Below are 46,436 nucleotides of genomic sequence, written 5' to 3'. Positions count from 1 at the left end.
CGCGAACTGGCGATGGGCCGTCGCTATCGCTCGCCAGCGGCCATGTCGGCGCTCACGCAGTTCAACGCCGAGGTGGATTTGCGGCGCTTCGCATCGCTCACGAAATGGCAGATGGAAGTGACCGGGCTGATGCTGTGCGGCATGAACGTCGTCGAGACGGCGCGGCTCTTTCGTGTCGGCAAGAGCACCATCAGCGCGCGACGCCTGCACGCCTTTAGACGGCTCGGTTTTCCGCTCGCGCAAGTGCTGATGACCGATGCCGACTGGCGCGCGGCACAGAAGGGCGCCCGTGCGCAATTCACCGTGTTTGCGGGCCGTATTCGCCACATCGTCGTGAACAACAAATCGCGCGTCGCGGATGCACGACTGCAACGGCTCATCGCGCATGCATTGTGCGGCAGCGACGGCGTGGACGGCGTGTGCCTGTTGCGCACGTCGCGGCTCGAACGCGCGACGCAATTGCTGCAGGACGTGCCTGGCGTCGCGATCGATGGCGCGCCGCGTTTCTCGCGCGGCGCGAGCACCGGCGAAGTCGATGTCGTGTTCAACATCGCGCAAAAGGGCAAGCCGGCTCAAGTCGATCTGATCCTCGATAACAAGGGCGTCGAATCGACGGGCACGTATCGCATGGGCGTGACGGCGTCGGCGAACAATCTCTTCAGCGCCGGCGATGCTTACGCGTTCACCATCACCGGCACCGACAAGAAGATGTGGACGGGCGCGCTCACGGGTAGCGCGCCGATCTTCGATGACGGTCTGCGCATGACGGGCGGCATCACGCGTGAGCAGTACTTCATCAATGCGGGCACGCCGATCAAGGGCGTGGCGACGACCGGACAAGCCGGCGTGCAGTATCCGTTCGCACGCGGGCTCGATGCGAACGTATGGGGCGGCGCATCGCTGCTGCACAGTCAGACCTCGACGGATTTGAGGGACTACAACGCGAGCTCGCACAGCAAGCTCGATTCGCTGCAACTGTCGCTGAGCGCCGATAACGGCGAACGCGCGCGGGCGCTGCGCACCAATCTCGCGGCCGGGCAGATCGCGCTGACGATCGGGCATCAACGCAACGATGACCCATCGGATCCGATCACGCAACGCGCGGGCAACTACGCGAAGCTCACCACGACGGACTTCGGCACGTTCGCGCTTTCGAAGAGCGGCAACCTGTATGTCTCGGGACGCGTCACCGGTCAGCTCGCGAGCCGCAATCTCGACGCGAGCGAGAAGCTCGGCCTCGCCGGTCCCGATGCCGTGCGCGCCTATCGTGCCGATGAAGGTTCGGCCGATGAGGGCGTCATGGCGAGCGTGGGTCTTTATCAACGCATTCCTGTTGCATCGGGTCATCAGATTCAGCTGGGCGTGTTCAGCGACTTCGCTTATGGACGCGTGAACCACTCGCCTTGGGATGGCTGGGAGAACACGTATCCGGGCGTGGACGGTGTGACGAACAACCGCGTGCTTGCAGGCTACGGCGTAGGTGTCGACTGGCTGACGCCGATTGGCGCGACGGTGTCGGCATCGGTGTCGAAACCGTATCGCTTCTCCGAGACCTCGTGGATCGAGCCTGGAAAGAAGCCGACACAGTACTGGCTCTCGGTGACGTGGAGTCACTAATGGAACCCCAAGGTCAAGTGAGAACATCATGAAAGAAACCAGCAAGGCAAGCCTGCGCCGTTCGCGCGAACCCGCCTTCATTCAGCACTATTTTGCGGGCGATGGCATCGATATCTGCGCCGCCGATGATTCGCTCGCATCGCACGCACATGTCTTTCCGCGCATGCGCAACGTGACGTCGTGGCCTGCCACGAAAGGCGATCTCTCGGCGATGGGCGGCGCCGACGAAGCATCATTCGATTTCCTGCACGCGAGCCACCTGCTGGCCGGCCAGCACAATCCACACAAGGCGCTCGCGCGATGGCTCGAACTCGTGAAGCCGGGCGGCCATGTCATCGTGACGGTGCCGGACGAAGATCTTTATGGCAAGGGCGTCTGGCCGAACCGCTTCAACGACGCGCACAAGGCGAGCTTCACGATTCACAAGGCCGGCAAGACGCTGCCGCGATCGGTGAACGTGCTGGACCTGGTGCAGGCGATGTCCTCGGTGGCCGATTGCGAACGTATCATGCTCGTGCGCGATCACTTCGATAGCGCCCGACGCGAGGCCGATCAGACCGCCGACAGTCATGCCGAATGCGTCATCGAAATCGTGCTGCGCAAGCGTGCCGTGCCGACGCCGCAGGAGCTGAAGCAAACGATGGAGCACGCACGCAGCGCAGACGACGCCATCGCCGCGGCGCAGGAAGCGGTGCGCCTGTATCCGTATCGCTTCGACATCTGCCATCGCGCGATGATGACGTTGCTGCGCTGGGATGCGCCCGAATTCGCCGATGCGATGTGGCAGCAGTGCGTCGAGCGCTTGCCGGGTGAACATCTGCCGCGTCTGTATCAGGCGTTGCATCTCATCGCGCGAGGCAAGCTGCAAGAGGGCTTCGCATTGCGAGAAACGCTGATGGGCCCGCTGGGATGGAAGCGCCGCACCGCCATGCAGCCGCCGCGCGAAGTGCCCGAGTGGAAGGGCGAATCGTTGAGCGGCAAGTCCATCGCCATCTGGAGCGAGTTCGGCCTGGGCGACGAGATCTTCTTCTTGCGCTTTGCGAGGATTCTGCGCGAGCGTTGCGATGCGCGGCGCGTGGTGGTCGTGTGCCAGACGCCGCTCGTCGAACTGTATGAGGCCTCGCACGATGCCGATGATGTCCTCGACGTGCAACACGCAGCGAACCTCTCGGGAATCGATTACTGGGTGTTCCCGCACGCGATCCCCGCTCGATTGCCGCTCGACCTCGATGCGCTGCCTTCCACCGTGCCTTATCTGAGAGCGCCGGAAGCGGTCGCGTCGAAGCTGCCCGAGGTCGCGCCGGGGAAGCTGAAGGTCGGTATCGTCTTCAAGGGCAATCCGACGCATGAGAACGATGCGAGCCGCTCGCTGCCGTCGCTTGCCGTGCTGAACGATCTCTTCGCCGTCGATGGCATCGAATTCTTCAGCTTGCAGAAGGGCGCGGGTGCGGACGAGGCGGCCCAGTATGCAGCGCAGCGTCATAACTTCCACGACGTGGGCGCGCAGTTGAACACGATGGCGGAAACGGCGAGCGCGATCGCGGCGCTCGATCTCGTGCTGACCGTGGATACGTCGGTGGCGCACGTCGCGGGCGCGATGGGCAAACCGGTATGGCTGATGTTGCCGGCCTTCGGCGACTGGCGCTGGCACTACATGCGTGAAGACAGTCCCTGGTATCCGACGATGCGTCTGTTCCGCGTGCGCTTCGGCTGCAATTGGTCGGAAGTGGTTGCGCGCATCGGTGGGCACTTGCGCTTCATGCTGGCCGGGAACGCATCGCGCGAGGGCGCATGAACAGGCGTGCGGGTGTCGGGCAGGTATTCGTTAGTTTCGTCTGCAACTATCTGCTTGCGATGGGCGTGCTGTATGGGCTGGCCGCTCTTCTTCGGGATTCGTGCAGCGCGTGTGTGGCGCCGCAGCGCACGTTGATCGGCATCGCGGGGGCGACGTGCATCGTGTTCGTGCGGCCCGCGCTGACTGGGTGCGATCGGGACGATGCCATGTTCCTGGGCCGTCTGATGGGACTCGCGCTCGGCGTGATGACGCACCTGTGGCTCGACGCGCTGTCCGTCTGAGCGAGCGTTTGCGGCGAATCGAATTCCATCTATATCTGCCGCGCCTTTCATCAATGAAAATGAAAGTAAGCAGCGATGTCCGGGAAAGGTACGGGTGCATCGAACCTCTCGTGCGCTGTCTCTTGCCGGGCCGCCGACCTTTCTTCGACACATCTTGCCGCCTTGCACAGGCGGCTTTTTTAATCGTGAGAACGGTTCGCCCAACGACGTAGCGCGCGGGTCGCGAGGGGCACGTTATCGACATTGTTCGATATATCGGCCAGTCGCGTTTGACTACAGTGATCCGATTCAAGCGAAGCCTCATGTGCGCGGTGACGATGCGCAATGCATCGCACATCGCACACTCGCAAGGCGCTCGCTTCGCCTCTCGCACGCCGCATTCCTAGCCAGGTGCCTTATGTTCGTTTCAGATTCGATCAGCCACGTCTTGCGAAAGCGCGGTGAAGCAGGATGCGCATCGGCGCTCTTGCTTACGGCGTTCGGCGCGATGTCGTTCGTGTTCCTCGCTGCCGCCTGCCCGAAGACGTCGGAGTGGATGATGATGATATTCATCGCGGTCGTCGTGATCGGATCGATGATCGTGATTACGTACATGCTGGTCGTTGCAAGCAGCGAGTCGATGCTATTGCAGCGAGCGGACGACGCACCCGAAGCGAACATCGCGCGATCGCAAGGCACGAAGCCGACCTGCAACTTGTGCCGCGGCAGTGGCCGGCGCCTGCGCCTTGGCTGTATGACCTGTAAAGCGTACTGCGAAGACGACAACCCGAAATGAACGACTCCCCTCTGACACCGGCTGGGCATGCGCACACGCAAGCGCCGGCTCTGGTCCTTGATTACGATTCTCGGTATCCTAAAATAAATTCACGGTATTCCAGCCGGGTCGGAGGGCGTGTCGATGCACTGGTTTCGTCGTCTGTTGCATCGATCGCGTCGAGCGGTGCGTCCGTTTCGACTTCCGATTCAAGCGTCCAGAGCGCCCCGAGCGGTGTGCCCATGAATGGACATACGGGCACGGTTCGCGTGGTGCTGGCCGATGATCACCCGATCGTTCTTCTGGCCGTCTCCGACCAGTTCTCGAAGCTTCCCGGCTTCGTCATCACCGCGACGGTGAACTCGGGCGCGGAGCTGATCCGCGAGCTCGATAAAGAGCCAGCGGATCTCGTCATCACCGATCTCGTGATGCAAGGCGACGAAGAAGTCGAACTCGACGGCTTGCGGCTCGTGAGCAGGCTGCGCCGCTCACATCCCGATGTCCCGCTCGTCGTGCTCACGATGATGGCGAGCGGCGGCATGTTTCATGAACTGTGCAAGCTTGGCGTCGCGGCGATCGTGAGCAAGGAGGAGCCCGCGAGCGAGCTTGCGCGGATCAGTCTGCGCGCGCTCGCGACGAAGGAAACGATCCTGTCGCCGAAGATCGAGCATCGCCTTGCGCGCGAAGGCTCGACGACCAAGGATCTCGCGCGCGAACAGCCGCTTTCGCCAAGGGAGCTGGAAGTCGTGCGCCTCTTCGCACAGGGGCTGTCGGTGACTGAAATCGCACGGACGCTGAATCGTTCGGTGCCGACGGTCGCAACCCAGAAACGGTCGGCCATGCGCAAGCTGCATGTCGAGAACCACGTCGACCTCGTCAAGTATGCCGCGAGGACAGGGTTGGCCTGATGGAGCGCTTCTTCGCCGCATCGCAGAATTCTCCTCTGCATATGCTGCGGATGCTCGAAAGCAACCTCAGGCGAGAGCAGCGTATTTTTGCGGTAGCGGTGGGCCTGCTGATTTTCACCGTATTTTGCGGAGCGGGCGTCACCGGATTCTTCATGTTGACGTCGGCATTGAAGAACGAAGAAGAACTCGCGCAGACGGCGATGCGCAACGTGAACCTCACGATATTCAGCCGGTACAACATGCTTACGCCGGGCACCTTGCTTCTGGATGTGGGCGCGGCCGGACCGAAGAGCGGCGAGCCGGCAAATCCCAAGCAGCCTCAATGCTCGGCCTATCCGCCCGACCGGGAAGACAAGGCGCTCGCCGCCGCGTGCCAGGCGGCGCATCAGATGATCCCCGAGGAAAGCTCGACGCTGATACTGCAATTCGCGGACTTCGAAGGGACCGCGTCGTATGGTTTTGGATTCTTCGCCGGTACCGACGACAAGGTTGCGCCGCGTCAAAGGCTCTCCGAGCTGGCGGCGTCCGCGAAGTTCTACATGAGCTCGCACGGCATCGCGCCGCTCGATGCCGCGTACACGCGGCGCGCCATGTGGTTCGTCGCACCGCCGTCGATCGGCTTTCCGACGCTGACCATCGTCATGTTCATGGTGGTGGTGCGAGACAACGCGCCTTACGGCCTGGTCTTCACACGGGTCACCCTCAATCGGGCGCTGCGCGACGGGACGTCGGATTTGCTGGCATCCCAGATAGCCATCTTCGATAGCGAGAATCGCTTGCTCGCCGGCGAAGACACAGCGTATCTCCGCTATGCCAACGCGCGGCTCGAGAAAGCGCCAAGGGGCGTGTATCACTGGCTGCTCAGAGGCTGGGCCGCGAGACTCGACCCGCTTGCTATGGGCGTCGGACACGTTGTCGTCGCGCTTCCTCTCGGGGACGCGGTGGCCGCGAAGCGCGTGCAACTATCGATCCTGCTGCTCGTCGCGGCGTCGCTCACCGCCATGTTGCTCGCGATGTACCGCTACTGGAATGCTCATTTCCTCACCCGTTCGTACGAGCAGGCCTGCCGGGCGGTCGAGGGCGAAATACTGAACCATCTGCTCGTGCATGCGACGCCCGTGGGCCTGTGCATCGCATTGCATGAGGATTTCCGCCTCATCACGGCCAATCAGGTCGCGCGTTCGCTGTTCGACCTGACCGATGCCTCCCCGGCGCGGTTGCCCGCCGGCCTCTGCGAGGCGTTCCTGGCGAGCGGCATTGCGCCGGCGAAAGAGGGTCAGGAGGCGATGATCCGCCAGGTCCAGTACACGCTCGAGAAAGCGGGAGGCGGCACGCTGCATCTCAAGGTGTCGTACGCGCCGGCGGTCGTCAACAAGGCCAACGTGCTGTTCTGCGCGATCGCCGATATCACCGAGCATTATGAAGTCGAGCGCCTGTTGCGCGATGCGAAGGAAACCAGCGACGCCACCGCGAAAGCCAAGCTCAGCTTCTTCGCGTCAATGAGCCACGAGATTCGCACGCCGCTGTCGTCGCTCGTCGGCAATCTGGAACTGGTGTCGCTGGGACCGCTCGCCGCGGAGCAAGAGGCGCGCGTGCAGGCGATGCAGGCATCGGCGGGCGCGCTCCTGAAAGTCGTGAACGATGTCCTCGATTTTTCGAAAATGGACATCGGCGAAATGCGGCTCTCGGAGGAATGGGGCTCGATTCGCGAGCTCGTCGTACACGTGATGGCCGCCCATGCGCCGCTCGCGAAGCGGCAGGGCTTGCGGCTCTTCGTCGTGATCGATCGCGCGTGTCCCGCGAAGCTCTTCTTCGATCCGATACGCGTGTCGCAGATCCTGAACAACCTGCTCGGCAACGCGCTCAAGTTCACGTACTCCGGAAAAATCGTCGTGCGCGCGCGATGGCTGAACGGCGCGCTCGAGCTAAGCGTCGCGGATTCGGGTATCGGCATTCCGGAAGCGCAGCGCGAGAAGCTCTTTCAGCCGTTCATGCAGGGCGACGCGCACCGCCTCACGCAGGCGCGCGGAACAGGGCTCGGCCTGTCCATCTGCGTGCGGCTGTGCGAGCTGATGAAAGGGAAGATTTCGCTCGACAGCACCGAAGGCGTGGGCACCCGCATCCAGGTGACGTTGCCGCTCGCTGTCGACGAATCGCCGGGAAGCGGCGACGCCGCGTTGCTCGACGGCAAGGCGGCCGTTCTGTGCCGCGCGAGCGAGTATCGCGAATGGTTCGAGAATCTCTATGATCCGAACAAGGCCACCGTCACGTACATGGCTCAACCGAACGCGGCGCTCGCGGAGGGCTGCGAGTATCTGATCACGACCGACGAGTTCACCGAGCAGGACATTCAGGCGGTGTGGAAAGACCGGACGGGGGTTATCCGCATGACGCAGAACGGCCCGCTCGTGCCCGTGCATTGGGCCGACGGTATGCTCGAAGTAAGCATCTTCAGTCTCAAGGGATTCAGGGATGCGGTCGCGGCCATCGGGGAGCGGCGGCACGAGTTTTCACGCCCGGTCGCCGGCGGCGCGCCGCTTGTGCCGGCCGCGCGCACGACTGGGGCGATCGTGCTGATCGCGGAAGACAACCGTCTGAATTGCGGCCTGCTGCGCGATCAGCTTCTGACGCTCGGGGCATCCGTGCTGGATGCGCACGACGGCGACGAGGCGCTCGATCTGCTGCGCAAGCACCGCGTGGATATCGTGTTGACCGACATGGACATGCCGAAGATGTCCGGCGCGGAATTGCTCGACGCCGCACGCGCGCTCGATCCGGCCATGCGCATCTATGCGATCAGCGCGAGCGCGAGCGCGCAGGATGTCGAACGCGGGCGCGCGCGTGGCTTCACCGACTATCTGACGAAGCCCGTGCCCCTCGCGGTGCTGGCCGGCGTGCTGCAGACGGTCGGGCCGAGTCTTGCGGATGCAGCGGATGAAACCGACGCGCACGGCGCGACCGAGCCACAGGAAGACGAGTATCTGCCACCGCGCTTCCCGGAGGTTCCGGCGGCTTACGTGTCGGACTTTCTTGGTCAGATCGAAGAAGACATCGCCGACCTCGACGACATTTGCAAGCACGAGGACGCGCGCGAACTGCGCCGCTGGGCGCACAAGCTCGCGGGCGGCCTGACGGTGCTCGGCCCCTCGATGATGTATGAAGAGTGCCAGGAGCTGCGCGCGATGCTGAGGGAGTCGGAACGCTGGGTGGACGATGTCGGGACCTATGCGACGCAACTTCGTAGTGATCTGGTGGAGCTTCGTGAGATATTGCGTGCGGTGGTGAATGCGGATCAGAAGTAGGGGGGCGAGGAAGCCCTCGACGCACGGTTTCTGGCTTCCTATACCTTCATGATGCGCGTTGCGCGGATAAACCACTCTTTCGATAGAAGCGCCCCACATATCGACACTCGATATTCGCGTTATCGAAGCCTTCCCATTCGCAAGACAGTTCATAGCCGACGTTGGCCATGAAGCGCGCAAACTTTTCCGCCGAGAAAAAGCGGTGCGGATAGGACGCTTTGTAGATCGACGCGGGGACGCGCTGAACGCGTGATGCGATCCTCGGGTTCGTCGATGAACGGAGTACGGTCGATCACGATGCAGTCCGATAGCGCCGCCGCCTGCGCTATATATTCAAACGGATCATCGAGATATTGGAGCGACCCGGGGAACAGCGTGAGATCGATTGCATTTCTCACCGCCGCCGATCCCAGTGTAGGGTAGAACTTCAGCGTGTCATCTTCGAAATCTTCGCGTCCGGCCGTAACGTAGTCGCGCTGCTCGACATTAGACCATTGCAGGCCCTCGATCTGTCGCAGAAACTTTCCATGCTGGAAATAGAGACTGCCGAGCGATCCCCCGAAATCGGCCACATGAAGATTGCGCTGCTTCATGTTCGCGGCATGGAGCAGGCAACCGAGTAGCGGCCAGCGAAATTCCTCGTGCCCAAAGCAGACCGAATCACGCTCGAACTTGGCCTCGCCGCGTTTGACCTTCAAAGCCGATGCACGCACGGCCTGAAGTATGTCCGGCGCATCATAACCTTCCGTAGCAGCGCGCGCGGCCGACCAGGATGGGTAGCGTCCGATGAACTCAGGCGTCAGACGACACAGCCAGTACGTCGGCGAGAGAAGATGGCTTGGCGTTGGCATGTTCGAACTGGCCCGTGGCCGCTCGTGGAGCGCCTGACGCGCGCACCGTGAGCTTTGACTATGACCGAAATTCCGTGTGGCTTTCCCTGCCGGGGATCGCGCGCGCATGTCCATTGCGAGCAATGGCGGTTGCGGGCAGTTTAGTCAAAGGCACTTCGCCGGGTGACCGCTGGCGGAAGAAAGCATGAAAATGGCCAGAAGTTGCCGGCGTCTGCACGGACACGAAGCTTCGCTCGGGCGGCTCCTCACATTCGTGCAATGCGCTACGCCGCGTACCGCGCAGCCGGCGTGTCCGTCGACAACTCCGGCGCCATCGCCTGCCGCGCGGCTTCAAACGCCTCCCACTTCGCGCCATCATGCAGCGATGGAATCGTCACGAGCTCGCCACGATCGAAGCCGACGAGCGCCGCATCGACCAGATCGCCCGCGGACATGACGATCGCCTTGTCGAGATTCTCGATCGGCAGGCCGCCCGTTTCCCAGAAGTCGGTGGCGGTCGCGCCCGGCAACACGGCCTGAATGCGCACGCCCTTGCCCGATAGTTCACGATGCAACGACTGGCTGAACGCCAGCACGAACGCCTTGGTGCCGCCATACACGCCGTTCAGAATCTCCGGCGCAATGCTGACGATCGACGCGATATTGATGACCGCGCCCTTGCCGCGCGCGACGAAACCCGGCACCGCCGCGTAAGTGAGGCGCGTGAGCGCGGTCACGTTCAGATCGATCATGCGTGTCATGGCGTCGACGTCGCTGTCGAGCAAGGGCGTATGCGTGCCGATGCCCGCGTTGTTCACGAGCAGCGTGATGCTCGCATCGCCCTTCAATTTGGCTTCGACAGCCGCGAGCGCGTGACGGTCGTTCAGATCGGCATCGAGAATCTCGACGCTGCGGCGCGTCTCGTTCGTGATGCGCCCGGCGAGCGTCGCGAGGCGATCGCGATTGCGCGCGACGAGAACGAGGTCGTAGCCGCGTCGCGCGAGCCGCTCCGCATAAACCGCGCCGATGCCCGAAGACGCGCCCGTGACGAGCGCCGTGCCGAGGTAAGTCTGCGTCATGATTCAGCTCCGTGAAAGAACAGTTGATGATTGCGTGAGGGAATTCTGGACCGGTTTGACGGTGGCGCAAATGACGTATAAGGTACGGATTCAGGACATGGAGACGAGCAAACGGACATGCATCGCGTCGGCTATTTGTTGAGCGAAGGCTTTCAGGTGATGGCGCTCGCGTCGCAATCGGTGTTCGAGTATGCGAACATCACCGCGGGCGAAGCGTTCTATAGCGTCGAAAATCATTCGACGACGGGCGGCGAGGTGCGCTCCTCGCTCGGCATGAAGATCGACACGCGGCGGATCAACCCGCGCACGGCGATCGACACGTGGATCGTAGCGGGCGTCAACGCGCCGCTCACGACGCCCGCGCCCGCCGACGTGCTCGCGTTCCTGCGCCGGTCGGCTAAGCGCGCGCGGCGCATCGCGGGCATCTGCACGGGCGGCTTCGTGCTGGCCGAGGCGGGCTTGCTCGCGAACCGGCGCGCAACCACGCACTGGGCCTACGCGCGCGAGATGCAGCAGCGCTTTGCGGATGTGCGTGTCGAGGAAGACCGCATCTTCATCGTCGATGGTCCCATCTGGACATCGGCGGGCATGACGGCCGGGCTCGATCTCGCGCTCGCGATGGTCGAGAAGGATCTCGGCGCGGAGATCGCGCGCTCCGTCGCGCACAAGCTCGTGATGCATCAGCGGCGCGCGGGCGGCCAGTCGCAGCACTCGGAGATGCTGGATCTCGCGCCGAAGTCGGATCGCATTCAGAACGCGCTGAACTATGCGCGCAAAAATCTGAACCGGCCGTTGACGGTCGAGGAACTCGCGGGCGAGGCGCATCTGAGCCCGCGCCAGTTCAGCCGCGTGTTCGCGCTGGAAACGGGGCAATCGCCGGCGAAGGCCATCGAGGGACTGCGACTCGAAGCGGCCCGCCTGATGATCGAAAAGAGCCGTCATCCGCTCGAAACGATCGCCCAGGAAACGGGCTTTCGTGACCGTCGACATATGCGCGAGGCGTTCATGCGCGGCTTCGGCGTGCCGCCGCAGGAAGTGCGGCGCGAGGCGCGCGCGTCGGATTGATACTCGGCTTTTTCAAGCACTCAACGTCAACGTCAAGGACAAGCTGTGTTGAAGATCAACCCCGAGCGCCTTCTGAGCGACCTCAAACACCTGCGCACGTTCGGCGCGACAGGGCCGGGCGTCGTGCGCCTGTCGCTGTCGCCGGTCGATATGGCCGCGCGCCGCTGGCTCGCCGGCCGTATGAACGACGCGGGCCTGAGCGCATCGATCGATGGCGTCGGCACCGTGTTCGGCCGCTCGCGCAACGCGGGACCCGCGCTCCTGATCGGCTCGCATACCGACACGCAACCCACAGGCGGCTGGCTCGACGGCGCGCTCGGCGTGATCTACGGCCTGGAAATCGCACGCGCGCTCGCCGAATGCGAGGAGACGCGCCATTTCGCGGTGGACATCGCATCGTGGATCGACGAAGAAGGCACGTTCTCGGGCTTTCTCGGCAGCCGCAGTTTCGTCGGCGAAAACGTCGATGAAGCCGTGCGCTCCGCGCGCAATCGCGAAGGCGTGCCGCTCGCCAATGCGCTGAAACAGGCCGGACTCGCCGAAGCCGCGCGCGTGCGCATCGACAAGACGCGGCACAAGGCGTATCTGGAGCCGCACATCGAGCAGGGCGGGCGGCTTGAGGCGAACGGCAAGTCGATCGGCGTGGTGACGACCATCGTCGGCATACGCGAATTGAAGCTGCATTTCACGGGGCAGCGCAATCACGCCGGCACCACGCCGATGTCGATTCGCCGCGACGCGGGCGCGGCGCTCGTCGCGTTCATCGCGCGCGTGGATGAAGCGTTCCGTCAGCTCGCCGATGCCGATACCGTGTGGACGGTCGGACGCATCGAGCTCGATCCTGGCTCTTTCAGCGTGGTGCCGGGCGCGGCGGACCTCTATCTGCAGTTCCGCGACGCCAGCGCGCTTGCACGCGATGGAAGCCGCGCTCGCCGCGCTGATCCGCGACTTCAACGACGAAGGCCGTGCGAGCGTCGCCATGACGGACAGCGAGCCGCCCGAAGAGCCCGTGACGATGGACGCCGCGTTGCAGACGCATCTCGCGAGCGCGGCCGAAGCGCTCGCGTCCGGTCAGTGGGAACGCATGCCGAGCGGCGCGTCACACGATGCGCAGGTCATCGCGCATCACATGCCCGCGTGCATGCTATTCGTGCCGAGCATCGGCGGCGTCAGTCACGATTTCATCGAAGATACGGCCGAGGCGCATATCGTGCTGGGTTGCGAAGTGGCGGCGAGGGCGGCGGCTGACATCGTGCGCGACCTGGCCGCCCGCTCTCCGCGATGAACGGCATCGCATCGATTGCGCAAATGGCAACAATGACGCGTTGACACGCGTCGATGTAACGGACGCGCGCCGCTTGTAATCCCCGCCGCCTAACATATCCTTGCTCAGTGTGATGACCCGAACGGGGGATGACCATGAGCGCTGTTTCCGCAACCGATGCAACCGATGCAATCGCGAACGCGAAAGCCGCCGCGATCGACGTGCCCGGCTATGCGTTTGAGCATGACGTCGTGAGAAATCTCATCTGCCGTCAGGGGCGCTATCCCGACATCGCGACGCAGCAAGACTGGTACATGGCGCTCGCGTACAGCGTGAGGGACCGCATGCTAGCGCGCTGGGCTGCTTCGACGAAGACCTATGCCGGGAAAGAAATCAAGGTCGCCTGCTATCTTTCGGCCGAATTCCTGATCGGCCCGCAACTCGGCAATAACCTGCTCAATCTCGACATGGAAGCCGAAGCGCGCGAAGCGATGCACGAGCTAGGCCACGATCTCGACGCATTGCTTGCTCTCGAAGAAGAGCCGGGACTCGGCAATGGCGGCCTCGGACGCTTGGCCGCGTGTTATCTGGATTCGCTCGCGACGCTGCAAATTCCCGCGATAGGATATGGCATACGCTACGAGTTCGGCATCTTCGATCAGGAGATTCGCGACGGCTGGCAAGCGGAAACCACCGACAAGTGGCTGCAAAAGGGCAACCCGTGGGAGATCGTGCGCCCCGAACTCGGCCAATATGTTTCGTTCGGTGGTCACACGGAAAGCGAAACGGATGCCGATGGCCGTCTGCGCGTGCGCTGGATTCCGCAGCGGCAAGTGAAAGGTGTCGCATGCGATATGCCGATGCAAGGTTATCGCGTCGATACGTGCAACATGCTGCGCTTATGGAAAAGCGAGGCGGTCGAATCCTTCGACTTTCAGGACTTCAACGCGGGCAATTACTACGAGGCCGTCGAGGAAAAGGTCTACTCGGAGACGCTCTCGAAAGTGCTCTATCCGAACGACGAGCCCGAAGCCGGCAAGCGCCTGCGTCTCGCGCAGCAGTATTTCTTCGTCTCGTGCTCGCTCCAGGACATGCTGCGCATGATGGATTTGAAAGGCACGTCGATCGATCGCTTCGCGGAGCTTTTCGCGGCGCAGTTGAACGATACGCATCCGTCCATCGCGGTGGCCGAACTGATGCGCCTGCTCATCGACCGTCGTCTGCTTTCATGGGATGCGGCGTGGGACATCACGCAGCGCACCTTCGCCTATACGAATCACACGCTCTTGCCCGAAGCGCTCGAAACATGGGGCTTGCCGCTCTTTCAGAGCCTGTTGCCGCGGCCGCTCGAAATCATCTACGAAATCAATCGCCGCTTTCTCGATGATGTGCGCCGCGCATATCCCGGCGACGATGCGCGCGTCAAACGCATGTCGCTCATCGACGAAACCGGCGACAAGAAAGTGCGCATGGCGAATCTGGCGACGGTCGGCAGTCATGCGGTCAACGGCGTGGCGGCGCTGCATTCGGACCTGTTGAAGCAAACCGTGCTGAGCGATTTCGCCGAGATGTTCCCGGAGCATTTCCTTAACGTGACGAACGGCGTCACGCCGCGCCGCTTTCTGATGCTGAGCAACGCGGGACTCGCGCGTCTGCTCGACGAGACCATCGGCGACGGCTGGCGCAGCGATCTCGCACGTCTCGATGCGCTTGCGGCCCACGCCGACAACGCCGCCTTCCAGGATGCGTGGCGCGCTATCCGGCGCGACAACAAGACCTCGCTCGCAGCGCGCATCAGGAACACGACCGGCATCGACGTCGACCCGAACGCGCTCTTCGACATCCAGGTGAAACGCATCCACGAATACAAGCGTCAGCATCTGAACGCGCTGTACATCATCAGTCTTTATCGGCGGCTGTGCCGCAATCCGAATCTGGATACGGCGTCGCGCTGTTTCATCTTCGGCGGAAAGGCCGCGCCGGGTTATGCGATGGCGAAGCTCATCATTCGCCTGATCAACGGCATTGCCGAAGTCGTGAACAACGATGCAACCATCAAAGGCCGCATAAAAGTCGTCTTCTATCCGGACTTCAACGTGAAGAACGGGCACTGGATCTATCCCGCCGCCGACCTTTCCGAGCAGATATCGACGGCGGGCAAGGAAGCATCCGGCACGGGCAACATGAAGTTCATGATCAACGGCGCACTGACGATCGGCACACTGGACGGCGCGAACGTCGAGATTCGCGAGGAAGCGGGCGCGGAGAACTTCTTTCTCTTCGGCCTTACCACGCAACAAGTGGATGAATTGAAGCACGCGGGCTATCGTCCCGAGGACTACGCGCGGGGCAACGACGACCTGCGCGATGTGCTCGATCAGATCGCCCAAGGCCGCTTCTCGCGCGGCGACAAGGAGATGTTTCGCCCGCTCGTCGATAACCTGCTGCATCACGATCCGTTCCTCGTGCTCGCCGATTTCGCCGATTACGTCGCGTGTCAGGACCGCGTGAGCGAAGCATGGCGCGATGCGCGGCAATGGACGCGCATGTCGATCATGAACTCGGCGCGCTCGGGCAAGTTCTCGTCGGATCGCGCGATACGCGAATATTGCGAGCGCATCTGGAAGACGCATCCTGTGAGGATCGACCTTGCTCGGACCTGAAGCGCATGCGCATGGAAGCTATCGCACGCAGCCCGGCTCGCGCTTTCCGCTCGGCGCGACGGTCGTGCCGGGCGGCGTCAACTTCTGCGCGTTTTGCCGGCGTGCGACGCGCGTCGAACTGCTGCTGTACGCATCGGAAGACAGCGCCGAGCCGTTTCAGGTCGTCGCGCTGACGAGCGAAGCGCACCGCACGTATTTCTTCTGGCATGTGTTCGTCGAGGATCTTCCGTTGCGCTGCTGCTATACGTGGCGCGCATATGGTCCGCTCGGCGTGCCGCAGATGAGCGACGAAGCCGCGAGCCGCAAGGAACTGCTCGATCCGCACGCGCGCGGCGTGAGCGACCGTTTCTATCATCGTCAGCATTGCGCCGATGCACACGCGGCCGGGCACGCATCGCTCAGGGGCATCGTCACCGCGCCGCTCGACCGGACCGACGACGACATCGAAATCCGCACACTCGACGACGCGATCATCTACGAGTTGCACGTCGGCGGCTTCACGCGGCATGCGTCGAGCGGCGTGCGCCATCCCGGCACGTTCGCGGGTCTCACCGAGAAAATCCCCTATTTGAAGGCGCTTGGCGTGACGCACGTCGAACTGCTGCCGGTGATGGCCTTCGACGAACAGGACATTCCCGCCTTCGCCGCGGCCCGTGGTTTGTGTAACTACTGGGGTTACAGCACGCATAGCTTTTATAGCCCGCATCCGCGCTATTGCGTGGAGCCCGCGCGTGCGCCGCAGGAATTCCGCGAATTCGTCGATGCATTGCACGCGGCAGGCATTCGCGTGTTGCTCGATGTCGTGTTCAATCACACGTCGGAGGCGGGCAAGAACGGGCCGGTGATTCATTTCAAGGTCTTCGCCAACGAGGCTTTCTATCAGATCGATGCGAACGATGCGCGGCATTATCGCGATTACACCGGCTGCGGCAATACGCTCAATTGCAATCATCCGCTGGTGTCGGCGTTCATCATGCGCTGCCTCGAATACTGGGTGCGCGAACTCGACGTCGACGGATTCCGCTTCGATCTTGCAAGTGTCTTCGTGCGCGGCGAGCACGGCGAGCTGTTGCGCACGCCGCCCTTGCCGTGGGCGATGGAAGCGTCGCCGATACTCGCGCGCGTGCCCTTGATCGCCGAAGCATGGGACGCGGGCGGCCTCTATCACGTCGGCTCGTTTCCGGGCATGACGTGGGCCGAGTGGAACGGACGCTATCGCGACGTGATCCGGCGTTTCGTGCGCGGCGATCCGGGCATCGTCGGCGATGTGTGTACGTGCATCGCGGGCAGCGCGGACCTTTATCAGAACGATGGCAGGCTACCCGCCAACAGCATCAACTTCGTGACCTGTCACGACGGCTTCACGCTCAACGATCTCGTCAGCTACGAGGCGAAGCACAACGAAGCGAACGGCGAAGACAACCGCGACGGCAGCAACGACAATCTGTCGTGGAATTGCGGCGCGGAAGGCGAGACGAACGATCCGGCGATCGTCGGCCTGCGCCTTCGACAGGCGCGCAACTTCATCGCGATCCTGCTCCTGAGCCAGGGCGTGCCGATGCTGCTCGCGGGCGACGAAATCCTGCGCAGCCAGCGCGGCAACAACAACGCGTTCTGCCAGGACAACGCGCTCTCGTGGATCGACTGGCGACTCTCCGACGACGCACGCGACATGCTGCGCTTCGTGCGCGAGATGATCGCGCTGCGCAAGCGTCACGCGAGCCTGCGGCGCCGGCGTTTTCTGACAGGGCAAGCCGCGAACGGGCAGACACACCCCGATATCGCATGGCACGGTGAACGGCTGGATGCGCCCGCGTGGCACGATCCCGGCGCGCGCTTCGTCGCGTTCACGCTCGCGGGGCGAGCGGCGGGCGAGCCGATGCTGCATATCGTCTTCAACATGAGCGATGACATGCGCGACGTCGCGTTGCCCGTCATCGACGATCGAAGCTGGCGGCGTGTCGTAGATACGGCGGCCGAATCGCCGCGCGACATTGTTCCGAATGGCGAAACGGCGTCGATCGAACGCGGCGCATGCCGTGTGGCCGGGCGCAGCGTCGTCGTGTTCGAATCGCGTTGAATGCAAGGTGATGCTGGACTGCGCGGCGCAAAGCGCCTTTAATGTTCGTGTACTGCTGAGTTGCTTTGTCTACCCACAGGAGGCGGCATGGATGCAGTCAGGACCTTCCTCGAAAATCAGTCGCTGTTCGCGCTCTTTCTCACGATTGCGCTGGGTTACCTGATCGGCGAGATCAATATCAAGGGCGTGGCGCTGGGTTCGGGCGCGGTGCTGTTCGTCGGGCTCGCGGTCGGTGCATTCGCGCCCAAGTCGGCGCCGCCGCCGTTGCTCGGCACGCTCGGGCTGCTGCTATTTCTCTACGGCATCGGCATTCAATACGGCGCGCAGTTCTTTCGCGGCCTCACGAGCCGCGACGGCGCGAAGGCGAACGCGGCCGCATGTATCGGCGTGATCGTCGCGGGCCTCGTCTCGTGCGGCTTCATTCACTTCGGCATCAAGCTCGCCGATGCGCTCGGCATGTTCGCCGGCAGCGGCACCAGCACGGCGAGCTTGCAGGTCGCCATTGCATCCATGAAAAGCAACGACGCCGCCGTGGCCTACAGCATCACGTATCCGTTCGGCGTCGCCGGTCCGATCCTGTTCATCTATCTGCTCAACGTGTTGATGAAGGTGAAGATTCAGAAGCCGCCCGCGAAGCTGATCGAAACGGCGGAGATCGCGGTGCGGAACGCGAATCTCGTCGGCCTGAAGCTATCGGAGCTTTCGAGCCGTCTGCCTTCGGGTGTCGTGATCGCCGCGGTGCGTCGCGCGCATCACAATCAGTTGCCCACGGCCGATTTCACGCTGCGCGCCGACGATGTGCTCCTCGCCACCGCCACCGACCGGCGCCTGCTCGACGAAGCCGCTGCGCTATGCGGCGAATTGCAGCCGGGACGCATGGCGAGTCATCGCGAAGACCTCGACTATATGCGCGTGTTCGCGTCGAATCCGGCGGTCGTCGGCATGGCGCTCGGCGACATTCGCTTTCCCGACGGCGTGAACTGCGCGATCGCACACGTGCGCCGAGGCGACGCCGACATGCTCTCGACGCCCGATCTGATCCTCGAAGCGGGCGACCGCGTAGGCCTGCTCGTCAATCGCGCGCATCAGGCGACGATGCGCACGTTCTTCGGCGATTCGATCAAGGGCACCGCCGATCTGAGCTTCATCTGCCTCGGCATCGGCGCGGCGGTGGGCTTGCTCGTCGGTGCGATTCCGCTGCCGGTGCCCGGTCTCGGCGCGTTCAGCCTGGGGCTCGCCGCGTTGCTGCTGGTCGCGCTGTGTCTCGGCAAGCTGCGGCGCAACGGGCCCTTCGTCTGGGTGATGCCGCTGTCGGCGAATCTCGTCTTGCGCAACCTCGGCCTCACGATCTTCCTCGCGCAAGTGGGCATTTCCTGCGGGCCGAAGTTCGTCGCGACCGTGGCCACGGCCGGGCCGATTCTGCTGCTCTACGGCGCGATCACGCTGCTGGTTCTCGTGAGCGTCACGGCGGTGTTCTGCCTGTGGATCTTCAGGCTGCCGTTCGATACGTCGGTCGGCGTGATCTGCGGCGCGACCGGCAATCCGGCGATCCTCGCATTCGCCAATCGCATCGCGCCGACGGATCAGCCCGACATCATGTACGCGATGATCTTTCCGTCGATGACCATCGTCAAAGTGCTTTTCGTGCAGATCGCCATATCGCTTGCCGCGGGTTAGGCCTTGCCTCACCATGCCATCAAACTCTTGAGGAGCACATCATGGAAGTGGCGATCTACAGCTCGACGCCCTACGAGCGCCTGTATCTCGACGAAGCCAACAAGGTCGAGAAGCATAAGATCAGGTACCACGACATGTCGCTCGACATGGACACGGTCGAGCTTGCGGCGGGCTACGGCGCCGTCTGCATCTTCGTCAACGACAAGGCGGATGCCGAAGTGCTCGAAGCGTTGCACAAGGGCGGTACGCGTCTGGTCGCGCTGCGTTGCACGGGCTTCAATAACGTCGACCTCGCGGCCGCCGCGAAGCTCGGCGTCAAGGTGGTTCGCGTCGTCAACTATTCGCCGAACTCGGTGGCGGAGCACGCGGTCGCGCTGCTACTCGCGATCAATCGCAAGGTGCATCGCGCGTATAACCGCACGCGCGATTCTAATTTTTCGCTCGACGGGCTCATCGGCTTCGATCTGTGCGGCAAGACAGTGGCTGTCGTGGGCACGGGCAAGATCGGCTGCGTGTTCGCGAGGATCATGCAGGGTTTCGGCTGCCACGTGATCGGCTACGATCCGTATCCGTCGAAGGAATTCGAGGCGCTAGGGCTGCACTATGCGACGCCCGGCGAGATCGGCGAGCGCGCGGACATTGTCGCGCTGTTCTGTCCGCTGACGCCGCAGACGCATCACATCATCAATGCGGAGTCGCTCAAGCGCGCGAAGCACGGCGCGCTGCTCGTCAACACGAGCCGCGGTGCGCTGATCGACACGGAGGCCGTTATCGAAGCGCTGAAGACCGGCCAGCTCGGCGGTCTCGCGATCGATGTCTATGAACAGGAGGCGGATCTTTTCTTCCGCGATCTGTCGAGCGAAATCATCACCGACGATATTTTCCAGCGGCTCGTCTCGTTTCCGAATGTCATCGTGACAGGGCATCAGGCTTATCTGACCCGCGAAGCATTGACGACGATCTGCGAGACCACGCTGCAAAGCATCACCGCGTTCGAGAAGAACCAGCCTCTGGAAAACGAGGTGAAGGTCAAGTAGCGGCGAGTGTCGATTGAACTCTCGAACTTAAATCAGGAGTCGCCATGAATGCAAACAGATTGCGTGCGGGCAGCGCCATCGTGATCGCCGTGATGGCGCTCGATGCCATCGCGCAGAGCAAGCCGATCGCGTATCCGTCCAAAGGTCAGAGCGCGCAGCAACAGCAAAGCGACGACGGCGCGTGCTATAGCTGGGCGAAGAGCAACACGGGCATCGACCCGGCGACCGCATCGGCGGCGCCGCCACCGCAAGGCGGACCGGCTGTGGGCGGCGGCCAGCGGGTGGGCGGCGCGGCGCGGGGCGCGGCCGGAGGCGCGGCGATCGGCGCGATTGCGGGCGATGCCGGCAAGGGCGCGGCCATCGGCGCCGTGACGGGCACGATGGCGGGCGGCGCGCGTGCGCGGCAGGAGAAGCGCGCGCAGCAGGCGAATGCGCAAGCCCAGAGCCAGGGCGCGATGTCGACGTACTATCGCGCGTGGGCGGCGTGCATGCAGGGACGCGGTTATTCGATCCAGTAGCGTCGGTGCAGACGAGAAAACGCGGAAAAGACTCATGAACCGACGCTTCGCATTTGCGTTGACGCATGTCTCGTGCGCCGTCGCGTTCGCGCTCGCCGGTTGCGCACAGCCCGAGCAGCGCGTGCAACCCGGCATGGATCAGCAGGCGATCGTCGCGAAGCTCGGGCCGCCGAAGGAAACCTACGATCTGCCCAACGGCGGCAAGCGTCTCATGTGGCCCACGCAGCCGATGGGATCGACCACCACGGCCGTCGATCTCGATGCGTCGGGCAACACGGTCGGTGTTCGGCAAGTGCTTCAGGAAAACGAGTTCTACAAGGCCGAAGTCAATATGTGGACGCGCAACGACGTGCTGGTCGCGTTCGGCCGTCCGTTCGAGACGGCGTATTTCAGGCGGATGGATCGCGAGGTGTGGTCGTATCGGTATCTCGAGAACAACATCGACCACATGATCTTCAATTTCTACTTCGATCCACAAGGCGTGCTCAGGCAAACGCAGAAGCAGCCGGACCCGAGGTACGATCCCAGCCAGCGCAACGTGCTCTGACGCGGTTCGCTGGGAGCAACGTACCGCACCATCTTGCGCGTGCGCGCGATGACGACGCGACACGGCGGCCCAGGATTTCCTAAACTGGATCTATTCCCGGGCAACGCATCAGGAGAGACCGATGAGACTCAACGAGCCGCGCATGGTGGTTGCCTCGATCGGCGTTTTCATCTGGCTCGCCGGCCTTTACTTCACGATCGAAGGCCTGCTGTACGACAAGCAGCCGGAATTCCGCTACGGCATGTGGGCGCTCGGCATCGGCATCGTGATTTTCGTCGTCGCGCTGAACCCGCTCGCGCAACGCAGGTCGGGAAAGCGCGATGGTTCGACCTGACCGGCCGTTCGTGTACTAGGCTATAGAATCACCGCAGAACTCAACGGAGAAATTCGCAATGGGTGATCTCTGGATAGGCAATGTAGACGAGTCCACGACCGACGAGGAAATCCGGCAGTTTCTCTGCAATTACGGCTTTCCTCCGTACGATTCGATTCAGCGCGTGCCGGGCACCGGCGAGCATCCGGCGGCGGTCGTGAGCTTCGACAAGGTCGAGCCGCACGTGCTGCGCACGTTTCAGCCGCGCATCCACAACATGTTCTGGAAAAATCGCACGCTCATGGTGCAGGTCGTGCCCGAGCGCAACGAAACCTGACCGTGTCGTGACGCTTTCGCGACCTCGTGCCGAGCGCTTCGTCGCGACGGCGGCTTCGGCGCGGGCGACGGGTTGCATCGAACCACATGGGGGACAGCGATGAAAGAAGACAAGGCTGTCGGCGACAGGGGCGTGCGCGAAGGCGCGGGCGTGCATGAGCGCCTGAGCCGCAAGCAGTACGAGAAGGAGCTTGCGCGCCTGCATGTCGAACTCGTCAAGCTGCAGGAATGGGCCGTTCATACGGGCGCGAAGATCTGCGTCGTGTTCGAAGGGCGCGACGGCGCGGGCAAGGGCGGCACGATCAAGGCGATCACCGAGCGCGTGAGCCCGCGCATCTTCCGCGTGGTCGCGCTGCCCGCGCCCACGGAGCGCGAGAAGACGCAGATGTACGTGCAGCGTTATCTTCCGCATTTGCCCGCGGCGGGCGAAATCACGCTCTTCGACCGGAGCTGGTACAACCGTGCGGGCGTCGAGCGCGTGATGGGCTTCTGCACCGAAGAGCAGGCGGCAACCTTCCTGAAAGGCGTGCCGCTCGTGGAGCGCGCGATCATCGATTCGGGCATCATCCTGCTCAAATACTGGCTCGAAGTCGGCCAGGAAGAGCAGACGCGGCGTCTCGAAGAGCGCATCCACGATGAGCGCAAGATCTGGAAGCTCTCGCCGATGGACCTACGCTCGTACAGCCGCTGGTACGACTATTCGCGCGCCCGCGACGATATGTTCGAAGCGACCGACACCGATCTCGCGCCGTGGTATGTGGTGCGTTCCGACGACAAGCGCCGCGCGCGCCTGAACCTCATCAGCCATTTGCTGGCGAACATTCCGTACACCGCCGTGCAGAGAGAAAAGGTCAAGCTGCCCAAGCGCCAGAAGCCGGAGGGCTATCGCGAGAGCGACCGTCCGCTGCGCTACGTGTCCGAGCGCTTCTGAGCGCGATACCGGCGCGCGGATATCGACATGCCGACGCGCGCGCCCAGTGCTCGGCGAACCCCGCATGTTCCACGACCTCGAACATGTCGTGACGAAGTATCGGGAGATTGTTTCGCTCGATGGCGACACCGTCCCGCGACGTTAGTTGCCTCTTTTGCCACTTCCCTGTCGCACATTGCGCATATATTTTATTGATGGTATTCAGGTCATCGGTCCACGAGTTCGTCATCCCTTGCACGTTCTCTTCGCGGAGGTCTCGTCATGCCGTATGCAGGTCAACTGGCGCGAAGCCAGGAAATCGCGGACAAGGTCGCCCGCGTGTTCCAGCAGCGCGCGCAACGGGCGCAGCATCAATTCAGCGAGCGCGCACGCGATGCGGGCATGCGTCTTTTCGGCAACGGCGCCGCGGATCGTTTCGGCGATGGCCCCGGCCAGTTCAACGGCTACGGCTATGCGCTCGATCTCATGCAGCGCTCGATTCTCTTCTGGGACACCCTGCGTCAGCGCGGCAACAACTTCATCGAGCAGACGAAGCGCGGTTTCGAACCGGTGCTGCACTTCGCGCATGAAATGCTGCTCGACGGCCGCACCTTCGCGCGGCCCGTGAACTATGCGCTGCTGCGCATCGTGCCGCCCGAGGGCTTGACCATCGATCCATTGAAGCGTCCGTATCTCATCATCGATCCGCGCGCGGGGCACGGTCCCGGCATCGGCGGATTCAAGGACGATTCGCAAGTGGGCGTCGCGTTGCGCGCGGGTCATCCGGTGTACTTCGTCACGTTCTTCCGCGATCCGCAACCCGGCCAGACGCTGCTCGACGTATGCGCGGCGGAGCAGCAGTTCGTCAGGCACGTGCGCGAGCTGCATCCGGACAGCGCGAAGCCCGCGATCGTCGGCAACTGCCAGGGCGGCTGGGCCGCGATGATGCTCGCGAGCTCGCAGCCCGACGACACCGGACCGCTCGTCATCAACGGCGCGCCGATGTCGTACTGGAGCGGCGCTTGGAGCGAAGGCGAGGGCGACAACCCGATGCGCTATTCGGGCGGCATGCTGGGCGGCACCTGGCTCGCGTCGCTGACGGCGGACCTCGGCAACGGCAAATTCGACGGCGCATATCTCGTCGAGAACTTCGAAAACCTCAATCCCGCGAACAGCTTCTGGGACAAGTACTACAACCTGCTCGACAACATCGACACCGAGCCTGCGCGCTTTCTCGACTTCGAACGCTGGTGGGGCGGCTATTACCTCATGAACCGCGAAGAGATCGAATGGATCACGCGCAATCTTTTCGTCGGTAATACGTTGTGGTCAGGTGAAACGCGCGGCGTGTCGGGCACGTCCTTCGATCTGCGCGCGATCAAGTCGCCGATCATTCTCTTCGCGTCGATGGGCGACAACATCACGCCGCCGCAACAGGCGTTCAACTGGGTCGCGGACATCTACGGCAGCACGGACGAGATCAAGTCGCGCGGACAGGTGATCGTCGGGCTGATGCACAAAAGCATCGGTCATCTCGGCATCTTCGTGAGCGGCAAGGTTGCGAAGAAGGAATACACGCAGATCGCATCGGTGCTGGAAGCGATCGAATCGTTTCCGCCGGGTCTGTACGGCATGGAGATCGCGGAACGAAAGGGCGATGGCGGCAAGATCGAGTACGACGTGAGCTTTCACGAGCGCCGTCTGGAAGATGTGACGGCACGCTTCAATCGATTCGAACGAGTCGACGAACTGCCGTTCGAAGCGGTGAAACAGGTATCGGACTTCAATCAGCGCGCGTATGAGTTGTTCGCGCAGCCCTTCGTGCAGGCGATGGCCAACGACACCACCGCGAGCATGTTGCGCGCGTTTCATCCCTTGCGCGCGCAACGCTGGATGTTCTCCGACTACAACCCGTGGCTCGCATGGCTCGGCCCCGCGGCGAATGCGGTGAAGGCCGCGCGTCAGCCCGACTCCGAACGCGACGTGCTGCGCCGCGCGGAGCATTGCGGTTCCGACATGATCAGCGCGAGTCTCGACTTCTATCGCGCGATGCGTGACGCGACGACCGAAGCGATGTTCTTCTCCGTCTACGGCAACCTGTTCTCGGTGCATCACGCGCAACAACACGCGCAACGGCACGAGGCGCGCGAGCATGTCGCCGATCCGCGCGATCTGCCTTTCGTGCAGGACGCGCTCGCGTCGGCCGGGCGGGGCGGATATGCGGAGGCCGTCGCGCGCGTCGCGTGTCTGCTGATGCGCCACGACGAACCATTGCCGCTCGCGCGCATGGTGTTGCGTCAGGCGCTCGCGGCCGACTACGCGGATTACCTGCCGCAGATGCCGCGCGACGAATGGCGGCGCATTCGCGGCGAGCAGGAAATCATCGTGCGTTACGAGCCGGAGCAGGCGCTCTTGACCTTGCCCGTTCTGCTCGACGATAACGACGATCGCAAGAAGCTCATCACGCTCTTCGACAAGCTGCACGCGGACAGCCGCATGCAAGGTTTCGAGCCGACGGCCGCGCAGCAGGACATGCTCGCGCGCATTCGTGCGGCGCTGCCCGTCAAGGCGGCGCGCGCGACAAGACGTTCAGCGCCCGCGCATTGAGGCATCGGCGGCGCATCTCACGTTCACACGGGAGGCGATATGAATCATACGCACGAGAAGTATGAGCGGCTCATCGAGGTTTGCAGGGCGCTGCCGCCGCTCGCTGTTGCGGTCGCGCATCCGTGCGACAGGACATCGCTCGAAAGCGCGGTCAAGGCGCACGAGATGGGCCTGATCCTGCCGCATCTCGTCGGACCGCGCGAGCGCATCCGAGAGGTCGCGGAAGAATGCGGGCTGAACATCGCGGGCTTTCCGATCGTCGATGCGCCGCACAGTCACGCATCCGCTGCGAAGGCGGTGGAACTCGTGCGCGAGGCGAAGGCCGAGGCGCTCATGAAAGGCAGCCTGCATACCGACGAAGTCATGGCCGCCGTAGTGAAACGCGAAGGCGGTCTGCGCACGCAACGGCGCGTGTCGCACTGCTTCATCATGGATGTGCCGGGCCACGAGAACGTGCTCATCATCAGCGACGCGGCCATCAACATCGCCCCGACGCTCGCCGATAAAGTCGACATCGTGCAGAACGCGATCGATCTCGGCCACGCGCTGCGTTTCGAAGAGGTCAGAGTCGCGATTCTCTCCGCAATGGAAACGGTGAACCCGAAGGTGCCGTCGACGCTCGAGGCAGCCGCGCTCTGCAAGATGGTCGATCGCCATCAGATCACCGGCGCGCTGGTGGATGGTCCGCTCGCACTCGACAACGCGATCGATCGAGAAGCGGCGAGAACGAAGAAGATCGATTCGCCCGTCGCGGGGCGCGCGAACGTGCTGATCGTGCCGGACCTCGAAGCGGGCAACATGCTCGCAAAGAGCCTCTCGTTTCTCGCGGGCGCAGATGCGGCGGGCATCGTGCTCGGCGCGCGCGTGCCGATCATTTTGACGAGCCGCGCCGATTCGCTGCAATCGCGGCTCGCGTCGTGCGCCATCGCGTTGCTCGTCGCGGAGAAACGCCGCGAAGAAGCGCCGATCGCGGGGTGAGCCATGTCCGACGTCATTCTGGTTCTCAACGCGGGTTCATCGAGCATCAAGTTCAGCGCGTTCGATGTCGAAGGCCGGGCGCTCGAACTCGTCACGCGCGGACAAGTGGAAGGGCTCTTCAGCTCGCCGCATTTCGTCGCGTTCAATGCGAAGGGCGAGAAGACCGGCGAGCATGCGTGGGGCGAGGGCGTCAAGCTCGATCACGCCGACGCGATCGCGCATCTCGGCGCGTTTCTGCGCGGTCATGGCGCGGGGCATCGTCTGATCGGCGTGGGGCATCGCGTCGTGCATGGCGGCGCGCATTTCACGGAACCGGTGGTGACGAACGCGCACGTGCTCGACGAGCTCGACAAGCTCACGCCGCTCGCGCCGCTGCATCAGCCGCACAATGTGAAGCCGATCCGCATCATCGCCGAGCGCAATCCGGAACTGCCGCAAGTCGCATGCTTCGACACGGCCTTTCATGCGACGCAAGCGCCGATCGCTCAGGCGTTCGCGCTGCCCGAGTCGATCACGAAGAACGGCGTGCGGCGTTACGGCTTTCATGGTCTCTCGTACGAATACATCGCGAGCGCACTTCCGGATATCGCGCCCGATGCGGCGAGCGGGCGCACGGTCGTCGCGCATCTGGGCAACGGCGCGAGCCTGTGCGCGATGCACGCGGGCAAGAGCGTTGCGAGCACGATGGGCTTCACCGCTGTCGACGGCCTCATGATGGGCACGCGTTGCGGCAATCTCGATCCGGGCGTGATCCTCTATCTGCTCGACGAGCTCGGCATGAACGCGCGCGAGATCGAAGACCTGCTGTATCGCGGCTCGGGGCTGCTCGGCGTATCGGGCATCTCGGGCGACATGCGCGCACTGCTTGCGAGCAGCGACGAACGCGCGCGTTTCGCCATCGACCTGTACGTGTATCGCATCGGCCGCGAACTCGGTTCGATGAGCGCCGCGCTGCAAGGGCTCGATGCCGTCGTCTTCACGGCGGGCATCGGCGAGCATTCGAAAGAGATACGTGAACGCGTCTGCGAGCAGGCGGCATGGTGGGGCATCGAGCTGGATACCAAGGCCAACGACAGCGGCGGCCCGCGCATCAGCACGGCGTCGAGCAAGGTGAGCGCGTGGGTGATTCCGACCAACGAGGAGCTGATGATCGCGCGTCACGCACTGGCGTTGATCGAAGGAGGAGCCGCATGACGCTGAACGTGCCACAGCCCGTGCTGAAGGGCGCGAAGGCGCTCGTCACCGGCATCGCCAACGAGCATTCGATCGCCTATGGCTGCGCGAAGGCGTTCCGCGAACTGGGCGCCGATCTCGCCATCACCTATGCCGACGAAAAGGCGCGGCCGTATGTCGAACCGCTCGCGAAAGATCTCGAAGCGCCGATCTTCATGCCGCTCGACGCATCGAACCCGAATGAGCTGGACGCGGTGTTCGGGCGCATCGCGAGCGAGTGGGGCACGCTCGACATCCTCGTGCATTCGATCGCATGGGCGCCGAAGAACGATCTGCAAGGCGGCCTCCTGAACTGCTCGGCGGAAGGCTTCGCGAAGGCGATGGACATCTCCTGCCACTCGTTCGTGCGCATGGCGCGGCTCGCGGCGCCGCTCATGAAAGACGGCGGCGCGATGTTCACGATGAGCTATCACGGCGCGAACAAGGTCGTGCCCAACTACAACGTGATGGGCCCGGTGAAAGCCGCGCTGGAAGCGTGCGCACGCTATCTCGCCTACGAACTCGGGCCGCAAGGCATACGCGTGCATGCGATCTCTCCGGGCCCGCTCAAGACGCGCGCGGCATCGGGGCTCAAGGACTTCGATCTGTTGCTGACCGAAGCCGCACAGCGCGCGCCGCTCGGCGAACTGGTCGACATCATGGACGTCGGCTTCACCTGCGCGTTCCTCGCGACGCCTTTCGCGCGGCGGCTGTCGGGCGAAACGCTCTACGTGGACGGGGGCGTTCACATCATGGGGTGAGGTTGCTCGACTGGCTCTTCAATCGCGGGGCGAGCGAGCCTCGTGCGTCGCGCGAGGACGTGCGGCAGGCGCTCGGACGCATCGTCGCGATTGCGCCGCAGGTGAGGCTCGCGAGCCGCTATGAAGCGCGGCTTGCGCCCGTCATCGGCAAGACGCTCGGATTCGCACGCGAACTCGTCGTCGCGCTGCCGCCGCCGCGCGACGCGACACCCGGCGCATGGGCGGACGATCCGTATCTGCGCGCGATGTTCGCGACGCCCGAGGACATCGTGAGCGTCATCGGGCAATCGCATGAAGTGCGCGGCTGGTTCGACGGACACTACACCGCCTATCACGTGCATGCCGTGCTGAGCAGCCGGATGGTCGAGCGGCGCGTGCTCGGCTCGGCGCTCGAAGGCGGCGTGATGCGCACGGACGTCGCGCGCACGACCATCGGTTTCGAGGACATGCGCATGCGCATCTGCGCAGAATCCGACGAGGCGCTCAGGCGCGACATCGTGCTTCGCATCGTCGAGCAACTGACGCTCGAGGCGATGGCGCGCGTCACCGCGCGGGAAGCGCAGCGCGACGCGCTCAACGAAGAGCGCGCACTGCTCACCGCGAGAATGCAGATGCTCGGCCGGCACGGCGCGGGGATGAGCGGCCTCGTCTCGTCCGTGGAGACGTCGGGCGAGATGGCGCGCCTGCAACGCGATGTCGCGGAGAACGCAGCGTCGCTCGCCGCGCTCGGCTCGCGGGCGCAAGCCGTCGAGGTGCAGCTTCGCACGCTCGTCGATGTGCTGGCGCAGCCCGCGGCGCTCATCGGCGTCACGCCGCGCACGCTGTGCATCAATCAGATGAACCTGCTCGTCGAAGAGGGCAGCGACGAATGCGGCGCGGAAGTCACCGTCCAGCTTGCGCGCATGCCGATGCAGCCGCCGCAAACGCGCGCGGTCCAGTTCGTGCGCATCGCGCGGCGCGACATGCCGCCCGCGGGCACCACGCTCGACGGCGCGGAACACTGGGCCTTGTGATCGCGCCGTTCAGGGCGATGCACCGCGCGCGATCGCGTCGGCAATGTCGCGGCTCACGCTCCCGAGCGCGCGGCTGTGCGCGGCCACGAGCGCATCCCAGCCGCCTCCGTTGACGGGTTCGCGCACGAGCGAGCGGCCCGACAGCGCGTTGTCGTCGGCGAAGCGGCGCACGGACCAGCGCGCGTCGATCGCGACGGCATCGCCGGGAACGGATTCGAACTGCTGGATATCGACGCGCACGCGCCATGCTTGCGGGTCCGCGATCGCGCGCGTGGCGGGCGCGACGCGATCGGAGGCGAGCAGCAACGTGAGATCGCCGGCGATGGCGCTCGCGATGCTGCTGTTGAGCGGCTCGCCCCAGCGCGCGTATTCGTTGAGCGCGACTTCGTTGTTCGTGTTGCGCGTGACGATCTGCGGCCTGTCGACGAGATCGGGCACCGTCACCGGCCCGACGATCACCTGCCGCGAGTTCGTGCGCGCGGCCGTCGCGGCGAGCGAGGGATCGGCGCTCAGGCGATAGAAGCTCGCGCGCGGCGAACTGCATCCGGCGAGCAGGGCAACGAGAAAGAGCGAGAGCAGAGCGGGCCGCATCACTTCTTGTCCTCCGGCTTGCCGCGCAGCAACGCTTCCGGGTGTTGCTGCAGATAGTCCGCGAGACTGCGGAACGAGGCGGCCGTGCGGGTCAGCTCGCGAACCGCTTCGGCCGTGTCCTGCTGCAGGCCCGAATCGGGCATGAGCGTCGAATGCGCCGCATCGAGCGCGGCGCGCGCGGCGGCGAGCGTGGTCGCGGCTTGCGGCACGACTTGCGTGTTGAGGCCCTGCATCAGCGCGGTCGTGGTGTTGAGCGTCTGCCGCGCGCTCGCGGTGAGCTCTTCGATCGGCAGCTTGTCGATGCGCGTCATGATGCGGTTGATCGAATCCTGCATCGATTCGAGGCCGCTCGGCGTCGTCGGCAATTCGGGCGGCGTGCGGTCCCAGTCGATGCTCGCCTTCTTCGCGCCGGGGAAGAAATCGAGCGAGACGTACAACTGGCCGGTGAGCAGGCTGCCTGTGCGCAATTGCCCGCGCAGGCCGCGCGAGACGAGCAGATCGGCGAGCACGCGCCGGTCGGCCACGACGCGCCCGCTCTTCGGCTCGGTGGCGAAGCGCGACGTGAAGCGCTCCGGATACAGCCTGATTTCGACCGGGATGCTGATGCGCTTCGTGACCGGATCGAAGCGCGTGTTGATGGCCGCCACTTCGCCGATCTGGATGCCGCGGAATTCAACCGGCGCGCCCACCGCGAGCCCGCGCACCGAGCCCGCGAAATCGAACACATACGTGTCGACGATGCGCTCCTGCACGCGCAGCGCTTCGGTGCGCGTCGGAAAGAGATTGAAGGTCGTGTCGGGCGGCGCTTCGGCCCAGCTGAGCGACACGGCGGGCGTTTCGAACGCGAGCCCGCCCACGAGGATCGACACGAGCGATTGGGTGTTGACCTTGAGCCCGTCGGTGCCGAGCGTCACGTCGATGCCGCCCGCCTGCCAGAAGCGCGAATCGGCGTTCACGTAGCGGTCGTAGGGTGCGTTGACGAAGATATGCAGCGTGACGCCGCTGCCGTCCTTATTGAGCTCGAAGGACGTCACTTGGCCCACTTGCAGGCGGCGAAAATAAATCGGCGTGCCGACATCGACCGAACCGAGATCCGCCGCCTTCAGCACGAACTGCCGGCCGGGCACGTCGCTCGCGAAGATCGGCGGCGTTTCGAGCCCGGTGTAGTCGCGCCGGTCCTGTTTTGCGCGCCCGATATCCATGCCGATATACGCGCCCGACAACAACGTGCCGATGCCCGACACCGAGCCGCCCGCCACGCGCGGCCGCACGACCCAGAAGCGCGTGTCCTCGACGAGCATGTTGGTCGCGTCGCGCGTCAGCTCGGCCGTGGCGATCACGCGCTTGTAGTCTTTCGACAGCGCGACCGACTTCACGAGGCCGATGTCCACGTCCTTGAACTTGATCTTCGTCTTGCCGGCCTCGATGCCTTCGCCCGTCTTGAAGCTGATCGTGACGGTCGGTCCCTGTTCGAGCACGGTTTTCGCGGCGAGCCAGATGCCGATCACCACCGCGACGGCGGGCACGACCCAGACCCATGGAATGCGCCAGCGCTTTTTCGGCGCGACTTCGGCATCGGGGATATCGCCGGGTGTGTTCATGGTCGTTCTTCCCGAGGTGGCGCGCTATCCCAGATGAGGCGCGGATCGAACGACATCGCCGCGAACATCGTCAGCACGACGACCGCGCCGAACGCGATCGCCGCCGGACCGGCCTCGATCGTCGCCATCGCGCTGAACTGCACGAGCGCGACGAGCACGGCGATCACGTAGATGTCGAGCATCGACCAGCGGCCCACTAGCTCGACGATGCGGTAGATGCGCGCGCGCTGCACGCTTCGCTGCGTCATGCGCAGATTCGCGGTCGCGGCGAGATAGCCGATCGCGAGAATCTTGAGCATCGGCACCGCGATGCTCGCGATGAACACGATGATCGCGAGCGGCCACGATCCCGAATGCCACAGGTACGCGACGCCGCTCATGATCGTGTCCTTCTGCGCGCCGAAGAGCGAGCTGGTGTTCATCACCGGCAGCAGGTTCGCGGGAACGTAGAGAATCGCCGCGGCGATCAGATACGCCCACGTGCGCGACAGGCTCGCGGGCTTGCGCAGATGCAGGCGCGCGCCGCAGCGCGGGCAGAGCAGATGGTCATGATGCAGCGTGCCGCGCGTGGACAGCCCGCAATCGTGACAGACGCAGATGCCGCTCGCCGCCGCCGTGCGCCCGGCGAGCGGCGTGTCGGCGGGCATGCCGCGCGGGGAGCCTTCGATGCGCATCCACATCGCGCGCTCGTCGAATGCGGAGCTCGCCGCGACGAGCAGCAGCATCAGCGCTGCGAGCGACCACAGCGCCGGCCCCGTGACCACCGACGCGATATGCGCGAGCTTCACGACCGCGACGAGGAGCCCGAGCATCAGTACTTCGGTCATGCCCCAGTTGCGCGCGACTCGCAGGAGGCGGAACACGGCGTCGGCGCGCCACGGCCTGCGATTCAGATACAGCGGCAGCAGCAGCCATACCGTGCCGAGCGCCTGCAACGCCGGCATCAGGATCGTCGTGACGAAGATGAGGCCGGCGAGCGGCCACATGCCGTCGCGATAGAGCACGCGCACCGCGCCGATGAGCGTGGTCTCGACGAGATCGCCGTTCACCGCGAGGCCGACGATCGGAAACGCGTTCGAGATCAGCCACAGCACGCAGGCGGCGAGCGCGAAGGCGAGCGCGCGCTCGAAGCCGCGTCCGCGACGCCGATACAGCACCGCGCGGCAGCGGCAGCAACGCAGCGTCCCGCCGGGCGGCACGAAGCCTTCGCGCTGCATTAGATCGCATTCGTGGCACGCGATCAGGGGGCGTGCATCTTCGTTGCGATCGTCGGATGTGACCGTGTTCATTGCACCGTCTGCGAAGCGGGCTGGCCGGGTTTGGCGGAAACATCGGATGGCGTCGGCGTTGCCGATTGTTGCTGCGTCGTCATCTTGTCGGCCGCGACGACCCAGCCGCCGCCCATCACCTTGTAGAGCGTGACGAACGAGACCAGGGCGGCGGCCTGCGTCTGAGTCTGCGAAAGCTGGGCGTTGAAGAGGCTGCGCTCGGCGTCGAGCACTTCGATATAGCTCGTGTAGCCGCCCTCGTAGCGCGCCCGCGCAAGCCGCGAATAGGTGGAGAGCGCGACGACCTGCCGCCCTTGCACTTCGAGTTGCTCGTGCAACTTCTGCGAGGCGATGAGCGCATCGTCGACTTCCTGGAACGCGACCTGAATCGACTTCTGGTACGTGAGCAACGCTGCCTGCTGCTGAGCCTGCGCCGACTGCACCTGGCCCGAGATGTTGCCCGCCGTGAAGATCGGCTGCGTGATCTGACCGGCGAACGACCACACGCGCGACGGCCCCGTGAAGAGCGACGAGAACTGGCCGCTCGCGGTGCCGAACAAGCCGGTCAGCGAAATTTGCGGGAAGTACAGCGCGCGCGCCGCGCCGATGAGCGCGTTGGCCGCTACCAGATCCTGTTCCGCCTGAAGCAGATCCGGGCGGCGCTCCAGGAGATCGGACGGCAAGCCCGCCGGGACGACTGGCGTCGACAGTTCGCCGAGCGTTCGGCCGCGCACGATCGGCCCGGGATTCGCGCCCAGCAGCACGGAGAGCGCGTCTTCCTGCTGCGCGATCTGCGTTTCGAGCTGCGGGATCGTCGCGAGCGAGGCTTCGTATTCGGACTGACTCTGCGCGAGCTCCATCTGCGAGACTTCGCCGCCTTCGAAGCGCAGCGTGAACACATGCACGGATTCGGCGCGGCTCTGCGTCGTCGCCTTGGCGATTTCGAGCTGCTTGTCGAAGCTGCGCAGATTCAGATACGCCGACGCCACCGATGCCACCAGCGACAGGATCGTCGCGCGCCGTCCTTCCTCGCTCGACAGCAGATTCGCGCGCGCCGCTTCGGTGAGCCGCCGGTTGCGGCCGAAGAGATCGAGCTCCCACGCCGCCGACACCGACGCCTGGAAGTCGTTGTAGATCGGCCCGAAGCCGGCCAGCGGCTGCGGCCCCGCCACCGAAGCGCGTTGCCGCGCGGCCGTCGCGCCCGCGGAAATCTGCGGGAACAGCGCGGAACGCGTCGTGACGAACTGCCCCAAGAACTGGTCGACGCGCGCCGCCGCGATCTTCACGTCTTTGTTGTTCGCGAGCGCGGTCGAGATCAGCTCGTCGAGAACCGGATCCTGGAACTGCTTCCACCATTCGGTGTTCGCGGTATCGGCGGCTTCGGCCGTGGCGAAGCGATACGTCGCCGGGGTATCGACCGGCTGGCGCGAATAGTTCGGCCCGAGCAGGCAGCCGGAGAGCGATAGCGCCGCGGCGAGGCTGGCGAGAGTGCGCCGCATGTCAGTCCCCCTTGTCCGGAGCGGACGGCGAGGCGTTCGGGCCGCTTCCCGATGCATTCTGCGGCTTCGCATCGACGGCGGCGCCCGCTTCGTCGCCTTTCTTTTTCTTCGAGCGCGAGGACATCGTTTCCAGTCCCCAGAAGAACATCGGGATGAAGAACACGGCGATGACCGTCGCGCCGAGCATCCCGCCGATCACGCCCGTGCCGATGGAATGCCGGCTGTTCGCGGACGCGCCCGTTGCGATCGCGAGCGGCACGCAGCCGAGAATGAACGCGAGCGAGGTCATCACGATCGGGCGCAGGCGCTCTTCGGCGGCGGTCATCGCGGCGTCGTAGACGGATGCGCCTGCCTCGCGGTTCAGCACGGCGAACTCGAAGATGAGAATCGCGTTCTTCGCGGCGAGCGCGACGAGCATCGTCAGGCCGATCTGGAAGTACACGTCGTTGTTGAGACCGCGCAGAAGAATGGCGAGCAGCGCGCCGAAGATCGCGAACGGCACGGCCATCAGCACGCCGACCGGCAGGCTCCATTTCTCATACTGCGCGGCGAGGATCAGGAAGACCATGATGAGGCCGAACACGAAGACGAGCGCCGACGAACTGCCCGACTGCTGCGCCTCGTAGGCCTCGCCGCTCCACCCGATGCCGTAGTCCGACGGCAAGCCCCGCGCGATGTCTTCGAGCGCCTGCATGACCTGTCCGGACGCATAGCCGGGCGCGGCGTTCGCCGTGATCTTCACGGCGGGGAAGTTGTTGAAACGCGTGATGAGATCGGGGCCCGTCACATAGCGCGTCGTGACCATCGACTTGAGCGGCACCATCTCGCCGCTCTTGCTCTTCACGAAAATCTGCGTGAGATCGTCGGGCTTCAGGCGATACTGCGGCTCCGCTTGCAGGATCACCTGCCAGAGCCGGCTCGACCGGTTGAACTGCGACACATAGAGCGAGCCGAACATCGTCTGCATCGCGCTATAGACGTCTTCCACGGGCACGCCGAGCGTTTCGGCCTTGTCGCGATCGACATTGGCGAGCAGTTGTTGCGACGACGCGTTGAAGGTCGACGTGACGCCCGTCAGCTCCGGGCGCGCCTTGGCCTTGGCGACGAAATCGTCCACGATGGCCGCGAACTGCCCGATGGTCGCGTCGCCCTTGCTCTGAATCCACATCTCGGTGCCGCCCGTCGTGCCGAGACCCGGTATCGACGGCGGATTCAGCGGCACGACGATGCCTTCCCTGATCTGCGACAGATGCTTGTATGCATCGACGAGCACCGCGCGCGCGTTCTGCGTTCTGATGTTGGCCGACGTATAGCGATCCTCGAAACTCTTGAAGCCGACGAAGAACGTCGACGCGTTGTTCTTGTTCTGGCTATCGAGAATGCTGAAGCCGTCGACGGTCGTGATGCTGCTGACCGCCGGCTGCTTCATGAAGTAATCGGTGACGCGCGCGGACACCGCGCCGGTGCGATCCAGCGATGCGGCGTCCGGCATGATCACCGCGCCGAGCAGATAGCCCTGATCTTCGGGCGGCAGGAACGCGGTCGGTATGTCGCGCATCATGACGACGGCGAGCGCGATCATGCCGGCGAAGAGCAAGAGCGCGATCGCAAAACGCTTGATGATGAGCCGCACGACGCTCGTGTAGCCGCGCGTCATGCGCAGGAACTGGTTGTCGAACCAGCGGAAAAAGCCCTTTTTCTCGTGATGCCCGGGTTTCAGGAGCAACGACGCGAGCGCGGGCGACAAGGTCAGCGCGACGAGGCCCGAGATCACCACGGAGATCGCGATCGTGATGGCGAACTGCTTGTACATCTGCCCCGTGATGCCGCTGAGAAACGCGACCGGCACGAACACCGCGCACAGCACGAGCACGATGGCGACGACCGGCCCGGCCACTTCGTCCATCGCTTTCTTGGCGGCGGTCTTCGGATCGAGCTTGTAGACGGTCATGTTGCGCTCGACGTTCTCTATCACGACGATCGCATCGTCCACGACGATCCCGATCGCGAGCACCATGCCGAACAAGGTCAGCATGTTGATGGAGAAGCCGAGCGCCTCCATGCCCATGAACGTGCCGACGATCGATACCGGCACCGCGAGCACCGGAATCAGCGTGGCGCGCAGGCTTTGCAGGAACACGAACACGACGATCACGACCAGCACGACCGCTTCGAAGAACGTATGCACCACGTCGGAGATGGACGCGCGCGTGAACTCCGTCGTGTCCATCGCGATCTGGTAATCGATGCCTTGCGGGAAGGTCTTCTTCATCTCGGCGAGCGCCGCGCGCACCTGCTTCGACACGTCGAGGGCGTTCGCGCCCGGCTGCTGATAGACCGCGAGCACCGTCGCCGATCTGCCCTGAAAGCGGCTGCGGATCGAATAGTCTTTCTGCCCCAGTTCGGCGCGGCCCACGTCCTTCAGACGCACGATCGCGGCGCCGCCCGATTGCGCGCGAATGATGATGTTCTCGAACTCGGCGGGCTCGGTGAGGCGGCCGGTCGTCGTCACCGCGAAGGACTGCTCGACGGGCGCGCCCGTCGGCGATTGGCCGAGACGGCCCACGGCGAACTGCTGATTCTGGTTCGCGACCGCGCGCTGCACGTCGGCGGCGGTGATGCCGAGTTGCGCCATGCGGTCGGGCTTGAGCCAGATGCGCATTGCGTAATCGGGCGTGCCGAAGATGCTCGACTGGTTCGCGCCGGGAACGCGCTTGAGCGCGTCGAGCACATACACGTTCGCGTAGTTGGCGATGTAGGTCGCGTCATAGCGTTCGTCGGGAGAATAGATTGCGATGACCATCATGAAGGCCTGCGACTTCTTCTGCACCTGCACGCCTTGTGCGGTGACGGACTGCGGCAGTTGCGGCAGCGCGAGGTTCACGCGGTTCTGCACGTCGACTTGCGCGAGCTCGGGGTTCGTGCCGATCTGGAAGTACGCGTTGATGGTCAGATTGCCCGTCGACGAACTCGACGAGCTCATGTAGATCATGTTGTCCGCGCCGTTGACCTGCTGCTCGATCGGCGCGGCGACGTTGTTCGCGACCACGTCCGCGCTCGCGCCCGGATAGGTCGCGGAAATCGTGATCTGCGGCGGCGTGATGTCGGGATACTGCGCGGTGGGCAGCGCGAACATGCACAGCGCGCCGCCCAGCGTGATGACGATCGAAATGACCGACGCGAAAATCGGACGGTCAATGCAGAAATGTGAAATGTTCATTGGCCTCTTCCGCGCGTGCTTCCGATAGTCACCGGATCAGATCACTTTTCGCCCGCGTTCTTCGTTTGCCCGATCGACGCCTCCTGAGCGCCCGAACCCGGCGCGGGCGGCGTAGCGGTGACGCGTACCTGCGAATCCGCGCCGACCCGTATCGCGCCATCGACGATGACGCGCTCGCCCGCCTTCAGGCCGCTCGTGATGAACCAGTCGTCGCCATGCCATTCGCCGACTTCGACGACGCGCTGATGCGGCTTCGACTGCTCGTCGAGCACCCACACGAAGTGGCTCTTCGCGCCCTGCAGCACGGCGCGTTGCGGCAGGAGAATCGCGTTGGGCCGCACCGCGCCCGCGACGCGCGCCTTCACGAACTGGCCGGGCCGCAGCGTGCCTTGCGGATTCTGGAACACCGCGCGCACGAGGAACGTGCCCGTCTCCGTGCTGAACGCCGGATTCGTGAAGTCGATGCGGCCCGTCTGCGGAAACACGGAGCCGTCGGCCTGGATGACGGTCACATCGAACTTGTTGTCGGGCGGAAAGCGCAACTCGCCTTTCTTGATCTGCTCGCGATAGGTCAGCAACTCGTTCTCGGAGATGCTGAAGTTCACCCACATCGGGTCGAGCTGATAGACGTAGGTGAGCAGGCCCGATTGCGTGGGCGTCACGTAGCTGCCTTCCTGCACGCGCGCGAAGCTGGAGAGGCCTTTCAATGGCGAGCGGATCGTCGTGTAGCTCAGATTGAGTTCCGCGGTCTGCACTTCGCCTTTTGCGGAGATGACGGCCGCTTCGGCGCTCTTCTCGTTGCCGACGGCGTCGTCGAGATCTTTCTTGCTCAACGCGTTCATCGCGGCGAGCGGCTTCACGCGCGAAAGATTTTGCTGCGTGACGAGCAGCCGCGCCTGCTGCTGGGCGAGCGAGCCCTTGGCGGTCTGCAGCGCGGCTTCGAAGGGGCGCTTGTCCATGATGAACATCACCTGGCCCGTCTGCACGAGCGAGCCTTCGGCGTACAGGCGCTTCTCCAGGAAGCCGTCGACGCGCGCGCGTATTTCGACTTCGCGCGAGCTCTGCGTCTGCGCGGTGAATTCGAAATCGACGGGCGTCGACTGCGCGGCGACAGTCACCACAGTGACATCGACGACGGGCTTCTGCGCTTCGGGCGGCGGCTTCTTGCACGCCGCGAGCGAGAGCGACGCGAGCATGGCGGCAGCGACGAGACGCAGCGCGCGCATCGGGCGCGACGGTTGAGCGAACGAGCAGCAGTCCAGCATCTGTTCCGACACGAACGCCATAGGCGCCTCCCTCTTGGGATGGCCGATCGTTGATGAGCGAGCGCGCTGCAAGGCGCCTCGCCACGACATGCTCGCGGTGTGCGTATCAGCGAAAGCGTGCCTCGAAGGCGCACGTTCGCCACGCGTGAAAGTCGCGCGGGACAGGACTCTTTGGCGACGTCAGCGGGCGCGAGCCTGATGCATGTGATGTGTCGTAGCTGCCTCCGGTTTTGACGGTCGAGTTATAGCCAGAGATGCTCATGTTCGCCACGGTGTGCGTAGCGTGCGTGACGAGTCTACTAATAGCCGAATACGGATGAAAATGCCATAGCGTTTAATGGCATTTCGGCTGAACGCAGCGGTTCGGAATATGCAGCAGTTACTGAATGGTTGGTATGCCGAATTTCGAAACGTTGGCGGGGACTGTAGCGTAAGAACGCTCGCTGAGCGAACGATCGATCGCATTGCAGAACGCACGATGCTTCGCGTAAACCCCGTCGAAAGAAAGTGCCTTGCGTAAGAAACGGGTAAGCGGACGCTCTTACCTTAGTCTCCAGCGCATCGGAAAGCATGCGCGAGAGCATCGCATGACGTCCCCGCCCGGGGATTTCCTTGATTCAACGCATCGCCGACCGTTCGGGCGCCGCGCCGGACGCGGGCGTTTTCGCGTGCAGAGAAGAGACACTCATGCAGGAGACGGAAATGGATCTGAAGATCGTAGAGAAAATCAAGTCGAGCGCCGCGTACGGCGAACTGGTGCGAAAACGCTCGAAGCTCGGTTGGACGCTGACGGCCCTCGTGCTGATCGTCTATTACGGCTACGTGCTGCTCATTGCGTTCGACAAGGACCTCCTCGCCGCGAAGATGGGCGCGGGCGTGATGACCTGGGGCATGCCGATCGGCCTGTTCGTGATCGTCTTCACGGTCGTCATCACGGGCCTCTACGTGCGCCACGCCAACAGTACGTATGACGAACTCACGGATCAGATCAAGCGGGAGGCCGCATGAAGCCGCAACGTATCCTCGCGGCAGGCGCGCTCGTCGCGTTCTGCGCCAATGGCTTCGCCGCGGGCGGCGATCTCGGTCAGGCAGTGAAGCAGGCGACCAACTGGACCGCGATCTGCATGTTCATCGCGTTCGTGATCGCTACGCTCTTCATCACCAAATGGGCCGCCAAAAAGACGCGCTCGGCGGCCGAGTTCTACACCGCGGGCGGCGGCATCACCGGCTTTCAGAACGGGCTCGCGATCGCGGGCGATTTCATGTCGGCGGCCTCGTTTCTCGGCATATCCGCGGCGGTCTACAGCAACGGCTATGACGGCCTCATCTATTCGATCGGCTTTCTCGTCGGCTGGCCGATCATCACGTTCCTGATGGCGGAGCGTTTGCGCAACCTCGGCCGCTTCACTTTCGCCGATGTAGCCGCATACCGCTTCAAGCAGACGCCGATACGCGCGTTCGCGGCATCGGGCACGCTCGTCGTCGTGGCGTTCTATCTGATTGCGCAGATGGTCGGCGCGGGGCAGCTCATCAAGCTCCTGTTCGGCCTCGAATACTGGATCGCGGTGGTGATCGTCGGCGCGCTGATGATGGTGTACGTGCTCTTCGGCGGCATGACCGCGACGACGTGGGTGCAGATCATCAAGGCGTGTCTGCTGCTCGCGGGCGCTTCGTTCATGGCGTTCATGGTGTTGTGGCAATTTCACTTCAGCCCCGAGGCGCTCTTCGCCAAGGCCGTCGACGTACACGAGAAGAAGGCGTCGATCATGGGCCCGGGCAACTTCATCAAGGATCCGATCTCCGCGATCTCGTTCGGCATTGCGCTGATGTTCGGCACGGCCGGCCTGCCGCATATCCTGATGCGCTTCTTCACCGTGCCGAATGCGAAGGAAGCGCGCAAGTCGGTGTTCTGGGCGACGACGTGGATCGGCTACTTCTACATTCTCACGTTCATCATCGGCTTCGGCGCGATCGTGCTCGTCAGCACCAATCCGATGTTCAAGGATGCGGGCGGCAAGCTGCTCGGCGGCACGAACATGGCGGCGGTGCATCTGGCGAGCGCGGTCGGCGGCAACGTGTTCCTCGGCTTCATCTCGGCAGTTGCGTTTGCGACTATTCTCGCGGTCGTCGCGGGTCTGACGCTCGCGGGCGCATCGGCGGTGTCGCACGATCTCTATGCGACCGTGTTCAAGAAGGGCCGCGCGTCGAGCAAGAGCGAGTTGAAGGTGTCGCGTATCACGACGGTCGTGCTCGGCATCGTCGCGGTCGTGCTCGGCATCGTGTTCGAGAAGCAGAACATCGCGTTCATGGTGTCGCTCGCGTTCGCTGTCGCGGCATCGGCCAACTTCCCGGTGCTCTTCATGTCGGTTCTGTGGCGCGGCTGCACGACGCGCGGCGCGGCGATCGGCGGCTTCCTCGGCCTGCTGTCGGCGGTGGCGATGACGGTGCTTTCGAAAGCCGTGTGGGTCGATGTGTTCCACTACGCGAGCGCGCCGTTCCCGTATGCATCGCCCGCGCTTTTCTCGATGGCGATCGGCTTCATCGGGATCTGGCTCTTCTCTGTGACCGATAGATCCGCGCGTGCGCGCATCGACAAGGCCGGGTTCGAAGCGCAGACGGTGCGCTCAGAAACGGGCATCGGTGCGGTGGAGGGCGCGAGCCACTGATGTGATAGCGGCGGCGCGTCTTACGATGCGCCGCCACCTGCAGATTCGTATACCGGAGATGCCGCGCGCGTGGCGAATGGCACGCAGGAAATGCGTTAAGCTCGATGCACTGAATGCACGAAGCGTCTCACGCATTGGAGCGAGCCATCATGGACCTGCAGTGTCCCAGTCTTTTCGAGCAGTCGGCGTATATCGGCGGCGCGTGGGTCGACAATACTTCGCTGCCGCGCGTGCCCGTCACCAATCCTTCCACCGGCGAGATCATCGGCACAGTGCCGCAAGTCACGGCGGAGCAGGTGACCGAAGCCGTCGAATGCGCGAACGCGGCCTTGCAGGACTGGCGCAACTGGAGCAGCCGCGAGCGCGCGTCGGTGCTGAGAGAGTGGGCGCGTCTCGTCGAACATCATCGCGACGATCTCGCCATCATCCTGTGCAGCGAGCAAGGCAAACCGCTGCACGAAGCGCGTTCGGAAATCACGCAGGCCGCGAATTATCTCGACTGGTTCGCGGAAGAAGCACGCCGCATCTACGGCGACAACATTCCCGCGCCGCGCCGCAATCAACGCATTCGCGTGCTGCATCAGCCGGTCGGTGTATGCGGCGCGATCACGTCATGGACGTTTCCCTCGTCGATGGTCGCGCGACGCGTCGGCGCCGCGCTCGCGGCGGGCTGCACGGTCATTCATCATCCCGATCCGCAGACGCCGTACTCGGCGCTCGCACTGTGCGCGCTCGGCGAGAACGCGGGCTTGCCGCGCGGCGTGCTGTCCGTGCTGACCGGCGAGGCCGAGCCGATCAGAAGCACGCTGCTCGAAAGCCCCGGTGTGAGGAAAGTGTCGTTCACCGGTTCCATCGATGAAGGCAAGCGGCTGATGAGCCTGTGCGCATCCACCGTTAAGAAGATATCGCTCGAACTGGGCGCGAATTGTCCTTTCATCGTGTTCGGCGACGCTGACATCGACCTTGCCGTGAAGGGTGCGCTCGATGCGCGTTTTCGTCATTCGGGTCAGGCGGCGATGTGCGCGAATCGCTTCTTCGTGCATGAAGACGTGTACGAGACTTTCGTCGCGAAGCTCGTTTCGAAGGTCGCGTTGCTCAAGGTGAGCGACGGGCTGGACGAAGGCGCGCAGATCGGCCCGCTCATCGACGACGCGGCGGTGACGCGCATCGAAAGCCTTGTCGATGAAGCGGTGAAACTCGGCGCGAAGATCGTGGCGGGCGGTTCGCGCGTCGCGCCCGGATCGAACTTTTTCCGGCCGACGGTGCTGACGGGCGTCGATCCGTCGATGAGCGTGTGCGGCGACGAAGTCCTCGGACCGATCGCGAGCGTGCTTCCATTCAGAGACGAGGACGACGTCATCACGCTCGCGAACGACACGCGCACGGGGCTCGCGGCTTACTTCTATACGGCGGATATCAGCCGCGCATTTCGTGTAATGGAAGCGCTCGAATGCGGTGTCGTCGGCGTGAACGATAGCCTCGTGTTCAACGAGGTCGCGCCGTTCGGCGGCATCAAGGAATCGGGGATGGGGCGCGAGGGGGCGTCGTCGGGTGTCGAAGAATATCTCGAGGCGAAGTATGTTTGTTTTGGGAATCTGGAGCGGTAGGGGCTAACGCCCCATCGCCGCAGCCTCTTCATTCAAACGCACACTCATGACCGGCGCTTCCGGCCCCACGTGCGACAGCTTCATCAAACGCGGTTGCAGCAGCAGCGCAACAAGCCCGCTCCATCCCGTCTGATGCGAAGCGCCAACGCCGCGCCCGTTGTCGCCATGAAAGTACTCGTGAAAGAGGATCAGATCCTGCGAGCGCGGATCGGCTTGCAGCATCGGATACGCTGCCATCACGGGACGCTTGCCATTGGCGCCTTTCAGGAAGAGCGTGCTGATGCGCCGCGACAGATCGTCGGCGATTTCACTCAGCGAATGCATCTCGCCCGATCCGGTCGGATGCTCGACGCGAAACTCATCGCCATAGTAGCGATGAAACTCGTAGAGCGATTCGATCAGCAAGTAATTTACCGGCATCCATATAGGTCCACGCCAGTTCGAATTGCCGCCGAATACACGCGAATCCGATTCCGCGGGCAAGTACCGGATGCAGACGTTCACGCCGTCGTGATCGAAGACATAGGGCTTGTCGCAATGCACGCGCGACAGTGCGCGAACGCCATAGCCGGAAAGGAATTCGCTTTCATCGAGCGTGCGCCGCAGGAGCGCTTTCATGCGATGTCCGCGCAATAGCGAGAGCAAAGTCGTGTTGCCCTTGCCCGGCTCGGTCCAGCGCGATACGAGTTTCGCGAGATTCGGCCGATGATCGAGAAACCACGCAAGTCTTTCACGCAGTCCCGGCAGATCGCCGTACACGTGCTCTTCGAGCACATGCACCGCGAAGAGCGGTATCAGTCCGACGATCGATCGAATTCGCATCGGCACGCGCGTGCCGTTCGGAAGATGCAGCACGTCATAGAAGAAATCGTCGCTGCCGTCCCACAGGCCGGTGTTGCAGACTTCGCCGCAACTCACCGCTTCCGCGATATACAGGAAGTGCTCGAAGAACTTCACGGCGATCTCGACATACGACTCGTTGGTCATCGCGAGTTCGAGGCCGATCTGCATGAGGTCGAGCGCATATGAGGCCATCCAAGCGGTGCCGTCGGCCTGATCGATGCGTCCGCCTGTCGGCAGCGGCTGCGAGCGATCGAAGATGCCGATGTTATCCAGCCCGAGAAAGCCGCCCTGAAAAATATTGCGGTCGTCGGCATCCTTGCGGTTGACCCACCACGCGAAGTTGAGCAGCAGCTTGTGGAACATCACTTCGAGGAAAGCGTGATCGCCGATGCCGGTCATCTCACGATCGAGCTCGAACACGCGCCAGGTCGCCCATGCGTGGACGGGCGGATTCGCATCGCCGAACGCCCATTCATACGCGGGCAATTGCCCGTTCGGATGCATGTAGCGCTCCTTCACGAGCAACGCCAATTGCTTCTTCGCGAAGTCCGGATCGATCGTCGCGAACGCGACCGCATGGAACGCGAGATCCCACGACGCGTACCACGGGTACTCCCACTTGTCGGGCATCGACACGATGTCGCCGTTGCACATGTGCCGCCAGTCCGCATTGCGGCCAAGCCGACGTTCTTTGGGCGGCTCGGGCTGGCCGGGATCGCCGTCGTGCCAGCGCGTGACGTCGAACTGGTAGTACTGCTTCGTCCACAGCATGCCGGCGAGTGCCTGGCGCTGCACGAGACGCGCGTCGGCATCGTCGATATCGTGTTGCAGCGTCGCATAGAACTCGTCGGCTTCCGCCTCGCGGCGCGCGAATAGCTGCGCCATGTCGAGCGCCGGCTCGTTCGATACCGATGCGGGACGCCAGCGCACATACATCACGGCGCGTGCATGCGATTCGAGTTGCAGACACGCATGCGCGGCGCTGCGTGTGCCGTGATCGCGCCGGATTGCATGTTCGTCGCCTTCGACGAGATAGTCATTGAAGCCGTCCTTGAACGGCCCCGCGCCCTCCATGCCGAAGATGCGACGAACGTTCGTTTCATTTTCGCAAAAGAGCCACTCGATAGGGACGTCCGCCGAGGCCGTCACCAGCATCGCGTCATGCGCGGGATTGCGGGCGACGACGCGCGCGCCTTCTCTCGCGTCCTCTTCCAGCGTCAACGAAGGCTTGCCCCATTTGCTCGACCACGACCATCGATTGCGCGCCCAGAATTGCGGCAGCACATGAAGCGTCGCAGCTTCGTTCGCGCGATTCTCGACGGTCACGCGCATCACGACATCATCGGGCGTGTACTTCGCGTATTCGACGCAGACATCGAAGTAGCGGTCGCCGTCGAACACGCCGGTATCGAGCACTTCGTATTCGGGAAGCTCGGCGCCGCGCCGCCTGTTCTCGTCGATCAGTTGCTGGTACGGATACGCGTCGTGCGGATACTTGTACAGCATCTTCATGTACGAATGCGTCGGCGTGCCGTCGAGATAGAAGTACAGCTCCTTCACGTCCTCGCCGTGATTGCCTTGCTCGTTCGTGAGGCCGAAGAGCCGTTCCTTGATGATCGGATCGCGCCCGTTCCACAGCGCGAGCGACACGCACCAGTCGAGCGGGTCGTTGCCGAAACCCGCGATACCGTCCTCGCCCCAGCGATACATGCGGCTGCGCGCATGATCGTGCGGAAAGTAATCCCAGGCGGTTCCGTATTCGCTGTAATCCTCGCGGACCGTGCCCCATTGACGCTCGCTCAGATACGGTCCCCAGCGTCGCCAACGATCGCGTTCGTCGCCGTGCAGGCGCGAGCCTTCTTTCGTTTGCAGCAGATGGATTGCGCGTAACGGTGGCATGCGACCTCCGATGCGGAACGGATTTTCGATGATAAGCGAAGTGAAAAAAGCGCGGTGAGTGCCGCGCGGCGAGGTCTCTTGCGTTCCGGAACATCAAGCAGCCCTAGGTTGAACCTATGACCGGCAAAGCTATCTGATATTTGCGCGCTTTTCGGACAGGCTTTCAAATAGAGGCCAGTCCAAGCCTCTTTCCGAGAGCTTGTCACTAATCGGAGACGCAAGTGAAGATTCTTGTCCCAGTCAAGCGCGTGGTCGACTACAACGTGAAGGTCCGCGTGAAGTCGGATAACACGGGCGTCGATATCGCCAATGTGAAGATGTCGATGAACCCGTTCGACGAGATCGCCGTTGAGGAAGCGGTGCGTCTGAAGGAAGCGGGCGTTGCGACGGAAGTGATCGCCGTGTCGTGCGGCGTGACGCAGTGTCAGGA

General features: G+C 63.6%; 34 protein-coding genes and 1 pseudogene. 26 read left to right on the top strand and 9 right to left on the bottom strand.

All coding sequences use genetic code 11. The annotated features are described in order from the left end of the window. Positions 1 to 12 precede the first annotated feature (12 nt). The 6 genes from NCS28_RS22730 to NCS28_RS22705 all read left to right on the top strand — a co-directional run bounded on the left by NCS28_RS22730 (position 13) and on the right by NCS28_RS22705 (position 8,657). Complete coding sequence (locus tag NCS28_RS22730; RefSeq protein ID WP_250516032.1) at positions 13 to 1,617, top strand: ShlB/FhaC/HecB family hemolysin secretion/activation protein; 1,605 nt, start codon at positions 13 to 15, stop codon at positions 1,615 to 1,617. Between the two features lie 28 nt (positions 1,618 to 1,645). Continuing rightward, a complete protein-coding gene (locus NCS28_RS22725; protein WP_250516030.1) occupies positions 1,646 to 3,412 on the top strand; it encodes a methyltransferase domain-containing protein in 1,767 nt (588 codons plus the stop codon). After that, the gene (locus NCS28_RS22720) at positions 3,409 to 3,693 is read left to right on the top strand and encodes a hypothetical protein (protein WP_250516029.1); all 285 of its coding nucleotides are present in this window, start codon (positions 3,409 to 3,411) and stop codon (positions 3,691 to 3,693) included. The genes NCS28_RS22725 and NCS28_RS22720 overlap by 4 nt, the downstream gene beginning before the upstream one ends. 397 nt (positions 3,694 to 4,090) lie before the next feature. Continuing rightward, on the top strand, positions 4,091 to 4,468 hold the full coding sequence (locus NCS28_RS22715; RefSeq protein ID WP_250516028.1) for a hypothetical protein: 378 nt from the start codon (positions 4,091 to 4,093) through the stop codon (positions 4,466 to 4,468). A gap of 221 nt (positions 4,469 to 4,689) precedes the next feature. After that, positions 4,690 to 5,355, top strand: coding sequence for a response regulator (locus NCS28_RS22710; RefSeq protein ID WP_250516027.1), 666 nt, complete (start codon positions 4,690 to 4,692; stop codon positions 5,353 to 5,355). Between the two features lie 152 nt (positions 5,356 to 5,507). After that, complete coding sequence (locus tag NCS28_RS22705; RefSeq protein WP_250516026.1) at positions 5,508 to 8,657, top strand: hybrid sensor histidine kinase/response regulator; 3,150 nt, start codon at positions 5,508 to 5,510, stop codon at positions 8,655 to 8,657. Between the two features lie 149 nt (positions 8,658 to 8,806). Here NCS28_RS22705 and NCS28_RS22700 read toward each other — a convergent pair whose 3' ends face one another. Both NCS28_RS22700 and NCS28_RS22695 read right to left on the bottom strand, forming a co-directional pair. Beyond that, positions 8,807 to 9,508, bottom strand: a complete 702-nt coding sequence (locus tag NCS28_RS22700) for a methyltransferase, TIGR04325 family (protein ID WP_250516025.1) — start codon at positions 9,506 to 9,508, stop codon at positions 8,807 to 8,809. Between the two features lie 263 nt (positions 9,509 to 9,771). After that, positions 9,772 to 10,566, bottom strand: a complete 795-nt coding sequence (locus NCS28_RS22695; RefSeq protein ID WP_250516024.1) for an SDR family NAD(P)-dependent oxidoreductase — start codon at positions 10,564 to 10,566, stop codon at positions 9,772 to 9,774. Positions 10,567 to 10,683: 117 nt separating this feature from the next. Between NCS28_RS22695 and NCS28_RS22690 the strand changes: the two genes are divergently transcribed. The 16 genes and pseudogenes from NCS28_RS22690 (at position 10,684) to NCS28_RS22615 (ending at position 29,547) form a co-directional block, all read left to right on the top strand. Further along, positions 10,684 to 11,631 (top strand): GlxA family transcriptional regulator, encoded by a 948-nt coding sequence (locus NCS28_RS22690; protein WP_250516023.1) that lies wholly within the window; start codon positions 10,684 to 10,686, stop codon positions 11,629 to 11,631. Positions 11,632 to 11,676: 45 nt separating this feature from the next. Beyond that, positions 11,677 to 12,916 (top strand): annotated as a pseudogene (locus NCS28_RS22685) (Zn-dependent hydrolase). A 128-nt stretch (positions 12,917 to 13,044) separates the two neighbouring features. Then, positions 13,045 to 15,558 (top strand): glycogen/starch/alpha-glucan phosphorylase, encoded by a 2,514-nt coding sequence (locus NCS28_RS22680; protein ID WP_250516022.1) that lies wholly within the window; start codon positions 13,045 to 13,047, stop codon positions 15,556 to 15,558. Beyond that, positions 15,545 to 17,638: a glycogen debranching protein GlgX gene (glgX, locus tag NCS28_RS22675; RefSeq protein ID WP_250516021.1), complete on the top strand. Its 2,094-nt coding sequence runs from the start codon at positions 15,545 to 15,547 to the stop codon at positions 17,636 to 17,638. The genes NCS28_RS22680 and glgX overlap by 14 nt, the downstream gene beginning before the upstream one ends. A gap of 87 nt (positions 17,639 to 17,725) precedes the next feature. After that, positions 17,726 to 19,315, top strand: coding sequence for an aspartate:alanine exchanger family transporter (locus NCS28_RS22670; RefSeq protein ID WP_250516020.1), 1,590 nt, complete (start codon positions 17,726 to 17,728; stop codon positions 19,313 to 19,315). Positions 19,316 to 19,356: 41 nt separating this feature from the next. After that, complete coding sequence (locus NCS28_RS22665; RefSeq protein ID WP_250516019.1) at positions 19,357 to 20,352, top strand: 2-hydroxyacid dehydrogenase; 996 nt, start codon at positions 19,357 to 19,359, stop codon at positions 20,350 to 20,352. Between the two features lie 44 nt (positions 20,353 to 20,396). Beyond that, positions 20,397 to 20,870: a glycine zipper family protein gene (locus NCS28_RS22660; RefSeq protein WP_250516018.1), complete on the top strand. Its 474-nt coding sequence runs from the start codon at positions 20,397 to 20,399 to the stop codon at positions 20,868 to 20,870. A 34-nt stretch (positions 20,871 to 20,904) separates the two neighbouring features. Next, complete coding sequence (locus tag NCS28_RS22655) at positions 20,905 to 21,417, top strand: hypothetical protein (protein ID WP_250516017.1); 513 nt, start codon at positions 20,905 to 20,907, stop codon at positions 21,415 to 21,417. Positions 21,418 to 21,538: 121 nt separating this feature from the next. Then, positions 21,539 to 21,751 (top strand): DUF2964 family protein, encoded by a 213-nt coding sequence (locus NCS28_RS22650; protein ID WP_250516016.1) that lies wholly within the window; start codon positions 21,539 to 21,541, stop codon positions 21,749 to 21,751. A gap of 58 nt (positions 21,752 to 21,809) precedes the next feature. Further along, positions 21,810 to 22,067, top strand: coding sequence for an RNA recognition motif domain-containing protein (locus NCS28_RS22645; protein WP_250516015.1), 258 nt, complete (start codon positions 21,810 to 21,812; stop codon positions 22,065 to 22,067). Between the two features lie 99 nt (positions 22,068 to 22,166). Next, the gene (gene ppk2 / locus NCS28_RS22640; protein ID WP_250516014.1) at positions 22,167 to 22,997 is read left to right on the top strand and encodes a polyphosphate kinase 2; all 831 of its coding nucleotides are present in this window, start codon (positions 22,167 to 22,169) and stop codon (positions 22,995 to 22,997) included. Positions 22,998 to 23,258: 261 nt separating this feature from the next. After that, positions 23,259 to 25,583 (top strand): DUF3141 domain-containing protein, encoded by a 2,325-nt coding sequence (locus NCS28_RS22635; protein WP_250516013.1) that lies wholly within the window; start codon positions 23,259 to 23,261, stop codon positions 25,581 to 25,583. A gap of 39 nt (positions 25,584 to 25,622) precedes the next feature. Next, on the top strand, positions 25,623 to 26,561 hold the full coding sequence (locus NCS28_RS22630) for a phosphate acetyltransferase (RefSeq protein ID WP_250516012.1): 939 nt from the start codon (positions 25,623 to 25,625) through the stop codon (positions 26,559 to 26,561). A 3-nt stretch (positions 26,562 to 26,564) separates the two neighbouring features. Then, positions 26,565 to 27,755 carry an acetate/propionate family kinase gene (locus tag NCS28_RS22625; protein WP_250516011.1) on the top strand — a complete coding sequence of 397 codons (1,191 nt, stop codon included), beginning with the start codon at positions 26,565 to 26,567 and terminating at the stop codon, positions 27,753 to 27,755. Further along, positions 27,752 to 28,534 carry an enoyl-ACP reductase FabI gene (fabI, locus tag NCS28_RS22620; protein ID WP_250516010.1) on the top strand — a complete coding sequence of 261 codons (783 nt, stop codon included), beginning with the start codon at positions 27,752 to 27,754 and terminating at the stop codon, positions 28,532 to 28,534. Before NCS28_RS22625 ends, fabI begins: the two co-directional genes overlap by 4 nt. Beyond that, complete coding sequence (locus NCS28_RS22615; protein ID WP_250516009.1) at positions 28,531 to 29,547, top strand: hypothetical protein; 1,017 nt, start codon at positions 28,531 to 28,533, stop codon at positions 29,545 to 29,547. The genes fabI and NCS28_RS22615 overlap by 4 nt, the downstream gene beginning before the upstream one ends. Positions 29,548 to 29,556: 9 nt before the next feature. Here the strand turns inward: NCS28_RS22615 and NCS28_RS22610 are convergent, their stop codons facing one another. From NCS28_RS22610 to NCS28_RS22585, 6 genes are read right to left on the bottom strand one after another with little or no spacing between them, the layout of a single operon-like run. Continuing rightward, entirely contained in the window at positions 29,557 to 30,138 is a 582-nt protein-coding gene (locus tag NCS28_RS22610; RefSeq protein ID WP_250516031.1) for a PqiC family protein, read from the bottom strand. Next, on the bottom strand, positions 30,138 to 31,739 hold the full coding sequence (locus tag NCS28_RS22605; RefSeq protein WP_250516008.1) for a PqiB family protein: 1,602 nt from the start codon (positions 31,737 to 31,739) through the stop codon (positions 30,138 to 30,140). Before NCS28_RS22605 ends, NCS28_RS22610 begins: the two co-directional genes overlap by 1 nt. Continuing rightward, positions 31,736 to 33,028 (bottom strand): paraquat-inducible protein A, encoded by a 1,293-nt coding sequence (locus NCS28_RS22600; protein WP_250516007.1) that lies wholly within the window; start codon positions 33,026 to 33,028, stop codon positions 31,736 to 31,738. The genes NCS28_RS22605 and NCS28_RS22600 overlap by 4 nt, the downstream gene beginning before the upstream one ends. Continuing rightward, complete coding sequence (locus NCS28_RS22595; protein ID WP_250516006.1) at positions 33,025 to 34,506, bottom strand: efflux transporter outer membrane subunit; 1,482 nt, start codon at positions 34,504 to 34,506, stop codon at positions 33,025 to 33,027. The genes NCS28_RS22600 and NCS28_RS22595 overlap by 4 nt, the downstream gene beginning before the upstream one ends. Before the next feature lies 1 nt (position 34,507). Further along, positions 34,508 to 37,726: an efflux RND transporter permease subunit gene (locus NCS28_RS22590; protein ID WP_250516005.1), complete on the bottom strand. Its 3,219-nt coding sequence runs from the start codon at positions 37,724 to 37,726 to the stop codon at positions 34,508 to 34,510. A 41-nt stretch (positions 37,727 to 37,767) separates the two neighbouring features. Next, complete coding sequence (locus NCS28_RS22585) at positions 37,768 to 39,012, bottom strand: efflux RND transporter periplasmic adaptor subunit (RefSeq protein WP_250516004.1); 1,245 nt, start codon at positions 39,010 to 39,012, stop codon at positions 37,768 to 37,770. Between the two features lie 681 nt (positions 39,013 to 39,693). Between NCS28_RS22585 and NCS28_RS22580 the strand changes: the two genes are divergently transcribed. From NCS28_RS22580 to NCS28_RS22570, 3 genes are all read left to right on the top strand, one after another. After that, complete coding sequence (locus NCS28_RS22580) at positions 39,694 to 39,999, top strand: DUF485 domain-containing protein (protein WP_250516003.1); 306 nt, start codon at positions 39,694 to 39,696, stop codon at positions 39,997 to 39,999. Further along, complete coding sequence (locus tag NCS28_RS22575) at positions 39,996 to 41,657, top strand: cation acetate symporter (protein WP_250516002.1); 1,662 nt, start codon at positions 39,996 to 39,998, stop codon at positions 41,655 to 41,657. Before NCS28_RS22580 ends, NCS28_RS22575 begins: the two co-directional genes overlap by 4 nt. 149 nt (positions 41,658 to 41,806) lie before the next feature. Further along, the gene (locus tag NCS28_RS22570; RefSeq protein ID WP_250516001.1) at positions 41,807 to 43,264 is read left to right on the top strand and encodes an NAD-dependent succinate-semialdehyde dehydrogenase; all 1,458 of its coding nucleotides are present in this window, start codon (positions 41,807 to 41,809) and stop codon (positions 43,262 to 43,264) included. Positions 43,265 to 43,267: 3 nt separating this feature from the next. On the opposite strand, the gene NCS28_RS22565 is transcribed toward NCS28_RS22570, so the two are convergent. Beyond that, positions 43,268 to 46,006, bottom strand: a complete 2,739-nt coding sequence (locus NCS28_RS22565; RefSeq protein WP_250516000.1) for an MGH1-like glycoside hydrolase domain-containing protein — start codon at positions 46,004 to 46,006, stop codon at positions 43,268 to 43,270. Positions 46,007 to 46,227: 221 nt separating this feature from the next. On the opposite strand from NCS28_RS22565, the gene NCS28_RS22560 reads away from it, so the two are divergent. Beyond that, the coding region (locus NCS28_RS22560) for an electron transfer flavoprotein subunit beta/FixA family protein (protein WP_502801230.1) at positions 46,228 to 46,436 on the top strand (209 nt) is incomplete at its 3' end.

Origin of the sequence: Caballeronia sp. INDeC2 (assembly GCF_023631325.1) — a bacterium.
GTDB lineage: Bacteria > Pseudomonadota > Gammaproteobacteria > Burkholderiales > Burkholderiaceae > Caballeronia.
Note: the sequence above shows the minus strand (reverse complement) of the source record. Positions and strands in the feature narration are given on the sequence as shown.

Coding starts and splice junctions, on each gene's coding strand:
- NCS28_RS22630 (WP_250516012.1), top strand. CDS start 25,623: ATGAATCATACGCACGAGAAGTATGAGCGGCTCATCGAGGTTTGCAGG.
- NCS28_RS22690 (WP_250516023.1), top strand. CDS start 10,684: ATGCATCGCGTCGGCTATTTGTTGAGCGAAGGCTTTCAGGTGATGGCG.
- NCS28_RS22670 (WP_250516020.1), top strand. CDS start 17,726: ATGGATGCAGTCAGGACCTTCCTCGAAAATCAGTCGCTGTTCGCGCTC.
- NCS28_RS22585 (WP_250516004.1), bottom strand. CDS start 39,012: ATGGCGTTCGTGTCGGAACAGATGCTGGACTGCTGCTCGTTCGCTCAA.
- NCS28_RS22730 (WP_250516032.1), top strand. CDS start 13: ATGGGCCGTCGCTATCGCTCGCCAGCGGCCATGTCGGCGCTCACGCAG.
- NCS28_RS22715 (WP_250516028.1), top strand. CDS start 4,091: ATGTTCGTTTCAGATTCGATCAGCCACGTCTTGCGAAAGCGCGGTGAA.
- NCS28_RS22645 (WP_250516015.1), top strand. CDS start 21,810: ATGGGTGATCTCTGGATAGGCAATGTAGACGAGTCCACGACCGACGAG.
- NCS28_RS22565 (WP_250516000.1), bottom strand. CDS start 46,006: ATGCCACCGTTACGCGCAATCCATCTGCTGCAAACGAAAGAAGGCTCG.
- NCS28_RS22605 (WP_250516008.1), bottom strand. CDS start 31,739: ATGAACACACCCGGCGATATCCCCGATGCCGAAGTCGCGCCGAAAAAG.
- fabI (WP_250516010.1), top strand. CDS start 27,752: ATGACGCTGAACGTGCCACAGCCCGTGCTGAAGGGCGCGAAGGCGCTC.
- NCS28_RS22655 (WP_250516017.1), top strand. CDS start 20,905: ATGAACCGACGCTTCGCATTTGCGTTGACGCATGTCTCGTGCGCCGTC.
- NCS28_RS22575 (WP_250516002.1), top strand. CDS start 39,996: ATGAAGCCGCAACGTATCCTCGCGGCAGGCGCGCTCGTCGCGTTCTGC.
- NCS28_RS22665 (WP_250516019.1), top strand. CDS start 19,357: ATGGAAGTGGCGATCTACAGCTCGACGCCCTACGAGCGCCTGTATCTC.
- NCS28_RS22660 (WP_250516018.1), top strand. CDS start 20,397: ATGAATGCAAACAGATTGCGTGCGGGCAGCGCCATCGTGATCGCCGTG.
- NCS28_RS22700 (WP_250516025.1), bottom strand. CDS start 9,508: ATGCCAACGCCAAGCCATCTTCTCTCGCCGACGTACTGGCTGTGTCGT.
- NCS28_RS22635 (WP_250516013.1), top strand. CDS start 23,259: ATGCCGTATGCAGGTCAACTGGCGCGAAGCCAGGAAATCGCGGACAAG.
- NCS28_RS22680 (WP_250516022.1), top strand. CDS start 13,045: ATGACCATGAGCGCTGTTTCCGCAACCGATGCAACCGATGCAATCGCG.
- NCS28_RS22580 (WP_250516003.1), top strand. CDS start 39,694: ATGGATCTGAAGATCGTAGAGAAAATCAAGTCGAGCGCCGCGTACGGC.
- NCS28_RS22600 (WP_250516007.1), bottom strand. CDS start 33,028: ATGAACACGGTCACATCCGACGATCGCAACGAAGATGCACGCCCCCTG.
- NCS28_RS22570 (WP_250516001.1), top strand. CDS start 41,807: ATGGACCTGCAGTGTCCCAGTCTTTTCGAGCAGTCGGCGTATATCGGC.
- NCS28_RS22590 (WP_250516005.1), bottom strand. CDS start 37,726: ATGAACATTTCACATTTCTGCATTGACCGTCCGATTTTCGCGTCGGTC.
- NCS28_RS22720 (WP_250516029.1), top strand. CDS start 3,409: ATGAACAGGCGTGCGGGTGTCGGGCAGGTATTCGTTAGTTTCGTCTGC.
- NCS28_RS22695 (WP_250516024.1), bottom strand. CDS start 10,566: ATGACGCAGACTTACCTCGGCACGGCGCTCGTCACGGGCGCGTCTTCG.
- NCS28_RS22710 (WP_250516027.1), top strand. CDS start 4,690: ATGAATGGACATACGGGCACGGTTCGCGTGGTGCTGGCCGATGATCAC.
- NCS28_RS22595 (WP_250516006.1), bottom strand. CDS start 34,506: ATGCGGCGCACTCTCGCCAGCCTCGCCGCGGCGCTATCGCTCTCCGGC.
- NCS28_RS22610 (WP_250516031.1), bottom strand. CDS start 30,138: ATGCGGCCCGCTCTGCTCTCGCTCTTTCTCGTTGCCCTGCTCGCCGGA.
- ppk2 (WP_250516014.1), top strand. CDS start 22,167: ATGAAAGAAGACAAGGCTGTCGGCGACAGGGGCGTGCGCGAAGGCGCG.
- NCS28_RS22625 (WP_250516011.1), top strand. CDS start 26,565: ATGTCCGACGTCATTCTGGTTCTCAACGCGGGTTCATCGAGCATCAAG.
- NCS28_RS22725 (WP_250516030.1), top strand. CDS start 1,646: ATGAAAGAAACCAGCAAGGCAAGCCTGCGCCGTTCGCGCGAACCCGCC.
- NCS28_RS22650 (WP_250516016.1), top strand. CDS start 21,539: ATGAGACTCAACGAGCCGCGCATGGTGGTTGCCTCGATCGGCGTTTTC.
- NCS28_RS22705 (WP_250516026.1), top strand. CDS start 5,508: ATGTTGACGTCGGCATTGAAGAACGAAGAAGAACTCGCGCAGACGGCG.